Below are 57,671 nucleotides of genomic sequence, written 5' to 3'. Positions count from 1 at the left end.
ACCGCCGACCGAAAACTGGTCATTGACCTTGAACGACAGTGAGCCTGTCAGGCCAACGGTCTCAATTTTGGTGTCGACTGCAAAATCCCGCAGCTTGGAGTCTTCGTTCCAAGTTGTTCTCATGCCCTGGGGGACCACCTGGCTCAAGCCAAACGCAAAGCGGTCGCCGATGGGGATCACCAGGAAACCGGTTGGCAGCCACGCGGTAAAGCCACCTTGCCCCCCGTTATTGTTATTGAGCGTCGGATCGCCCATGCTGCCCTGATCATCCAATACCGGCGTATTGGTCACAGGATTACCGTTGTGGTCAAAAGCCTGACCCGAATATTTGATCTTGACCCGGGCATAATCGACAGTCTGCTGCGCGATAGTTGAATCGATGAACGCCATGGCCGCCGGGTTGTTGTACGCGGCACTGGGGTCGTTCTTGAACAATGAACCGCCGCCAAACGCGCGGCCCCAGCCAGGCGCACCGTAGGTTGGCGTGGAGAAGCCGCCCGCCTGCACATGTCCCGTGGTCATCAAACCTCCCAACAGCGCCAACCCCAGTAACGTGTGAGCGTGTTGTTTCTTATTATTCATGCGCTGCTCCTTATTATTATTTCGCCCGGCCCCTGCCGGTGGGTCGTGTGGCCGCAGGCACACCGTAAGTACCCTGCCCAACCGATGCCTCGCATGAGGCATCGGCCTTTCACGGGTGATCAGCCCTCTGGAGTCACATGCTTACGGGTTAACCGTCAGCGTCGGGGCAACAACATTCAGCGATACGACGGTGCAGTTGCCGGTCAGCGACTGATTGGTGGCCGAAAGTGTTTTGGTACCAGGAGTCCACGCCACGGCAATGGTGGTAGGGCCGCAGTTAGTGGCCGGAATCGAGGAGATTTTGTAGCCTACGTTGGTCACGGTGCCGGTGGTGCCCGTCGCTGCGGTAAGAACCCAAGGCAGGTTAGTCAGCGTGGGCAGTGCGCACAGGCCGCCGCCGGTCAAGGACGCACCGTTGATAGAAGCCACGCCACCGCTAACGTTGCCGGTAAAGGTAATGCCGCAAGTCACTGCCGCACCGAAGGATGAGGGCGACTTCACCACGATGGTACCGGCATTAGTCGAGAACGGACCGTCTGGAGAAACGGACGCCGCGCTCGCCATGGAGGCGGCACCAAAGCACAGAGCAAACGAAGTTGCACAAACGAGGGTTTTCAAGCTTTTCATTGTTTTTCCTCACATGTTATGGCGATTCATTTCGCCAGGGGTAATGGCCATGATCGAGAGGTCACGGTGAAACTGCAGAACTTCCCTTTCCAGCCAAATTTCAATTCATTTACCGCTACAACTGTCGGAACGTGTTATTCGACAACTTTGAAGTTGGCCGGCATCTTGATCGACACCGTCTTGATCTTGCAGTCTTCGCCAATCGCAACATCGGCGGCTTCCAACTTGCCGGTGGCGTTATCCCAAGTACCGTCGGCCGTCGACGGCCCACACTTGCCACCCAGGCCAAAGGCATGCACGTCCACGCTGATCTTCGACATGGAGCCGCTTTTTGTATCTTTGGCGATTAACACCCAAGGCAAGTTGATGGCTTCGACACGGCTGCACTTGAGGCCACCGTCGAACTCGACTTTGTCGACATTCACCGATGAACCATCGGCTGCGACCTTGCCGGCTACCTTGATGGTGCAGTCGGCACTGATGAGCTTGCCTTTGGAAAAGCTGATAGGTCCTTGGGCAGTGAAGGCACTGCCAGCGGGTTCGATACGCGCAGCCTGAGCCTGGTGGTAAGCAATCAAACCCATGGCCGCCAACAGGATGTGGGCGGTGAACTTGGCAGAACTTTGCATGGTGTACGTCCTTCCCTTGAAATTATTGTTGTAGGGTCAAACCAGGTTCTTGCACTCAAAACGCCGGGCGACAAGGACCTGCGCGATACACAGATCCCGAGTACACCCTGAAGGCTTACTTCATCTCAAAACGGCTTGGCACTACCGCTGTACTTCTCCAGATACCTCAAACGCTTTGACGGCTGAAGATTGGTCAGGTTGATATCGCCGGCATAGTGATTCAGTACACGATGGTCCATGCGACGCCGCCACAAATACGGCACATAAGCCCAGACAATCATGCTGGCGTAGCCATAGGGAAGTTGCGGTGATTCATCAAAGTGACGCAGCGACTGATAACTGCGCGTGGGGTTGGCATGGTGATCGGAGTGCCGCTGCAACTGGAACAGAAAGATATTGGTGACAATTCGATTACTGTTCCACGAGTGACGCGGCGAGCAGCGTTCATAACGGCCATTGGGCAACTTCTGACGCTTGAGGCCGTAATGCTCGACATAGTTCACCACTTCCAGCAACGAGAACCCGTAGATGCCCTGGATAATCAGGAACGGAATTACCGCCGCCCCCAGCCAGGCAATCATTGCGCCCCACAACACCACGCTATACATCCAGGCGCTGAGCACCGCGTTCTTCCAGTGCAGGGCCGGCAGGCCGAGTTTGCGCAGGCGTTCGCGCTCCAGGTTCCAGGCCGACACAGCGCTGAACCACACCGAACGCGGCAGGAATGCCCAGAAACTTTCACCCAGGCGCGAGCTGGCCGGGTCTTCCGGAGTGGCGACCCGCACGTGATGGCCACGGTTATGTTCGGTGTAAAAGTGGCCATAGAAGGTCGGCGCCAGGGTGACCTTGGCCAGGAACACTTCCAAGGGCTTGGGTTTGTGCCCCAGCTCATGGGCGGTGTTGATGGCAATGCCGGTGGCGGCCCCGGTGGACATGGCCATGCCCACATACGTCAACCAGCTGACTGCACCGTGAAGTTCAGTGCGTGCGGTGATGAACGCGGCGGTCCTGGCCAGCCAGTTCGAGGGTTCCAGGGTGGCCGTGGCCTGTAACAGGCCGCCGTTGATGATCCAGTCGATACCGCCCGCAGCGAGCCAACCGGTGATCACCACCGAGGCAATCACAAACAGCACGCCGGTGTAGACGATCCAGCGGTAGTAGCGTTGGGATTCAAGGTGGCTGACGGCAGATTCGGGCGGGTTGCTGACGTCTTCGCCGAGCAGGCCGTCAATCAGCGGGATCAAGCCGAAGATCACCAGCACGCCCACCCACCACAGTTGTTGCACGCCTGTGGTGATGGCAAGGGCGCCGGAGAGCAAGGGCGTCGCCAGCGGCATGATGCCCAGCCACCACAGGTGGCGTTTGCCGTCGGCCCACACGGTCGCAGCTGCCAGAGTCTGGTTCATGGCAGCCTCCGCATACATTCGGTAGGCAATGCGGCAGCGGTGCGCTGACTGCTGCGAGAAATCATGCATGCGATAAAAGGCGTTTTTTTCATTATTTTATTCGCTCTTAGGCATTTCAAAAATAATTTCAAATTACACATTGAAATAATTTTTTTAAATAAATAGCGCGGAATCGTTAGGTCGTCAACTAGTTTCTCCAGCCCTTTTTTCCGTGACCGAGCAGTCTCTTTTCAGCCATTTGGTCAGGTGCTCAGGGGCAAGCGTCAACGCCAGGCGCCGCAGTCAGGTGGCACTGTTACTGGCTCGCCAGGGCGACAGGTGGGTTTAACGGCCGGACGCTCTCGCCGGGTCGAGCCCGCTTGGCCACCTGCTCCACCAGCGCCGCCACGCGCTCGGTGGCGGTGATCGGCAACATATGCCCACGGCCTTCGATCACTTGCATTTTCAGCCCTGGCACCTTGCTGGCCAGGGCCTGGCCGTGTTTCTGGAAGTCGAGCACCTTGTCCTGCGCGCCGTAGATCAGGCCGATGGGCAGGGTCAATCGGGAGTAGCGCTTGACCATCTCCGGCAGGTGGTCGTTGACCCGGTTGATCTCGGTGGACGCGGCGTAGAAATTGTCGGAGCGCATGCCCAGCAAACCGCCGCCACGGGTGGCAAAGTCCGGCGGCGCAGGATCGGGGGCAAATACGCCCTTCACCACCGAGTCTTTGGTCAGCAGCCCGATGGGCAAGGTCAAGGTGTGCGCCACCCAGCGCCGCAGCCAGGCCGGGCGCACGGCCAGAGACAGGAACACCAGCGGCAGCATGCGTTGGGGGTGAGTCAAGGGCGCAACCAGCACCAACCCGGACACCGCATGAGGATGGTCGAGGGCCAGCGCCAGGGCAATCGCTCCGCCCAGGGAGTGCCCCAGTATCAGCGGCTTGCCCAGATCCAGCGTCTTGATGAAGGCCGCGATTTGTCGCGCCTGGGCCGGCAAGTCTGCCGGCGTGCCGCTGTGCCGGGTGGAATAGCCTGAGCCCGGCCGGTCGAGGCTGATGACCCGAAAATGCTCACACAACTGGCCGGACAAGGCATAGGTCAGGTTGCGACTGCTGCCCATCAGCCCGTGAATCATCACCAGCGGCGGGCCCTTGCCCTCTTCGACATAATGAAAGCGCTCGCCATCCACATCGACGAAACGCCCGTTGATCGGCACGGTCGCTTCAATGCGCCGCGTCATCCAGGCACTCAAGCCCCATAACGCCGCACTGGCGCCCGCCAGCACACCCGCAGCGACAACCCACTCGACAGCCATAGCTCGGTCCTCTGCTTCCCTGCTGCTGGCGACCCGACCGGAATTGATCTGGCCCCAGCCATCGTCCACACCCTGGACCTAGACTTCATGCATACCACGTTCGTCCGTCGGACAAATCGCTCATGCGCAACAAGGCCCTAGCGTAGGCGAATTTTTCAGGTAGATTATTTAAAATCTTTTTTAAAATAATTAATTCAATTTTCCTTTGCAATGGTGTTCTATCTAAAAGACAAAACAAAAACAGGAGCACATCCGATGCCCAAGCGCTTTATTGATGAGGCAGCCCTATGAATGCCCCCAGTGACTCAATCGACATCGCCATCATTGGCTCCGGGTTCGCGGGCCTGTGCATGGCGATCAAACTCAAGGAAGCCGGGCTCACCGACTTCTTTATCGCCGAACAGGCCCAGACCCTCGGCGGTACATGGCGCGACAACCACTACCCAGGTTGCGCCTGCGACGTGCAGTCCCATGTGTATTCGTTTTCCTTTGCGCCCAACCCGAACTGGACGCGACAGTTCGCGGCGCAACCCGAGATACGCGCCTATCTGGAAGACTGCGCCAGGCGCTTCAAGCTGGCGCCCTACCTGCGCTTTGGCATGGGCCTGCAACGGGCGCTGTTTGATGAACAACAGCAGCGCTGGCAACTGACCTTCACTAACGGCCGCCACGTCAGCGCACGGGTGCTGGTGTCGGGAATGGGGGGCTTGTCGCGCCCGGCAATGCCAGATATCCCAGGGCTGGACAGTTTCAAGGGCAAGCGCTTCCACTCCCAGCAGTGGGATCACGAGTACTCCTTGAAGGGCAAGCGCGTGGCGGTGATCGGCACCGGTGCCAGCGCCATCCAATTCGTGCCGCAGATCGCCCCGCAGGTGGCGCACCTGGACCTGTTCCAGCGCACACCGCCGTGGATCATGCCCAAGCCTGATCGGCCGATTTCCGCTGCCGAGCGCTGGTTGTTCAAGCATGTACCGCTCACCCAGAAGCTGGTGCGTGCTGCGCTTTACTGGGCACTGGAAGGCCGCGTGGTGGGCTTTGCCCTGCATCCACGCCTGATGAAAATGGTGCAGAAAATCGCCCTGCGTCATCTGCGCAAACAGGTGGCCCGCCCTTCCCTGCGCAAAACCCTGACGCCGGACTACACCATCGGCTGCAAGCGCGTGCTGATTTCCAACGATTACTACCCGGCACTCTCGCGCAGCAATGTCGAGGTGGTCACCGACAACGTGCTGCGCATCGAAGCCGACGGCGTGATCACCGCCGACGGTATCAAGCACCCCGCCGATTGCCTGATCTTCGGCACGGGTTTCCAGGCCAGCGACCCGCTGCCCCGTGGCTGCATCATCGGCCGTGACGGCATCGACCTGATGGATGCCTGGCGCGATGGCGCCCATGCCTACAAAGGCACTACCGTGCCGGGCTACCCGAACCTGTTTCTGATCGTGGGCCCCAATACTGGCCTGGGGCATAACTCGATGATCCTGATGATCGAGGCCCAGGTCGCGTACATCCTCGACGCCCTGAAACACATGCAGCGCCAGCGCCTTACCACGGTAGAGGTCAAGCCCGCCGTGGAGCACGCCTACAACCAGCAGTTGCAGGACAAGCTCAAGCGCACCATCTGGAACACCGGCGGCTGCCAGAGCTGGTACCTCGACCCGCGCACCGGCAAGAACACCACGCTGTGGCCCGGCTCGACCTGGCACTTCAAGCAGGTCACCCGGCATTTTGCCCTCAAAGACTACAGCGTCAGCCAGGCGCCGGCGCCCGCCCTGCCGCGAGCGGTTGCAACGCCCCACTCCACCACAGAAGGCAGCCTGTCATGAAGTCATTCAACGGCCGCGTTGCGGCGATCACCGGCGCGGCGTCCGGCATGGGCCGCTCATTGGCCCTGGCCCTGGCGCGGGAAGGGTGTCATCTAGCGCTGGCAGACAAAAACAGCCAGGGCCTGGAACAGACCCTGGCGCTGATCCGCACCTCGACCTTGTCGCCCGTCACTGTCACCACCCAAGTGCTGGACGTGTCCGACCGCCAGGCCATGCACGATTGGGCAGCACGCTGCGTGGCCGAGCACGGCAAGGTCAATCTGGTCTTCAATAATGCCGGGGTGGCGCTGTCGAGCACCGTCGAAGGCGTGGATTACGCCGACCTGGAATGGATCGTCGGCATCAACTTCTGGGGAGTGGTGCATGGCACCAAGGCATTCCTGCCGTACCTCAAGGCCAGCGGCGACGGGCATATCATCAATACGTCCAGCGTGTTCGGCCTGTTCGCCCAGCCCGGCATGAGCGGCTACAACGCTACAAAGTTCGCGGTACGCGGCTTCACCGAAGCCTTGCGCCAGGAACTCGACCTGCAACGCTGCGGCGTGTCGGCCACCTGTGTGCACCCCGGTGGCATTCGTACCGACATCTGCCGCAGCAGCCGCATCGACGCGAACATGACCGGCTTTCTCATCCACAGCGAGCAACAAGCCCGCGCCGATTTCGAAAAACTCTTCATCACCGACGCCGACCAGGCCGCCAAAGTGATCTTGCAAGGCGTACGCAAAAACAAGCGTCGCGTGCTGATTGGCCGCGATGCCTATTCCCTCGACCTGCTCGCCCGTTGCCTGCCGGCGGCCTATCAGGCGCTGGTGGTGTTTGCCAGCAAGCGCATGGCGCCCAAACCGCGCACGCCGGTGTTTGAAACCAACGACGAGCCTCGACTCTGAACAGGAGAACGCACCATGCTGCCGATCCGTCGCGATATCCGTTTTGCCTTACCTGCCGAGCGCATCAAGAACTGGCACGAACAAGGGCCTGTGGTCAGCCATTTCTTCAATGCCCTGTCGTTGCTGTTTCCCCAGGGCGAACTGTTCTTCATGGACAGCGTGCGCCACTACCGTGGGCAGATCGACGATGCCGAACTGAAAAAAGAGATCCAGGGGTTTATCGGCCAGGAGGCCATGCACAGCCGTGAACACGTGGCGTATAACGACTTGCTGCAAGCGGCCGGCCTGCCGGCGCACTCCCTCGACCGACGCCTGAAGTTCTTCCTCGACCTGCAGAAAAAACACCTGCCGCCGTCGTTCAACCTGGCGGTGACCATCGCTCTGGAACACTACACCGCCATGCTCGCGGAAATCCTGCTGAGCGACCCGTCGCGCTTTGGCGACTCACTCAAGGGTTACCAGCAGATGTGGTACTGGCACGCCTTGGAAGAAACCGAACATAAAGCCGTGGCGTTCGATGTGTGGAACACCGTGATCAAGCCAGGGCCTGCGCGTTACCTACTGCGCACCGGCACCATGCTGACCACCAGCGTGCTGTTCTGGGTGGTGGTGCTGGATTTTCACGTGCGCCTGTTGATTGCCGACCGCACTGCGGGTGGCACGCTGAAGGGGCTGTGGCGCATGGTTAAATTCTTGTATGGGCCCAAAGGCGTGTTTCCACGGATGTTCCGGCCGTGGCTGCATTACTTCAAGCCGGGCTTTCATCCCTGGGATCATGACAATCGGGCGCGGTTGGCGGGCATTGACCGGTTGGTCGAAGAGATAGAGCGCACGCGCCGCAGCTATGACGCTTATCAAACTGACGCCTCCTGACCTAAATGTGGGAGCGGGCTTGCTCGCGAAAGCGGTGGGTCAGTCATATTGATGTCGACTGACACGCCGCCTTCGCGAGCAAGCCCGCTCCCACAGGGGGATCGCGTTAAGGCAGTGAGGGTTACGCCAGGCTCTTGCTGACCACCTCAAACACATCGCTGGACAGTTCACCCGCACCCAGGATGCGCTCCAGCTCCGCCTTCATCAGCGCCTGCCGGGCGCTGTCGTATTTACGCCAGCGTGTCAGCGGCGCCAGTTGGCGCGAGGCGATCTGCGGGTTCAAGGTATTGAGCTGGATTACCAGGTCGGCCAGGAAGCGATAGCCCGAGCCATCCGCCGCATGGAAGTTGATCAGGTTCTGCCCGGCAAATGCGCCCACCAGTGCGCGCACCTTGTTGGGGTTCTTGATGGTGAACGCCGGGTGCTCCATCAACGCCTTGACCCGCGCCAGCCCGCCCGGCAAGGTGCTGCCGGCCTGTACGCTGAACCATTGGTCCATGACCAGCGGGTTGTCCTTGAAATTTTCGGCAAACACCGCCAAGGCCTGGGCTTTCTCTGCTTCGAACGGCGAGTTCACCAACACCGCCAACGCCGTCAGGCGTTCGGTCATGTTATCGCTGGTGTCGAACTGATCCAGGGTGGCCGCCAACACTTCTGGCTTGCCGCTGAGCATCAGGTACGACAGCGCGATGTTCTGCAGCGCACGCCGGGCGAAGTGCTCGGCTTCTGCCACGTAAGGCGTTTGCTTGGACAGCTCGCGGTTGGCCTGGTAGCGCAGCCACAAGCCTTCGAACAGGTTGTCGGCCAGTTGCTTGCGGGCAAACTCGCGGGCAGCGTGGATAGCGTCCACATCCGCCACCTCGCTGATTTCCGTGAGGTAGGCTTCGCTCGGCAACGAGAGCATTTCGGCGACCATGGCCTGGTCCAGGCTTTCATCACTCAACACCGTGCGCAGCGCGTCGATCAAGCGTTGATCAAGCTTCAGCGGCTGGCCCGCCTGATGCTGGCCGATCAGCTCCTGCAACACCTGCACGGCCAACTGCTGGCCGGCATCCCAGCGGTTGAAACCGTCGCTGTCGTGCTGCATCAGGAACATCAGTTGATCGCGGCTGTAGGGGAAGCTGAGCTTCACCGGCGCCGAGAAACCACGCAGCAACGAAGGCAAGGGTTTTTCAGCGATGTCGACGAAGGTAAAGGTCTGTTCCGCTTCGGTTACCGAGATTACCCGCGAAGTGTCGCCCGCCGTCGCTTCACCGGCCAGGCGCAAGGCAATGCCGGCGCCCTGCCCGTCCAGCAAGCCCAGCGCCACCGGGATCACGAAGGGCAATTTCTCGACCTTGTCCGGAGTGGGTGGGCAGCTCTGGCGGAAGGTCAGGCTGTAGGTCTTGGCCGCCGCATCGTAGGCTTCGCTCACCGCCAGGCGCGGGGTGCCGGCCTGGCTGTACCAGCGCTTGAACTGGCTGAGGTCGGCGCCATTGGCGTCCTCCATGGCTTTGATGAAGTCGTCGCAGGTCACGGCCTGGCCGTCATGGCGTTCGAAATACAGGTCGCTGCCTTTGCGAAAGCCTTCGGCACCGAGCAAGGTGTGGATCATGCCGACCACTTCCGAGCCCTTTTCATACACGGTCAGGGTGTAGAAGTTGGAGATCTCGATAAAGCTGTCCGGGCGCACGGCGTGGGCCATGGGGCCGGCATCTTCAGCGAACTGGTGGGTACGCAGGTACGCCACGTCCTGGATGCGTTTGACTGTGGCCGAGTTCATGTCGGCAGAGAAGCCCGAGTCACGGAACACGGTGAAGCCTTCCTTGAGCGACAGTTGGAACCAGTCGCGGCAGGTCACGCGGTTGCCCGACCAGTTGTGGAAGTATTCGTGGGCGACGATGGCTTCGACGCGCTGGTGAGCGGCGTCTGTAGCGGTTTCGGCGCGGGCCAGCACGGCGCTGGAGTTGAAGATGTTAAGGCCCTTGTTCTCCATGGCGCCCATGTTGAAATCGTTGACCGCCACGATCATGAAGATGTCGAGGTCGTACTCGCGACCATAGGTTTCTTCGTCCCAGCGCATGGATTTTTTCAGGCTGGTCATGGCGTGCTGGCACTTGTCGATATTTTCCGGCTCGACGTAGATGCGTAGCGCGACTTCGCGGTTGGTCATGGTGGTGAAGCTGTCTTCGACGCACCACAGGTCACCGGCCACCAGCGCAAACAGGTACGCCGGCTTCTTGAACGGATCTTCCCAGGTCGCCCAGTGCCGGCCGTCTTCACCGGGGCCGCTGGCGATCGGGTTGCCGTTGGACAACAGCACCGGGTAGCTGTGCTGCTCGGCGATCACCGTGGTGGTGAACACGCTCATCACGTCCGGGCGGTCGAGGTAATAGGTGATCTTGCGGAAACCTTCGGCCTCGCACTGGGTGCAGAACATACCGCTGGATTTGTACAAGCCTTCCAGGGCGGTGTTGGTTTCTGGGTGGATCTTGACGGTGGTGTCGAGGGTGAAGGTCTCACTCTTGGGCTGCACGGTCAGGTGGCTGTCGGTCAGCTGGTAGTCAGCGTCCGTCAACGGCTGGTCGGCCAGGTTGACACTCAACAGCTCAAGTTGCTGGCCATCGAGCACCAATGGCGGCAAACCGGCGCCGCGCTCGGGGTTGCGGCGCATCACCAGCTGCGCGTGGACCAGGCTGTGGTCCTCGAACAACTCGAAGGTCAGGTGCGTCTCGTCGATCAGGTAGTCCGGCGCCTGATAGTCCTTAAGGTAAATCATCTTCGGTTGTTCGGTGCGCATGCTGGGGATCCTTCTACTGATGCACGGCGAGCTGATAGGCCGTGTATTTACGAATGTTGATGACGCCGGTGTCGAAGATCAGGTATTGGCCCTTGATCCCCAGCAGCGTGCCTTCGGCAATCGGGTTCTTGTCCAGGTTGAAGCTGACGATCTTGGTCGGATACTGCTCGACCGGGTAGCGGATTTCAATCGGCTCGATGTCGGCAATGGTTTGGATGGCTTGCAGGCCAAAGCGTTCCTGCAAACCCAGCAAGCCCTCGGCGCAAGAGGCGAACAGCTCATCACGCACCTGCTTGAGGTCCACCGCTTGCGCGTCGCCCTTGAGCAAGGCGCGCCAGTTGGTCTTGTCGGCCACCTGGCTGCGGAACAGGTCTTCGACGAAGCCCGATTGCTGACGTGTCGCCACGCGCATGATCGGCAGCGCCTGGCTGGCGCCCTGGTCCAGCCAACGGGTGGGCAACTGCGTAGCACGCGTAATGCCGACCTTGATGCCCGACGAGTTGGCCAGGTACACCACGTGGTCGGTCATGCAGAATGTCTCGCCCCAGCCCGGATCGCGGCAGGTACCGGCGTCGTAATGGCAACGCTCGGGGCTCATGATGCACAGGTCACACTGGGCCAGCTTGGTCATGCAGGGGTAGCAGTAGCCCTGGCTGAAGCTGGTCTTGGTCTTGCGCCCGCAATGGCTGCAATGAATCGCGCCCAGGTATTCCAGGCGGATATGGGTACCGATCAGCGGATTGACCGGCACCTCGGTGTCGCCCAGGCGAAAGGCGTATTGAACGGTCGGCTCACCGAGCTGCGCCGACATTTTGCTGACTGCACCGCGACCAATTTCAATCAATGGATCGCATCCGACTTGAACAGGATATTCGGTACTGGCGCGGATTTGGACGCGCACTCCTGCGGGCCCATATAGCCGGTGCGCTGCTCTTCGGGCAGGTTCTGGATCTCCCAGGCGATCATCGCTTGCAACGACAATTCGCGCTGCTCGGCGGTGAGCTTGCGGCCATCGGACCATTTGCCGATCTCTACCGCGAGCTTGAGGCTCTCGTAGATGTCCGGGGTGATGTTTTCGATCATTTCAGCAAAAGAGGACATAAGGCTCTTCCTTATCAAAGAGACGCTTTGCGACGGTTGTACAAACCGCCGAGCAAACCCGTCAAGCAACCGATGACCAACCCGCCCACATGGGCCGCGTTGGCGATTTCGCCGAAACCGATCATCGAGACCAGCCCCGACAGGCAGAGCAACAACCACACCAGCATCATCACCAGCACCCCACGGGGCAGGCGATAGGCCGGGTTGGGCGACAATAATTGAAAGATCCAGCAGTGCCCGAGCAGGCCGTACAAAACGCCAGACAAGCCGCCAAACAAGCCGGGGCCACCGTAGGCGTATTGCGCGTAGTTGGAGACCAGGCTGAACAACAGGGTCAGGCCCAGCAGGTTGATGCTGCCCTGGCGCGCTTCAATGCGCCGACCCAGCTCCCAGTACCACATGCCGTTCATCGCCAGATGCAGGATGCCGAAGTGGATCAGCATCGGCGTGACCAGGCGCCACCACTGCCCCGAGGCCAGGGTGTCGGCCAACGGCGTGAACTGGATGTACTCGCCCAGCACCCGGAATGGCAGGAAGGTCAGCCAGGCCATGGTTTGCAGGTTAGCGCCGAGCAACGTCACGGCCGCGACGATGAGGCTGGCCAGCAAAACCAGCGCGGTGACCGGGCTATGGCGCACTTGCTGGACAAAGCCCGGCCGCGCAACCGGCGCCTGCTCGGGAATATCCAGTTGCTGGTCCGGGTCGCCAGCGGGGAAACGTTGATACAGCACGCGCACGTCGTCGCTGATGGCCTCGGGCACCCACAGCACCTGTTCACCGGCCTCCTCGCTGACGCGGTGCGGCACCTGCATGCGGTGCAGCAACTTGACGAAACCACCCAGGTCGACGCTCAGGGGCAAGCGCAATACAGCTACGGTACTCATGGAATGGCCTCTGGTCGCTCAACGTCGACCCATACGAATTTACGCGGATCCAGCTGGGTTTCCTGGTCCAGTCGATACGCCACCAGCTTGCCGTACAGCACCGCGCTGTAGTCCAGGCAGGCCAGGTTCGGGCGGATCGGCGCGGGTTTGCCGCTGCGCCAGTAGTGGCCGACGAACAACAGCGGTTCATCGACGCCATAGCGCAGCAAAGAATTCTTTTGTGTGGACGACAACGGCGTGCGTGCCACCGGCTCCGGCAAGGCGTCGGGCTGGAACACGATGTCGCCGTAGGTCTTGGGGTCATCTTCCCAGAACTTGGTGCGAAAGAACGAACGCGTCAGGCCATCGCCACCGGTCAGGGTGAGCCCATCGGGCAGGCGCATATCGGTGCCGCGCAACAGGCGGTCGAATGCATTGCAGGCGAAACTGCCCGGTACGGCGGCGGCTTGCAGGAAATGCGGGTCGATGCAGCCATCCGGGAAGGTGGCGCGCAGCGGCTGGATAAAACTGTCGTCCCAGCACGCGTGCACCACGCGGAAACGCCCGGCATCGACAAACAGCGGCATGTCGTAGAACCAGCCGAGGAAGTCGTGCCAGTCGGCCGGGTGGTGTTCGAACTGGGTCAGGGTCTCGTGGATCAAGCGGGCGTGGCGCGGGTTGTGCTCACGCACGAACTGCTTGCCACTGCCCGGCGGTGCCGGCGTGGTCCAGCCCAGCGCATTGAACTCGTGGTTGCCCATGATGCACAGCGCCTGGCCGGCCTCGGTCATATCGTGGACGATATGCAGCGCCTCACGGATGCGTGGGCCACGGTCGATGATATCGCCCAGGAACACCGCCATGCGTGACGGATGGCGCCAAGTGCCGCCCTGCTTGTGGTAACCCAATTGGTCGAGCAAGTGCTCAAGGGTATGAGCGCAACCGTGCACGTCACCAATCAGGTCGTAGCTACGCGCGGGATCGAGCATCAGTCGCCTCCACCTCCCAAGCGGCTGCCCCAGCCCAACTTGGTGCGGCACACTTCGTAGTAGTTGTGATCCAGCGGGTGGATCAAGCGCAACTTCTGTGCCTTCTTGCTCACGGTGATGGTGTCACCGGGGGCGCAGGTGAAATGGTTCTGCCCGTCGCAGGAGACTTGCGGGTAGATTTGCATGTCTTTGGATACCACGATTTTCAGCTCACTGTTGCCATCGACCACAATTGGCCGACTGGACAACATATGGGGGTACATCGGCACGATCACAATGGCATCGAGCTTGGGGTGCATGATCGGGCCGCCGGCCGACAGCGCGTAGGCGGTAGAACCGGTAGGCGTGGCGACGATCAGGCCGTCGGCCTTCTGGCTGCAGACGAACTGGCCGTCGATGTACAGCTCGAACTCGATCATGCGCGTGGATTTGCCGGGGTGCAGCACCACGTCGTTAAGGGCATCGCCCTGGCCGATCGCCTCGCCATGGCGGCGCACTTCGGCCTGCAGCAGGAAGCGGTTCTCCACCAGGTAATGGCCGTCGAGCACCTTGGCCACTTCGACTTCCAGCTCATCGGGGCGGATGTCGGTGAGGAAGCCCAGGCTGCCGCGGTTGATCCCCAGCACCGGCACGTTATGCCGCGCCAGCGCCCGGGCAGCGCCGAGCAGGCTGCCATCGCCACCGACCACGATGACCATGTCGCACACCTCGCCGAGCATCTTGCGCGACGAGGTTTGCAGGCCGTGGCCAGGGAGGATTTCAGCGATGGTGTCTTCGAGGATCACATGCAGGTGGCGCTCGAGCAGAAACTTCTTCAGCCGGCGGACGGTGTCCAACACCTGGGTACTGCCCAGGCGACCGATAATGCCGATATTGCGAAATTGCTCCATGGGGCTCCTGCTGGATCTGGGGTGAGGCAAAAAGAGCGATTATGGGCGAAAGGCCGCCTCAGGCAAAATCCTTTGTCGCCGCCAAGCCTTGATGACAATGGTTCTCAGGCACCTTCTGCGCACTGAAAAGGCTATGCTCGGACCATGACGCCATTCCCCGACTTGCACACCCTGCCCCGCCAACTGCGCCACCCCGAGGTGCGCGACCTGGCGTGGGTGATGCTCGCACCACCGATGCTGGCGCAGACGCCTTGGCCGCAGCGCCATCCGCTGGCGGGCAGTGACTGGGTGCAAGCCCCTCAGCAACTCGAAGCCTGGCTGCGCCAGCTGGACCAGGACAGCAGCGCGTTGCAGCAGTGGTTGAGCCTGGCACGTACCCGGCGCCTGGGCCTGTATTACGAGCGCTTGTGGCAATTTGCGGTGCAGCATGCGCCGGGCGTGGAGTTGCTGGCCGCCAACCTGCCGATCCGCCGTGCCGGGCACACGCTGGGCGAGTTGGACATGCTGCTGCGCGACCGCGAGGGGGTGCACCACCTGGAACTGGCGATCAAACTCTACCTGGGCCCGCAGGACGGCAACGGCCAGGACGCTACGCAATGGCTGGGGCCTGGCTGCCATGATCGGCTGGACCGCAAGCTGGCACACCTGGCCGAGCATCAATTGCCAATCTCTGCGCGGGCAGAAAGCCGCGAGGCCTTGGCGGCGCTGGATATCCAAGCGTTCGATGCGCATTTGTGGCTCGGCGGCTATCTGCTCTACCCCTGGCCCGGCGCGGCGCTCTCCCCCCTCGGCGCTCACCCGCAGCACCTGCGTGGGCGCTGGTTGCATCAGCGCGACTGGACAGACTTTGTCAGCACCCGCCCAGAGGGTCGTTGGCAACCCCTGCCCCGCCATGCCTGGCTGGCGCCCGCGCATTACCCGGCCGATGAAGTGTGGAGTGAAGTGCAGATGAAAGGCTGGCTGGCAGACCTGGACCCGATGGCCCCGGCGCAGTTGCTGGTGCGCATGGTGCCGAACGGTGAGGAGTGGGAAGAAGCAGAGCGGTTGTTTCTGGTGGCCGATCTTTGGCCGAATGTGCCGGGGACAGGTTGATACAGGTGTGGTGTGTTTGAGGGCCTTTTCGCGAGCAAGCCCGCTCCCACAATTGTCCGCATTCCAAAGGGTGTACTGGGTCAAATGTGGGAGCGGGCTTGCTCGCGAATGCGCCCTCCCTGGCACTACACATCATCGATATGTTGATAATCCAACTGCAACCCCACCGCCAATGCCTCAGCCCGTCCCAACCTGATCGGCCCACGCTCGATGTCAATCAACATGCCTGGACACTCCAATCGCGGCAGCGCGCCCGTCGCCTTGAGCCGCCCATCGGTCACCACCAGCAGCTTCTGTTGCTCGGCAGGATAGCGCTTGCGCCGTGCCGCCAACCAATGCCCCGCCTCCGTCAGCGCAGCCAGCAACGGCGTCCCGCCGCCTGCTCCCAACTGCCCCAACCAATCGGCCAAGCCTTTCGCCGCCTTCAAACCTTGCACCTGCCACTTCGGCGATTGCCCGCTGGCCGTCAATAACGCCATGCGCGCCCGTTGGCGATAAGCATCATCAAACAGCTGGGCCAGCAGCCCCTTGGCATCGGTCAGTGCCCGATGGCGCCGCGTGGACGCCGAAGCATCGACAATCACCAGCCACAGTTCAGGAGCCGACCGGCTACGCAGTTGGAACAGCAGGTCCTCATGGCATTGCGGCCGCCCACCCAGCAACGTGCCCGGCCAATTGATCGCCCCGCGCTGTGCGCTGCGGGCCTTGCCCTGCCGGCCAGTGTTCAATCGCCCCGCCTGGGGCCGGGCATCCGCCCCCGTGTCAGCTCGGGGGCGGATGCCTAGGGCTTTTTTGGCCAGGTGGGTACATCGCGGCGGGCGCCCGTGGGCAAGGCGGGTGCGGGCATATCGCCCCACTGGCCTTGGCCGGGCGAGGTGTCGGAGGGTGACGATGACGGCCCGTCATTCGGCGGGGGCGGCGCGCCTGCAGGCGCTTGCTGCTGACGTCGATGGCGCAAGGCGAACTCCGCCACCGCGTCGATATCGTCCTGCTCGATAGCGACGGCGCCACGCCACGCCGCATGGGCACGGGCGCCACGCAACCAGACCAGGTCGGCACGCAGGCCGTCGACCCCAGCGGCAAAGCAGCGCTCGGTGATGTGGGCCAACGCCTGGTCATCCAGGGCGATACTGTCTAGCCGTGCCCGCGCCAGGGTGCAGCGTTCGCGCAAGGCAGCTTGCGCTGGCGCCCACTGCGCGCAGAACGCCGCCGGGTCAGTGTCGAAATCCAGGCGACGCCGAATGATCTGCCCGCGCTCGGCGGGCAAGGTTTGCCCGCTCAAGGCCACGTTGAAGCCGAAGCGGTCGAGCAACTGCGGGCGCAGCTCGCCCTCCTCCGGGTTCATGGTGCCGATCAACACAAAGCGCGCCGCATGGCGATGGGAAATCCCGTCGCGTTCGATCAGGTTGGTGCCGCTGGCGGCTACGTCCAGCAGCAGGTCCACCAAGTGGTCGGCCAGCAGGTTGACCTCATCCACGTACAACACCCCGCCGTCGGCCTTGGCCAACACGCCGGGGGAGAATTGCGCGCGGCCTTCGCCCAGCGCGGCATCCAGGTCCAGGGTGCCGACCAGGCGCTCTTCGGTTGCGCCCAGGGGCAAAGTGACAAACTGCCCGCTGGCCAGCAGGTCTGCCAGCCCGCGGGCCAGAGTCGACTTGGCCATGCCCCGTGGCCCTTCGATCAGCACGCCGCCGATCTTCGGGTCGATGGCCGCCAGGCACAGCGCGAGCTTCAAGTCATCGGCGCCGACCACGGCGGACAGCGGGAAATGGGGAGTATCAGTCATAGTCAACTCTTAATAGCTCGTTCCAACGCTCCCGCGTGGGAACGCTTCGCTGGACGCTCGGCGTCCGTTCTTGTGACGCAGAGCGTCACGGGCTGCATTCCCACGCGGAGCGTGGGAACAATCACTCAGCTGTCTTCTTCTATGTCCAGCAACAGGTTTTCCAAGGCTTCGCGGTACGCCCCCGGTGCCTGCCACAAGCCACGTTGCTGGGCTTCGAGCATGCGCTCGGTCATGTCGCGCAGGGCATCTGGGTTGTGCTGTTGCACAAAGGCACGGGTATCAGGGTCCAGCAGGTAGGCATCGGCGAGCAAGGCGTATTGGTGATCGTCAATCAGCGCGGTGGTAGCGTCGAAGGCGAACAGGTTGTCCACGGTCGCGGCCATTTCAAACGCGCCTTTATAGCCATGGCGCTTCACGCCTTCGATCCACTTGGGGTTGGCCGCACGGGAACGGATCACCCGGTTGAGCTCTTCCTTCAAGGTGCGGATTTTCGGCACGTCCGGCTGGCTGTGGTCGCCATGGTAGCTGGCGGCCTTTTCGCCGCTCAGGGTTTCCACGGCGGCCAGCATGCCGCCCTGGAATTGGTAGTAGTCGTTGGAGTCGAGCAAGTCGTGCTCGCGATTGTCCTGGTTCTGCAACACCGCCTGCACCTGGCTCAACCGCTGGGCAAATTGCTCGCGAGCCGCAGTGCCTTCGTCAGCCCCCCCGTAAGCGTAGCCACCCCAGTTCAGGTAGACCTCGGCCAAGTCCTCGCGGCTCTGCCACAAGCGCCCGTCAATCGCGCCCTGCACGCCCGCGCCATAGGCACCCGGTTTGGCGCCGAAAATGCGCCAGCCGGCCTGCTTGGCCGCGGCACCTTCATCCAGGCCCGCCTCAAGCAATGCTTGGCGTTCACTGCGCACTTTGGCGGCCAGCGGGTTCATGTCGTCGGGTTCATCCAGGGCCGCCACCGCTTGCACCGCCGCATCGAACAGGCGGATCAGGTTGGCAAACGCATCGCGGAAGAACCCGGACACGCGCAGGGTCACGTCCACGCGCGGACGGTCCAATAAGCTGATCGGCAGGATCTCGAAATCGTCCACCCGCTGGCTGCCGGTGGCCCATACCGGGCGCACGCCCATCAGCGCCATGGCTTGGGCGATATCGTCCCCGCCAGTGCGCATGGTGGCAGTGCCCCATACCGACAGGCCGAGCTGACGCAGGTGGTCACCGTGGTCTTGCAGGTGCCGCTCAAGAATCAGGTTGGCCGACTGGAATCCGAGACGCCAGGCCGTGGTGGTTGGCAGGTTGCGTACGTCCACGGTAAAGAAGTTACGCCCCGTAGGCAGCACATCCAGCCGACCGCGACTCGGCGCACCGCTGGGCCCCGCCGGGACAAAACGCCCACTCAAGGCATCGAGCAAGCCACGCATCTCTGCGGGGCCGCAGGCATCCAGGCGTGGCGCGACGACGATGCGCAGGCCTTCGATCACCGCCTTCACCTCCTGCCAGCCGGGCTCTTCCAACTGTTCGATGGGGCCTTCCAGTGCCTGCTCGATCAAGCGCGCCGCGTACAACTCCAGACGTTCACGGGTATCCCCGGCCGTACGCCACAGCTGATCGTCAATCTTCTGCAACACCAACGGGCGCCGCCCCGTCCAGGGCTCGGCCAGTGCGCAATCGAGCGGATCAAACCCCAGGTCGAATGCCTTGGCCAACACTCGCAGCAGGCTCGACTGCGGGCCCCGGCCATCGCCACGGGGAATGCGCAACAGCGCCAGCAAGGTGTCGATACGCAAGCGGCCCTCGGGCGACTCGCCAAAGATATGCAGGCCATCGCGGATCTGCGATTCCTTCAAGTCGCACAGGTAGGTATCCAGGCGCGGCAGCCACACCGCCGCGTCCGCCTCACTGCCCAGTTCAAGCTCCTGGTCGATACGGGTTTCGCGCACCAGTTTGAAGATGTCTTTTTGCAATTCCAGCGCACGGCGCGGGTCGAGCAATTGCGCCTCGTAATATTCGTCGGCCAATAACTCAAGGTCACGCAACGGGCCGTAGGTTTCGGCGCGGGTCAGCGGTGGCATCAGGTGGTCGATGATCACCGCCTGGGTGCGCCGCTTGGCCTGGGCGCCCTCACCCGGGTCGTTGACGATAAACGGGTAGATATTCGGCAGCGGCCCCAGCAATGCATCCGGCCAGCAGTGCTCCGACAGGCCCACGCCTTTGCCGGGCAGCCACTCCAGGTTGCCGTGCTTGCCCACATGGATCACGCCGTGGGCGCCGTAGGTATGGCGTAGCCAGAAATAGAACGCCAGGTAGCCATGGGGCGGCACCAGGTCCGGGTCGTGGTACACCGCGCTGGCATCTACCTGGTAACCCCGGGCCGGCTGGATGCCGACAAAGGTCAGGCCCAGGCGCAGGCCGGCGACCATCAAGCGGCCATCGCGGCACATCGGATCGTTTTGCGGCGCGCCCCAACGCTCCAGCACGGCCTGGCGATTGGAGGCCGGCAAACGATCAAACATCGCCTGGTATTCCACAAGGCTCAGGCTTTGATGGCAGGGGCGCAGGTCGAGGCTGTCGAGATCGTTGGTGACGCCGCCGAGCAGTTCATGGATCAGCGCGGTGCCGCTGTCGGGCAGCCGCTCCGCCACCGGGTAGCCCTCGGCTTGCAAGGCGCGCAGGATATTCAGCGCTGCCGCAGGGGTGTCCAGGCCTACGCCGTTGCCGATGCGACCGTCGCGGGTCGGGTAGTTGGCGAGGATCAACGCAATCCGTTTCTCGGCATTGGGCACCCGCGCCAACTCGACCCAACGGCGTGCCAGCTCAGCGACAAAATCCATGCGTTCGGGCGCTGCACGGTAGCACACCACATCCGACTGGCTGCGCTCGCTGCGCCAAGCCAGGTCCTTGAAACTGATCGGCCGGCTGATGATGCGCCCGTCCAACTCCGGCAAGGCAATGTGCATCGCCAGGTCGCGGGGCCCCAGGCCTTGTTCGCTGGCCTGCCAGCCGGGCTGGTTGTCCTGGGCGCAGATCGCCTGGATCACCGGGATATTGCGGCGAAACGGGCGCAAATGCGGCGCTTCCGGGCTCGATTGGGCAAAGCCGGTGGTGTTCAGAATTACCGCGGCTTGCACGTCATCCAGCAGGTTCTCGACCACCGTGAGGCAGCCGGGTTCTTTCAAACTGGCCACCGCGACAGGCAAGGGGTTGAGGCCCGCCGCCTGTAAGCGCTGGCAGAACACATCAATAAAACCGGTATTGGCCGCCTGTAAATGGGAGCGGTAGAACAGCACCGCAGCCACCGGCCAGTCAGCGTGCCAATCGGCCTGCCAGTCATTGAGGCGGGCATTGGCGTTGTGCGGGTGATAGATCGCCGTGCGCGGCAGCGCTTGCGGCTCGGCCCAGGCATAGTCGCGCCCCAGATGGGCACTGGCTAGGCAGTGGTAAAAATCCAGGGCATTGCCCAGGCCACCTTGGCGCAGGAAGTGCCACAGGCGCTCGCGGTGTTCGGCCGCAACGGTGCTCAGGCTGCTGAGTTCCGGGTCCGGGCGGTCGTCACCCGGCACCAGGATCAGGGTGACGCCGCGTTCGGCCAACTCCACCAGGCGCTCGATGCCGTAGCGCCAATACCCGATGCCGCCGTGCAATGACAGCAGGATGACCTTGGCGTGGCGCAATACCTCGTCGACGTACAGGTCGACCGAGGCATGGTTCTGCACCTGCATTGGGTTGGCCAGGCGCAGGCTGGGGTAATCCTCGGGCAATTGCTGGGCGGCTTCGGCGAGCAGCGCCAGGCTGGAATCGCCGCTGCACAGGATCACCAGTTCAGCGGGGGTCTGGCCAAGGTCGGCTATATTGTCGTCCGCGACGAAACCACCGGGTTGGGTCCTGAGCAGGTGCATGGTTAAACGCTGAGGGCAGCGCGCAATTGCGCTTCGAGGCCAGCGGCGTCCAGTTCCTGGCCGATCAGCACCAGGCGCGTGGTGCGTGCTTCGTCAGCGCCCCAGGCACGGTCGAAGTGTTTGTCAAAGCGCGTGCCCACGCCCTGGATCAGCAGGCGCATCGGTTTGTTGGGGATCGCGGCGAACCCTTTCACCCTCAGGATGCCGTGCTGCACCACCAATTGGGTCAGGGCGTCGAGCAGCAGCGCCTCATCGGCTTGGGGCAAGTCGATGGAGACGGAGTCGAAGGCATCGTGATCGTGGTCGTCTTCACCTTCGTGGTGATGGTCGTGATGGCTGTGACGCCCGTCGATATGTTCCTCGGATCCGACGCCCAGGCCGATCAGCACGTCCAGGGGCAGGCGACCGCTGCTGGCTTCGATGATCTTCACCGCGGCCGGCAGTTCTTCGGCGACCTCCAGGCGCACGCGGGCCAGGTCTTCGGCGCTGATCAGGTCGCTTTTGTTGAGGATCACCAGGTCGGCGCTGGCCAGTTGGTCGGCGAACAACTCATGCAACGGCGACTCGTGGTCCAGGTTCGGGTCAAGTTTGCGCTGGGCGTCGACCTGGTCCGGGAAGGCGGCAAAGGTACCGGCGGCCACGGCCGGGCTGTCGACCACGGTGATCACCGCGTCAACGGTGCAGGCGCTGCGGATTTCCGGCCACTGGAAGGCTTGCACCAACGGCTTGGGCAGGGCCAGGCCCGAGGTTTCGATGAGGATATGGTCCAGGTCACCGCGACGGGCGACCAATTCGCGCATCACCGGGAAGAACTCTTCCTGCACGGTGCAGCACAGGCAACCGTTGGCCAGTTCGTAGACGCGGCCATTGGCTTCTTCTTCGGTGCAACCGATAGAACACTGCTTGAGGATTTCACCGTCGATGCCCAACTCGCCGAACTCGTTGACGATCACCGCAATGCGACGGCCCTGGGCGTTGTCGAGCATATGGCGCAACAGCGTGGTTTTGCCCGAGCCAAGGAAGCCGGTAACGATGGTGACGGGAAGTTTGGCCAGTGTTTTCATCGAATGCCCTTTGGGGCGGGCATACGGGACGACAGGCCCTGCGGCGGCGCGCAGCAGCGGATTTCGTCACCGGATCACCCCGCCCGGTTGAATTGGAAAATCAGTGGCGAGGCAGGTCTCCTGGCTAGGGGTGTGCAGGTCTTGCGACCAACGCTGACTGCGCCTTCCCGCCCTATCGGCAGTGGCGTGGCAGTCAACTGAACCCTTCACAGTTGCGGGGGCAGCCGCGGCTTGAACCGCGTTCCCTTCTTAGCTTCGGCCTGGGCCGAAGAACCTCGAAGGTGCAAGGCTACGCAGTGAGTGACAGCGGGTCAATCTCAGCGTTTTGTATTAATGGATATCACCCGTCATCGGCGATGCCTCCCTAAATACCCAAAGACTTTGTAACAAGCGCGCAGCAATGGCTGCGGAACCGCTGAGCGATTAGAACCACATTAATAACGAGACACCTCATACATGCCTTGCAAAAAACTCACTGAATTGGAGAAGATCCTTGACATCAATCCCCAGCCAAATGAACACGCACTGGAATTCACCGACCCTGGACGCCTCACCGGACGGCGCACACGCACTCGACAAACGTGAAGCGCCGCAGGCAGCCTCCCTTCAAACCTCTGCGGACCTCATGCATCCCGAGGAGCTCGCACGGGCGCTGCAGGCACATTACGGGGCGATGGTAGATCCGCGTTCTGGTGAGATCACCCGCAGTTCCCTGCAGAGAGTGGCGGACGGAGTGCCACTTCACGGGACGCTCCTCACGCAGGACCAGATAGACATTGCCCAGGAAGTCCTCAAGCGCAGAGACTTGTTCGCACAATTGGCCAATGCAGACAAAACGGACGGAGCTATCACCCGCGATGAACTCGCAATTTCGTCGCGAGACTATCACCACCTCAGTGATCGGGGGCTGATCGCCCTGGTCGGAAAGCATTTCGACGAGTATGGAGGCGGTGACAGATTCGTGAACTTCAACGAGCTGAAACAAGCTGCCGGTGAGGTCGAAAGCAACAAAATCTATACTCCTCAAGAACGTGGTGTGGCCGCAGAAGTGCTCAAGCGCGAAGAGTTACTCAAGCGATTGGACATTGGCATCGGTTTCTTCGGTATTCCAGGCAAACAAGACCAACGATTTGATCGTGTTAACGTTGGGTACACACAACTAAACAGCTCGGTTGAGTCCCGCTATCCTGGTTGATCAGCTCTCCTGATGCACTACCCGCACGGCAGTGTTTGAAAGTGCGAACCTTGAGCGCCATCAAACCTCCATTTGACGGCCTCCTTAACCCATGCTCTCCTACACATCTTGTTTCGGGTGCCCTTCACAGGGTGAAACGGGAAACCGGTGCGTCATAGACCTATGACCAGTCCGGTGCTGCCCCCGCAACGGTAAGCGAGCGAAGCGTCATGGCCACTGTGCTTGTGCATGGGAAGGCGATGCTTTCAGGAGGACTCTTTCCAGAGCCGCCCCTCGCAAGCCCGGAGACCGGCCCGAAAACTTCAGATAACAAACCCGCGGTGGGCGGGCGCTGTTCGAACCCTGCGTGCCTGGCGCGTGGGGTTTTCATGCGCTCGTTTCACCCTGACACCTGAAAGGGACGCGCCATGTCGATCATCAGCAGCACTTCGCACACCGCCACTAGCACCGCCACCCTCAGCCAACGCCTGACCGCCGCCATCGGTGCGTCGATCCTTGGCGCGTGCCTGGTGTATTTCGCCGGGTTCTCGCATATCGAGGCAGTGCACAACGCCGCCCACGATACCCGCCACAGCGCCGCGTTCCCGTGCCATTGAGAGCTGCCGACATGATCAAGCGTATTGCGCAAACCGCAGGGTTCACTGGGCTTTTGGCTGCCTTGCTGCTGACCCTGCTGCAAAGTTTCTGGGTGGCACCGCTGATCCTGCAGGCGGAAAGCTTTGAAAAAGCCCCGCCAGCCGCCGAAATGGTGCACGAGCACGCCGCTGGCGCTGCTGCCCACAGCCACGATGCCCAAGCCTGGGAGCCGGAAGATGGCTGGCAGCGTGTGTTGTCCACCACTGGAGGCAACCTGGTGGTGGCCGTAGGCTTTGCACTGATGCTCGCCGGCCTCTACACGCTGCGTGCGCCGACCCGCACCGCCCAAGGCCTGCTCTGGGGCCTGGCCGGCTACGCGACCTTTGTACTGGCCCCCACCCTGGGCCTGCCACCGGAACTGCCGGGCACTGCGGCGGCGGACCTGACACTGCGCCAGACCTGGTGGATCGGCACCGCAGCCTCCACCGCCGCCGGCCTGGCGCTGATCGTGTTCGGCCACCACTGGCTGTTGAAAGGCCTTGGGCTGGCGATTCTTGCCGTGCCCCACGTCATCGGCGCGCCGCAACCTGAGGTACATTCGATGCTGGCCCCGGAGGCGCTCGAAGCGCAGTTCAAGATCGCCTCGCAATTGACCAACGTCGCTTTCTGGCTGGCCCTGGGCCTGATCAGCGCCTGGTTGTTCCGCCGCAACCGCGACGACCAATACTCGGCATGATCCTGGTTGTCGGCTTGGGCTGCCAGCGGGGCTGTGAGGTTCACAGCCTGCTGGCGTTGCTCGACAGCGCCCTGGCCGAGGCCGGCATCGAGCGCTCACACATTACGGCGCTGGCAAGCATTGAGCCCAAACGCAATGAGCCCGGGATGCTGGCCCTGGCCCAGTGCCTGAACTTGCCTTTGCAATTTTTCTACGCGGAACAACTGGCGGGCTATGAACATCGGCTGAGCTATCGCTCAGCGCTGGCTTTTGCTCACACCGGCTGTTACGGCGTGGCCGAAAGCGCCGCCCTGGCCCTGGCCGAACAGCTGTCCGACAGCCCTGCCCGCCTGCTGATCCCGCGAAAGAAAAATACCCAAGCGACCCTGGCATTAGCCTGCGCCGGTTAAAATCTCGATAATTGCCACTCTCGATCATGAGCGTTGTTCATGCTCGCTCGTTTCTCAACAGGATTTTTCATGACCGTCTACTTTATTGGCGCCGGCCCCGGCGACCCGGAATTGATCACCGTCAAGGGCCAGCGGCTGATCCGCAGTTGCCCGGTGATCATCTACGCCGGCTCGCTGGTGCCCGCCGCCGTACTGGAAGGTCATCAGGCGCTCCAGGTGGTCAACAGCGCCGAGCTGCACCTGGAACAAATCATCGAGCTGATCAAGACGGCCCATGCCCAAGGCCAGGATGTGGCGCGGGTGCACTCCGGTGATCCCAGCCTGTATGGGGCGATTGGTGAACAAATACGCCATTTGCGTGAGCTGGGCATCCCTTTCCAGATCATTCCAGGGGTCACGGCGGTCGCCGCGTGCGCGGCCCTGCTGGAGACCGAACTGACCCTGCCGGACATCGCCCAAAGCGTGATCCTGACCCGTTACGCCGATAAAACCCGCATGCCCCCCGGTGAAGACTTCGACAGCCTGGCGCGGCATGGCACCACGATGGCGATTCATCTGGGGGTCAATCATCTGGAGAAAATCGTTGCCGAGCTGCTGCCGCACTATGGCGCAGACTGCCCGATTGCCGTGGTACACCGTGCCACCTGGCCGGATCAGGACTGGGTGGTGGGCACGCTGAGTGACATTGCCGAGAAAGTCGCGGCCAAGGGGTTTCGGCGAACAGCGTTGATTGTGGTGGGCCGGGTGTTGTCCAGTGACAGTTTCAGCGAGTCGTCGCTGTACCGCGCAGGGCATGCGCACCTCTATCGCCCCTGAAGCCAGCTCCCACACTTGATCTGCTTTATCAGATATATTTTGCAACTCTATGAATTTAAATAATAAAAAACGGCGCTCACGGGGCGCCGTTTTTTATGTTCGCAGTGAACACCTTACTCAGTAGTAGGCGTTTTCTTTCTGCGTGTGGTCAGTCACGTCACGTACACCCTTGAGTTCAGGAATACGTTCCAGCAGCGTGCGCTCGATGCCCTCACGCAAGGTCACGTCCGCCTGGCCGCAGCCCTGGCAGCCGCCGCCGAACTTCAGTACGGCGATACCGTCATCCACCACGTCGATCAGGCTCACCTGGCCGCCATGGCTGGCCAGCCCCGGGTTGATCTCGGTTTGCAGGTAGTAGTTGATACGCTCATTGACCGGGCTGTCGGCGTTGACGTTCGGCACCTTGGCGTTGGGGGCCTTGATGGTCAACTGGCCACCCATACGGTCGGTGGCGTAGTCGACCACGGCGTCGTCCAGGAAGGCTTCGCTGAAGGCGTCGATGTACGCGGTGAAGCTTTTGAGCCCCAGGGCGGTGTCTTCAGGCTTCTCTTCGCCGGGCTTGCAGTACGCAATGCAGGTCTCGGCGTACTGGGTGCCAGGCTGGGTGATAAAGACGCGGATGCCGATACCCGGGGTGTTCTGCTTGGACAGCAGGTCAGCCAGGTAATCGTGGGCGGCGTCGGTAATGGTTATGGCAGTCATGGAAACTCCTCACAGGCTTGCCCGCAGTTTACGCCAAATTATTACGCAGGTACAAAGTCCGAGTATTTTTGTCGGGAAAGACCTGTTCCTGTTGGCCTGACGCATCGTGACACCTGGCCATTTCTGCGAAAACCTGTGCCTACCTATATAGCCCCCCCCGCAAACCCCGGCTCAATAGAGTGAATCCTCTTCGACTACGGATTGTGAGGATTGAATGAATAACGCATTGCAGAGCTTCTATTTCAAGGGCTTGCCGGAACAGCAAGCGCATTTGGACCATCTGATTGATTTCGTGACGACACAAGGCTCGCTGACGGCATCCGCCGCCGAGGTGTACTACTGCCCCCCGCACAACAGCGAACTGCATCGCGAGTGCAAGGAAGCCTTTCGAGTCTTGGCAAAGCTGGAAGCCGATGAAGACTTTCAGCGCTTCCTGCGGGAAAAGCCCGAACCGGATGATTCCATTATCGGCCGGGACTTCCTTTACGACCTGCTCTCCACCCTGTTCAGCAGCACGCGCTCACCGATACCCGACCCTGCCGAAACGTTCAGCATTGCCGACCATTCGGTCATCCTGCGCCATATGCCCACCTATTGGTACATCGACGCCGACGTGTTGCTGGATATCAACCGGCGTGTGGGTAACGGCCTCAAAAGCGACGGTTCGGTGCGGTTTGATCTGGTGCTCAAGTATTACTCGATCATCCCGGCACAGCCCAAAACCCGCGAGCAGTGGAAAGCGGTTCTCGCTGTCTTGCAGGAACATCACACCCTGAAAAAACTCGGACACGAAGGCAACCTCAGCGATTTGCAGCACTTGCTGGATGCGCCTGCCGACCAGAAAATCAAGGAGATTATCCGCCAGATCGAAACACAAACCCGTCAATCGCTGTTCCGTCATGTATTGCCCGAAACATTTACCGCCTCACAACAGGACATGCTCACCACCACCCCCACCGTGCTGCTCGAGCAATTGCTCAATAGCCCCGATAACCTGACACTGGGCGAACGGATTGCCAAGGCCTTGGACTGGTATGGCAGCCAGAAGGACGAAATCTGCCCAGACCCGGTAAGGGTGAAATTACTGTGGCGCGCGTTGTGGCTGACGATCATTCCCAGCACCGACTCGCTGATCGACAACGAATTGAAACTATTCATCGCGCCTGGCGCGTCTTATTCGTCGGTCCGCCAATCCTTGATCAGCCGCTATGAACATAGCTTGTCGATCAACGCTGACGCGGCACAATTGGCGGTGTGCGTCCTCAAGGCCAATGTTGCCAGCGAAGTCTGGGTGGCCGATATTCCCGATGACCTGCCCTACGCTGCCACCAGTACCTGGGTCAATTTCAGAAGCGGCTTTCTGCTGGCCGAAACGATTGCACCGGGTTCATCGCGCCACATGAGTTTCGAACAATTGCTCAACCTGGCGGCGGAACACTTTCGCGCCAGCGGCGATGACATCAAACAACAGGCACTGGTCGCAGCGGCCAAGTTGGGCCCCACCGTGCAATGGGCACAGGCTAACGGCCTGATCGCCAGCCGATCGTCGGGCCACTCACGCGATGAGCTCACCCAGGCCGTCACCGCCCTGGAGCAGCATGAATATGAGATGTTCAACGCAATTCAGAACCTCAAACTCAAACTGCCCAGCCGTTGGCGCTTTGTCTCGGACATGGAGTACGAGAAAGCCTTTCGCGAAGCCCTTGAGGTGCCGAGAAACGCCTACAAGACCTTAATCCAGTCACTGCTTGCGCACCTGGGCAATGCGACCCTGGATGTGGATCAGGACGAGATCACCGTGTATTCATTAAGAGAAGCCCTGGACAAGGTGCCCATTGAATATGAAACCAAAGCCAAGACCGATGCCGTTCGTTACCGGACAGGTTTTATCCTACGCATCGCCAAGCCCCGCTCGCCCCTCCATGCCATCTACATCGAGGTATTCCCCTTCGCCGGCCTGCTGCGTCGACGCAAAGACCTGCAAAGCCTACCGCTAAACGGCAAAGTGGTAGAGCTACGCGACGCCATGAGCTGGGACAAGTACAGGCTGGCCACCGAAGTACCGTTTGATCGAGAGGCTTACCGCGAGAACAAAGCGCCCAGGCCAGGCAAAAAAGCTGAGTTGATCGTTGAACAAGTCGGCGAGACACTGCCTGGCATCGACGCAGGGCCGCGCATCCCATCGTTCGCGCCCAACACGCTGTATGCGCCGCGCAGTGAAACCCTGGCAAGCATGATTGCCCGCGAGCTGTTTTTCTGCGATGAGCAAGCCCTCCTGGAAAAAACCCGCAAAGACACGCGGGAGGTAGACATTCCCGCTGAGGTACTCGAAGACTTGGCGTTCTGGGGCAAGATTTTTATCCCGTTTTGGGGCGGTATCGACGACATCGCCTCCGGTGATCCCCAGCGCATCAAGTCAGGCGTCGCCGGCCTGTTCATTGACATCGTAGCTTTCGCGTTGCCGGTAGGGCGGTATGTGGCCGGCTCCACCCGCCTGCTCATCCACGCAGGCAAGACCGGGCTGCGCCTGGCGCTGCCTAAGCTCGCGAAACTGACCGGGAAGCTGGTAATTGCCACGCTCCAAGAACTCAACCCCCTGGCCGCCCTGCCCAGCCTGCTCAGGCTCGCGCGCTTTGGTTTGCTCAAGCTGGGACATAAATTGATGCGCCAGGCAAAACGGGGTATTGCCCAGCTGCGCGATGGGACGATCGCCGCAAGGCACATACGCTCGGTTGACCCTGACAGCTGGAAGCCGCTGCAGGCGGGCGATCAACTGTTTACCGTGGACGGCTTCGCCAATGTCCCGATGCGCAACGTCGGCAGCCTCGAGGCGCCGGATTATCGCTTGATCGATACCGCCTCCAATAAAGCCTTCGGGCCGCGCTTTAGAGAGCCGATCACGGTCATCAGCAACAGCAGCCCGTTGATTCGTCAGTACGCGGTTGACCCGGAGTTGATCAGAGGCCTCAAGCCCGACGCACGCGGTATCTTCTCCCGAGCGGACTACAACCAGAAGTTCATCTGTAATGTTGATGACAAGGGCAAAATCGCGGTGTACCAGGTCCGCGACAATTCCTATGGGTTCATTCAGGAGGCCGCCGCGGGCGCCGACACCAGCTTTTCTATCGTACTGGTCAATCCGAGGAGCAATCGCGATTTGTCGATCACGCTGTCGTCGGTGGAGCCTGGTCATTGGTATTCGGGCCCGATCAAGCTCGCGGGCGGCGCGCCGGATGCGCCAAGCGTGGTAACGCCCTCAGTGCTGTTGAAATGGACCGAGGCCAGTGAAGACGCCCTGAAAAAAACCATGGACAACTTCGTCAGCACTTACAACCTGGACCCCAGCGCCTTTCGGCAGTTCGTCAACAGCCGCAACACCCTGACACCCCGAGGGCGAAAGATGCTGGACCGTGCAGGGACCGCCCGCACCTGCGTCACTTACGAGCATATGGAGCACTGGAGCAAGGCGTCCCAGCGCGAGCGCAACAGCCTCACCCTTGAAGGCTTCGCCGCCGACCATAACCTGGACCCGGTGGCCTTTGCCGAGCATGTAAACATTGATGGCACCTATCGAGCGGCAGGCAAAGTACTCGCCAAATACGCCAGAGGTGAACAATTCGACGACCTGAAACCCGAACACCTGCAAGCGTGGAACAAGCACTACAACGCCACCAACTCAAGGGTGTCCATGCACGCATTTGTCGAGCAGAACAACCTCAACCCGGTTATCTGGAGTGACTACGTCAATGACAATGGCAGCATGACCCGCGCCGGTAGAGAAAGGTGGCTGTTCGGACAACGAAGCCCGGCGGACGAGCCCGTGGCCAGGAAGCGGCCTGCGCCCCCCACGGCAGGTAGCTCAAAACGTCCGCGGCTGGACGATGGCGCCACACCCACGCGGCGCCGATCCACTTCAATCACGGCGTCTTTTGATCATAAAATCAACAATAATGCGCCAATTCTGCAAGACCCCAACGACGTCAGGCGCAGCTTGACCCTTGAACTTGAAGGTCCGTTGCAAAAAATAGAGATCACCGACGCCAACCAGTTTTTTGACGAGTTCACCGGCCTGCAATACGTCGAAGTCAAAGAGGCTGCAACCAAGAGTATCCGTGAATGGATCGCCAAGGAAGGCAATCATCATCGCCGGCTTGATCGCCTTTTGGAGGTCAAGAAACTGCAGGAGGGCCCAGAGCGTGGCCTGTCGGTCGTAGCCAGAACCGATATAAAACGCTTCGATGTCCTTGGGCCGTATACCGGCAAGCTGCACCTTGATCAAGCCTCGATCAATACCGAGATACTGGAAAAAGGTGAAGCGGCCGTCGGCACGTATTTATTCCAGACCCACACTCATGGCGCGACTATCAGCGGCCACGGTAACAGCAACACGCTAAGCCTGATCAATGCGGTCAAGGTGCCCAATCTGCCCGACGTTGGCATCGAAAATGTCGGCGCCGTGTATGTAGGCAAATACATGGTGTTCATAGTCGCTTGGCGGGATATCCCTGCCGGGACCGAGTTGCTGATGGACTATGGTAAAGCCTACTGGAAGTACGTGAGGCCCTGAGCCGCCAAACGGCAGTCCTAATGCTTTTGCCTGATGGGTAACGCATCATCAATGCCAAACCAATGTTTGAGCCTGCGATGCGTAGCCTTCTCCAACACCTGGTAACTGGCCCATGCGCCCAGCGCAATGACAGCGATGCACACCGCTATCATTGCGTAGGGGTCTATTGCCCTGTGCTCGATGGCCCAGCGCAACGCGAGCAGTTATAGGTTCTCATAGCGGTTCATGTCCAATACGCCCTCTTCCACCGGCGTGGTTTCGTGGATGTACCGCGACAAGTCATGGAAGTACTGCCAGAACAGCGGGTGACTGCGGCGCACACCCCAGCGGTCGACGATTTTCTCGAAGCTCTTGGCGTCCTTGGCCTGCTCCATCTGCGCGACAAACTCAGGCACTTGCCGGGCCGGGATATTGAACATGAAGTTCGGGTAGCTGCTGAGCACGCCTGGGTAGATCGTCACCGTGTCCAGCCCCGGCTGATAGCGATACGCCTCTCCCAGCAGGAACGCCACATTACTGTGGGCACGGTTGCGCAGCAGGCTGTAGACCTCGCGCTTGCCGCTGGCGGTTTCGATGCGCAGCATCGTGGCTTCGGGCAATTGCTCGATCACCTTGAGCCCTGCTGCCGGCCGTGAGGTCAGACGGCTCAGCGCTTGTTCGGCATCCTGCAAGGCCGGGTCGATGCCGTCGCGGGAGCAGAACGCGCCGCTGCAGCGGTTGATCGGATCGGGGCTGGCGTTCAAATGGCCGTAGCGGGTCAGCAACTGGTTGGCGAAGTCACGCTTGGGGTCCTTCTCGCTCAGGTGCAAACCACTGGCCTTGTCATCGTCAATCGCCTCGTAGTCCAGCCACAGCTTGAGCTTGCCGCTGTTCTGGTACCAGTCGTCCAGGAAGTCTTCGCGGGTATCCGCTGGCATCAAGCGCAGGAAGTTCTGCTCGGCGCCGTTGCGGATCAGGTCGAAATACAGGCGGGTCTGGGCCTGGTGCGAGACGTTGCCAAACACATCGAAATTCACCGCCAGCTGGTAATAGGTGCGTTCCAGCAGTGGGTAGTCGAACAGCCACATCGTCTGCGGAACCTCGCCAATCAGGCCCTTGGTCACCGAGGCGCTGTCGAAATGGCGGAAAATGCTCAACAAGGCGTTGTCATTGCCCGCCCACAATGTCGACCAGCTCGGCGCCGGCAGGTCTGCATAGTTGTCACGGCGCAAGGCTTCGTACTGATTGCGCTTGTCACGATAGGCCAGCCACAGGCTCAGCACACTGCCCACGTCGTCATTCTGCCCGGGCATGGCCAGCAACGGCGTGGCCTGGCCGCGATAACGGGCATCGGTGATGTACAGATCGTGGTCGGGGTCCTGGAACAGCGTCCAGAAGTTATCGCGGATCACGTCCGTGGCGATCTGCCCACGGCACACCGGCCCGCGAATGAAGGTACGCACGAAGTACTCAGCGTTATCGAGCATGAATTGGTAGCGCGCTTTAGCCGGGATGGCTTCGAATGTCGCGAACGGGTTGGCGCGGCTGCCGGGGCCGTAGCCTGGCAAGGCCGTGACCTGCCAGTCGCCGGCGTAGAACAACGCCTTGATCCGCGCCATCTTCGCCGCGCTGAAGGGGTAAATGATGTGAGTTTTATGCACGATCACACCCTGCACCGGCCACAGGCGGTAGTACACCTGGGTGCCTGGGTCGTCGTTGGGGCGACGTGTGGCGATCAGGTCAATCGGCTGGCCACTGGGCGTACGCGAACGCACCCACTGGAAGTAATGCCCCGGCTCGCCGTTCTCGAAATAGATATGCGCCAGGAACAAATGCTCGAACAGCCAGCGCGCCACCAGGCTTTCCCGGGCGCCCGGCTGGTTGAACAGGTTTTCCCACTGTTGCACTTGCAACGCTTCCCTGGCACTCGGCGCCAGGCCCTGCTCGTCAATCGGCGCGCCGGAGGCCAGCCAGCGTTGCAAAGTCTGGTATTGCTGATCGGTCAGGCCGGTGACCGCCAGCGGCATACCTTCCTTGGGGTGAGCGCCGGCATAGGCACTGAACTCGCCGGGCGTTGCGCACATATTTTCGCGGTTGAGCCCCAGCACAATGTTGTCGGGCAGCTTGGCATTGGGCGCCAGCGGCGCGTTGTGCCCCAGCTCCAGCATGCGCGCCATCAGCGCAGCCTGGCTGCCCTGGGCGTCCAGCACCGAATAGAAGCCCTTTTGCTGCCACGCCTGCTTCCCGAATGCGTCATAAAACAAACGCGTCGTTGGCGTGGCCTGGCTGCGCTCGCCGTCATACACCGGCATTTTGCTTGCCCCGCGTGCGGCGCCCTCGGCGCTCCCCAAGTTGAGCTGGCAGGCGGAGTCGTAGCAGGCGTGGCAGGCCACGCATTTCTCGGTGAAGATCGGTTGGATATCGCGGGTATAGGAAATCGCCGAAGCGGGACCCTCTGCCTGCGCAGTACTGGCTATCAAGGCCAGGACGGCGCTGACGATCAAACGAAGTGACATGTATCGGGTCCCGATTCAAGGCGTGCGGTCTGTGAAATGGCGGTGATTCTACCGGGCCATGACCGCCAGCAACATGAGCGATATTCATGCACAACCCGGACATGCTCCAAATCGGCACAGGTTTGCTATGATTCACGCCCTCCGTAATGCCTGACCAGAGTAGTCCCATGCCCGATCGTAGCGCTCGCCTGCAAGCCCTTCACCAAGCCCTCAAGGAACGCATCCTGATCCTTGATGGTGGCATGGGCACGATGATCCAGAGCTATAAGCTCGAGGAGCAGGACTACCGTGGCAAACGCTTCGCCGATTGGCCAAGCGACGTCAAGGGCAACAACGACCTGCTGGTGCTGACCCGCCCGGACGTGATCGGCGGCATTGAAAAAGCCTACCTGGACGCCGGCGCCGACATCCTTGAAACCAACACCTTCAACGCCACGCGTATCTCCATGGCCGATTACGGCATGGAAGAACTGGCCTACGAACTGAACGTGGAAGGCGCACGCCTGGCGCGCAAGGTGGCCGACGCCAAAACCCACGAGAACCCGGCCAAGCCGCGTTTTGTCGCCGGTGTACTGGGCCCGACCAGCCGTACCTGCTCGCTGTCGCCAGACGTGAACAACCCCGGCTACCGCAACGTGACTTTCGATGAGCTGGTGGAAAACTACACCGAAGCCACCAAGGGCCTGATCGAAGGTGGCGCCGACCTGATCCTGATCGAAACCATCTTCGACACCCTCAACGCCAAGGCCGCGATCTTCGCGGTGCAAGGTGTGTTCGAGGCGTTGGGCGTGGAACTGCCGATCATGATCTCCGGCACCATCACCGACGCCTCAGGTCGTACCCTGTCGGGCCAGACCACCGAAGCGTTCTGGAACTCCGTGGCCCACGCCAAGCCGATCTCGGTCGGTTTGAACTGCGCCCTCGGCGCCAGCGAGCTGCGCCCCTACCTGGAGGAGTTGTCGAACAAGGCCAACACCCACGTTTCGGCGCACCCTAATGCTGGCCTACCCAACGAATTCGGCGAGTACGACGAGCTGCCATCGCAAACGGCCAAGGTCATCGAAGAGTTCGCCCAGAGCGGCTTTCTCAACATCGTCGGCGGCTGCTGCGGTACCACACCGGGCCATATTGAAGCCATCGCCAAGGCCGTGGCCGGTTACGCGCCGCGCCCGATCCCGGACATTCCCAAGGCCTGCCGCCTATCAGGCCTGGAGCCGTTCACCATTGATCGCCGTTCGCTGTTCGTCAACGTCGGCGAACGTACCAACATCACAGGCTCAGCCAAGTTCGCCCGCCTGATCCGCGAAGACAACTACACCGAAGCCCTGGAAGTCGCCCTGCAGCAGGTGGAAGCCGGCGCCCAGGTGATCGACATCAACATGGACGAGGGCATGCTGGATTCGAAGAAGGCCATGGTGACCTTCCTCAATCTGATCGCCGGTGAGCCAGACATCTCCCGCGTACCGATCATGATCGACTCTTCCAAGTGGGAAGTGATCGAAGCCGGGCTCAAGTGCATCCAGGGCAAGGGCATCGTCAACTCCATCAGCATGAAGGAAGGCGTAGAGCAGTTCATTCACCACGCCAAGCTGTGCAAGCGCTACGGCGCGGCGGTGGTGGTGATGGCGTTCGACGAAGCCGGTCAGGCTGACACCGAAGCGCGCAAGAAAGAAATCTGCAAACGCTCCTACGACATCCTGGTCAATGAAGTGGGCTTCCCGCCGGAAGACATCATCTTCGACCCGAACATCTTCGCGGTCGCCACCGGCATCGAAGAACACAACAACTACGCCGTCGACTTCATTAATGCCTGTGCCTATATCCGGGATGAACTGCCCTACGCGCTGACCTCCGGTGGCGTGTCCAACGTGTCGTTCTCGTTCCGTGGCAACAACCCGGTGCGTGAGGCGATCCACTCGGTGTTCCTGCTGTATGCGATCCGCGCGGGCCTGACCATGGGGATCGTCAACGCCGGCCAACTGGAGATCTACGACCAGATCCCGGCCGAGTTGCGTGACGCCGTCGAAGACGTGGTGCTCAACCGTACGCCGGAAGGCACCGACGCCCTGCTCGCCATTGCCGACAAGTACAAGGGCGACGGTAGCGTCAAGGAAGCCGAGACCGAAGAGTGGCGCGGCTGGGACGTCAACAAGCGTCTTGAACACGCGCTGGTCAAGGGCATCACCACGCACATCGTCGAAGACACCGAAGAGTCGCGCCTGTCGTTCGCGCGCCCGATCGAGGTGATCGAAGGCCCGCTGATGTCCGGCATGAATATCGTTGGCGACCTGTTCGGCGCCGGCAAGATGTTCCTGCCCCAGGTGGTGAAATCCGCCCGCGTGATGAAGCAGGCGGTGGCGCACTTGATCCCGTTCATCGAGCTGGAAAAAGGCGACAAGCCCGAAGCCAAGGGCAAGATCCTCATGGCCACGGTCAAGGGCGACGTGCATGACATCGGCAAGAACATTGTCGGCGTGGTGCTGGGTTGCAACGGCTATGACATCGTCGACCTGGGCGTGATGGTGCCAGCGGAGAAGATCTTGCAGGTAGCCAAGGAGCAGAAATGCGACATCATTGGCCTGTCCGGTCTGATCACACCGTCCCTGGATGAAATGGTGCATGTGGCTCGCGAGATGCAGCGCCAGGATTTCCACCTGCCGCTGATGATCGGGGGCGCCACCACCTCTAAGGCGCACACGGCGGTGAAGATCGAGCCCAAGTACAGCAATGACGCGGTGATCTACGTCACCGACGCCTCCCGCGCCGTGGGCGTGGCCACCCAGTTGCTGTCCAAGGAGTTGAAGGCCGGCTTCGTCGAAAAGACCCGTCTGGAATACATCGACTTACGTGAGCGCACCTCCAACCGTAGTGCACGCACCGAGCGCCTGAGCTACCCGGCGGCCATCGCCAAGAAGCCGCAGTTCGACTGGAGCAGCTACACCCCGGTGGTGCCAACCTTTACCGGCGCCAGGGTGCTGGACAATATCGACCTCAACGTCCTCGCCGAATACATCGACTGGACGCCGTTCTTCATCTCCTGGGACCTGGCCGGCAAGTTCCCGCGCATCCTCACCGATGAAGTGGTGGGTGAAGCGGCAACCGCGCTGTATGCCGATGCCCGGGAAATGCTCAAGAAACTGATCGACGAAAAACTCATCAGCGCCCGTGCGGTGTTCGGTTTCTGGCCGACCAACCAGGTGCAGGACGATGATCTGGAAGTCTACGGTGACGACGGCCAGCCCATCGCCAAACTGCATCACTTGCGCCAGCAAATCATCAAGACCGACGGCAAGCCGAACTTTTCCCTGGCCGACTTCGTCGCGCCCAAGGACAGCGGCGTGACCGACTATATCGGTGGTTTCATCACCACCGCCGGCATCGGTGCCGAAGAGGTGGCCAAGGCTTACCAGGACGCCGGCGATGACTACAACTCGATCATGGTCAAGGCCCTCGCCGACCGTCTCGCAGAAGCCTGCGCCGAATGGCTGCACCAGCAAGTGCGTAAAGAGCACTGGGGTTATGCCAAGGACGAGCAACTGGACAACGAAGCACTGATCAAGGAGCAGTACAGCGGCATACGCCCTGCCCCCGGCTACCCGGCGTGCCCGGACCACACAGAAAAGGCCCAGCTGTTTCAACTACTGGACCCAGAGGCGCGTGAAATGCACGCCGGGCGCAGCGGCGTATTCCTGACCGAGCACTACGCGATGTTCCCGGCGGCGGCGGTCAGTGGCTGGTACTTTGCCCACCCACAGGCGCAGTATTTTGCGGTGGGCAAAGTCGACAAGGATCAGGTGACCAGCTACACCGCACGCAAAGGCCAGGACCTGAGCGTGACAGAGCGCTGGCTGGCGCCGAACCTGGGTTACGACAACTGAAGGCCTGCCCGGCTCGATACCGCCGTGTCGACGGCCCCGGTTGCGGCGATGCCGGACCGGGCCGTGGCGCTACGGTGACAGTTGCCTGTAATGCCTGCACCTCCTTAACAATTGTCGGGACAGCCCCAGCAAACGCTGGCCCTTGATCAGCCGCCGCATCCCCGTACGCCTCGGTATCGTGCAGTCGTTCGAGCAAATGGAAAAACCGCTCATGCCCCGGCTCATCGGCCAGTTGTTGCCATAACTGCCGCCTGGGGACGGCCAAGTCCTGCGGTGGTCGCTGTACTTGTCGCCAATGGCAAAATACACACAGCCTGTCAGCCTGATTTTCATCAGGCTCATTCCCGCACATAACCTGAAGTCGCCGCAGGTTGCTTGTCAACGACACGCTGGGTGGGTAGATCAGACATTCGGTCACTCCGGTGATTGGGAATGACAGAACATCACCGTCCAGACGCTGCTCGGTGGTGAATATATACGGTGCAGAGTTGTTGGCACCCCAACTGATAGGCTCGCGGTAATCACCTACCGCACCCGCAATGACCAAATGCGATTTCCTGTGCCGGACCGATTCCCGGTCCGCTGGGCCGGCAGCTCAGAACAACCGGTTTTACACAGGAAACGGATTTCGTCATGCCCGAACCCATTACACCCGCGTCAACCCTGGCCTTTCGCCAATTACCCGCCCAGGCCGTACATGCGCGTTTCGCCACCCGCCCAGCCTTGTATTCAGTGCTGTTGAACGCCCTGCGCGAGCGTATTCTGGAACGCTACCCGTCGCTGAAGCTGGACTGGCAGACGGTCAAACTGGCAAGCCCTCAGCCATCCGGCGATTACGCCTATCCCGCATTGATGGAAGTGGCTATCGCCCATGTGCTGAACCCGCAGACGCTTGACCTGCACTCCGTGCGCGAGCGTCCCTACTTCCTCACCCAGACGCCACCCGAAGTTATCAAGCCCGAGGGCCTGCCGGGTCTCGACATGCAAGTCATCGCACAGATCATCGACGAGCTGCCAGCCTCGCTCTATCTGTACATGCAGCATGAGCTGGCCGACTACTGGAGCCAGGTTGACGAGCATGGCAACAGTCGCTGGCAGTGGCTCAGCGAGTTCCTCAACGGTCGGATGACCGCGGCGGCGGCGGGTTCTTCAACCTTGACCGACACGCAGCGTGACATGTTGACGGTGGTCGCCGCCTGGCCGGCACAACGTGAGCGCCTGCCCCGCTCCTCACCGGCCACCTATGTGTATTTCATAGAAACCACGCTCGCCGACGCCGGCAAAACCGTGCGCGTACTCACCCCGGACCTGCTGCTGGTACGTGAAAAACAGCTGCTGCTGTACAGCGTGGCCGGCAAGATCGACACGTTCGACTCACTGGCGGCGTTCAGCCAGGCCTGGGGCGCGAAGATGCAGGAGCAGTTCCGATTCGACAGCCTGACCTGGCGGCGCAACGAGCCGGTCGCCAATGTGTTTGAGCAACAGGCGGGGCTGATCCTCAATACACACCTGGAAGACCTGGAGACCCTGTCTTTCCAGGGTCAAGACGAAAAAACCCTTGAGCAGCACCTGGAGAAGATCACCGATCCGGCACGCTATTTCACCGACGTCCCGATCGCCGCCGCCGAACGGCTCGATGCCGTGAGCCAGCGACTGCCGGCATGGCTCGCACAAGCCAGCAACGCTGATCGATTTGCCTACCACCGCCATCTGCAGGACATGGCGCAGGTGCTGCAAAAAAACCAGGGCCGCGCGTTCAACGAGGGCATTGAAAACATCCACACGTTCAGCCGGGCCGCGCTACGCAAGCAGATGCAGGCTGATCATGGTGACGTCGACCCCGATGCCGTGCTGTTGGATTTCACCGTGGCCGCCGGTTATCCAGGGGGAGCCGGAATTGTCGAGCATGTGCGCATGTCGCTGACGGAACTGGCTCTGAAGAACCTCGCTGGCAAGCCCTCTGGCACGTTAGCGCTGTCCTCCCGGACGACAACACCGTTGCCAGGCTGGTTGAACGAAGATTATCTGTTGGGCAGCAGCGGTCTGATCCGGCGCGTCGATATCGGCACCACCTACCCCGAAGCCCTCAAAGACCTGTTGTTGTCCGACACGGTCGATGCTCGCCGCAGGGAGTCGCTGTTTACTCGGGAACTCAAGGTCCATCTGCCGATGCAGGCACTGGAGTACAAGATTCGCCAGCAGCACGGCATGACCGTCACCGGTTATCGGTACGTCAAGGCGCTGATGGCGCAAATGCCTGCCGACAGGATCGTTGACGGCCAGGAGATCGTCTTGCGCCCGCTGGCCCTGTGCCGCAAGACCGGGGCTGCGCCGGATCAAGCCAGCAATATTTTCATCATCGAGCCACGCGATATCAGTGCGGGCCCACATTTGCTGTATCGACCGTTGTATGCCGATGCCCTGCATCAATACCCCACTCGCCAGGCGCTGCTGGAGGCCATTGCCCAGCCAGGCGAGTTGCAGGACAGCGTGCTGGACTGGTTATCGGAGAAAGCCCGCCCCATCTACGCCCACGGAGGTATCAAGGAACCGCACATCATTCGTTTCCTGCCCGGCGATGAATACAGCCTGGCCGAGAAACCCGCCCCGGCGACCCTGGCGGTTGATGAGGGTGCCGGTGAATGGCTGCAATCGCAGGTCAACGGCCAACTGCTTAATCATCTGTTCGGCAGTACAGCGCGGGCGCTGGTCGATTTGGCGGACCGTGAATCAGTCTCCAACACCGAAAGCCGCTGGGCCGTCTTGATGGAAGGTGCGTGGTTGCTGTTCAACACCTTGTTGCTGCCGCTGGTACGCGGCCCAGCCATGTTGGCGGGCTGGTTTCTGGTGCTGGTCGCCAGCCTGGAGCAGGATCTGGCGGGGTTGGACAGCACGGACCCGATTACGCGTGAATCGGCATTGATCGATCTGCTGCTCAATACCGCCATGGTGTTGCTGCATGGCGCATCCGCGTCTGGCACGCCGTTACTGGAAGCTGATACAGAGGCCCGTGGTTTGCGACTGGCAGCCTGGCGCCGTGCCCCGGGCACGCCGGAAGCGGAACAACTGCCAGCGATACGCGAGGGCGTGGTGTCGCTGCCCGGTGAGCCGCCGGCGACGGGTGATACGGTGCTGGACTTCAGCCGGTCCCTGGCCAGCCCTCAAGCCAGTGAACGGCTCAGAGCGATGCTCGATATTCAGGTGCCCTGGCCCTCGTCACTGCCGGCCCCGCAAGCGAGCGGCGCACTCAAGGGCCTCTACCGCATTGACGGCGTCTGGCACGCCAGCCTTGGCGGGCTGCTGTTCCAAGTCAGCGTGACACCGGGGTTCGGCGAGGTCTACCTGGTGCACCCCAAACATCCTCAACATCCAGGCTTCAGGCTGATAAGCGACGGCCAAGGACATTGGCGCCTTGACCGCCACGCGAGGCTCAACGGCGGCATGCCCCGTGACCGATTGAGTACCTGGCAAAAGGAACGCGCCGAACGCCTGCGGACTCTGAATTCAGAGCTCACTGCGCTCAACGCCACGATGTTTTCCTTGATGGGTGCCTCTTTTACCTCTGAAAGAGCCCTGACGATCGCCCGTACCAATCTGGTCGAACAGAGTAAGAACCTGCGCAAGGATTGGTTGCTGCTGGCCAGTTCCAAGAGCATTCCGAAACTGCACGCCGAAGTGGTCAAGCGTCATGAGCAACGCCGCATTGCAACCGCACAGGCCAGGATCCAGTGGGATATTGCCCTGGACAACCAGCGCCGACACGGGCTACCCGTTGTCGAACTGATGAAAAAAATCCAGGCCAAGGCCAACGAGCTGATGAGCCTGGATAGGACTGACCCGGCCCACGAGCGCGCGCGGGACAGGGCCATCAAAACCCTTTACAGCTTCTGGGGCGGGCTTTATGAGTCTCTCTCCCAACGAATGTCAGACACCCTTGAGACCGAGCGCGGCGAAAGTTATGACGAGCTGAATGCGCGCACTAAGCAGGAGTTGCCCAATGACATCACCGACGCCTACGACGACTACATCAACCTGCAGAAACGCCAGGTCCAGGCGCTCGAACACATGATCGAGCCCGCAGAAAAAATCGAGACGCTGCTCAAGGAAGCTACCCCGGCAACACGTCAGTTTTTACTGCAAGACAGACCCACCGATCAAAACATCCACTCAGTGATCATCAAGCAACATGCGCTGCTGGTGTTTATCGACTTGGTATTAAACCGTGCGCACGGCTCAAGGGAGCTGGCGGAGTATCCTTTCGTCAGTGAACTGACCGACCCACGCACGGCAACCAGCCTGTCGGCGCATACGGAAATGATGACGACCAGCGGCTACTCGACCCTAGAGCAGATCGATGTACTCAAGAGTGTCCTGGAGCGCTATGAGCAATTGGAAAACGCCGTCAACTCATTGACTGAAATGGGTTCAGGGTTTATTCGCGAAGAATACCGCGAGCCCTTCCTGCAACATCTGGCCCAAGCCCGCAGCAGCCTTGAAACCCAACTGGCCCATTCGATTCTGGTCGAGGAGGGTTTTGCCCCTGTCACGCCCCCCGACAGCGCCACGCGACTCAAAGCCTCGAGTCGCAGAGTCATCACCACCCGCGACAGGAGGACCCTGGTAGGAGACTTGCGTGTCGGCCAGCCGGATGCGCCAGGCAATTTCGTCGATATCAAAGACCCGCTGACCGGCAAGACGCTCGCCACCTACCTTGAACACGCCAGTGAGGGGTTCTGGAATGTCGTAGAGCCAGCCCGCGCCGCACCGCCTGCTGAGGTGGCGCTTAAGCGCCCACTGAGGGCAATAGAGGCACAGGCACAAACGGTCAAAGACGAGCGCGCGGGAATTGATCGCAGTATTCATTTTCAACAACGCAAACTCAACGACCCCAGCCGACTGGAAAGCCTGGCCCCCCATGAATGGGATGTCATGCTGACGCAACATGCGCAAAAATTCACAACCCTGGCTGAAGAACTCAAACGCGACCATGCCACAGACGCCCGTGCCACCGAGCTGATCGACCGTTACCAGGAAGAGGCCGCCGCCGCCACCCGGCAAGCACGCGAGGCATGCAGCCTCGGTTACAAGTTGCAGCGCCCCAGGGCAGCCCATGTGGCCTATTTATGGCGACACGGTTTTGTCGACATCAACCTGGTCCGCAGCCGTGTCCCGTTAAAAGCGGGGGACTACCTGACCGAGTATGCGATACGCGATAAAAGCAAAATCAGGGAAGGCAAACAAGGTGAGGACGCCGTGCTGTGGTACGCCCACTTCCACTACGCGACGGCCGACAAGCCGCCTGCCAGCCCTGACTTCGGGCATCTGAAAACCAAAGCTGAACGGCTGTATACCCGCAAGGACCTGATCGAGCGGGCACGTGCCGACAACCGGGCCGTGGTCAACCTGGAGAAAGCCGAGATCAAGCCGCCGCTGGACCAACAGCTATTCCTGGGTCTGGAGGTGCTCAGCCCAAGATAAGCCGTAACCGATTGTCTATGCTCTGTACGATGACCCCGTTGACGAGGGCTGTATGGACGACCCAATCGATAACAAGCCGCCGACCTTCTGGCAGATGCTGCACAGCGTGATGGCGGCGGCTTTTGGTGTGCAAAGCGGCAAGAACCGCGCCCGCGATTTTACCCACGGCAAGCCTAGCCACTTTGTAATGCTGGGCATCCTGTTTACGGTGGTGTTTGCCTTGACCTTATTTGGCATCGTCAAATTGGTGCTGCACCTGGCCGGGGTTTAACGCAGCAGTAGTTGCAAGCTGAACGGGTAACGGTAGGACGGGGGCTTGCCCACCGCCGACAGTGCGCGAAATTCCACCGACCGCATGGGCCCCATCAGGCGCCGTGCCTGGGCAACATCGATCAATTGGAACAAGGCCTGTTGGCGGTTGCGACCGCCAAGCGCGCCGATATCGACACCCTTGGCATCATCATGGATCAACACCATTGCCCAGCCGCCCAGGGTGAAGTGCCCCGCCACCAGCGTACTCAGGCGCCCGTCCAGGCGTGCTGCAAGGATCTGCGGCGAACTGTTGACCGCACTGAACAACACATCCTTGCCCGGTACCCGACCGCTGTCTTGCAGGGCCTGCATGGCGCCCAATGCCATCTCATCATTGGCCGACCACACCAGGGCCGATTGTGGATAGCGCTTGAGCATCTGCGTGGCTTGTTCGTAGGCGCGCTGGCGGTTCCATTCACCGTAGACCAACTGGCGCAGGCGCACTTGCGGATGTTCGGCCAGGGCGCGGCGCAGGCCCTGTTCACGCAACTGCGCCGCCGGTGTGGTCTTGGCACCGGAAAATGCCAGCAGGTCCAGCGTTGCGCCAGAAGCGATCGGCCCGTGTTGGCGCAACAAGTCGGTCAACATCAGGTAGCCGGCCTGCTCGTCGTCCGCGACCATGCTGCCGATCAACCGGGTGTCGTGGTAGGCGTCCAAGAGCTGCGTCTGGTCGGGCGTCAGGGCGTTGTTGACGATCAGTAATTTCACCCCGCTGCCCTGGGCCATGCGCATGATTTGCGGGGCAACGTATTGCTCATTCACCAGCACCAGGTAATCAGGTCGTTCAGTGCCCAGCAATGCCTCTCGCGCATGGGCCAGGGTGACTTGGTTGTCACGCTCGGAATAGCGCACACGCAAATCCAGGCCGAGGTCCTTGGCGCCGGCCTGCATGAATTGCGCATAACTGACCCAGAAGGTTTCCGAAGACCGGCCAGGGTTGAGAAACACCACCGACGCAGCCTGGGCGATTGCCCCGTACGCCGACCCCAGCAACCACACACACGCCATCAGAACCTTCAACATGGTTGTCTGAACCTTGAACATAGAGCGCCATGATAGTGGCAATTAGATATTCAATCGAGGTTCAATCAACCCGCTGCTTTACTGGTGGCTAACCCAGAACACGGCGGTTCCCACCACCAGGATGGTCAAAAATAAAATGGCCCAGGCATCCACGGTACTGTCGGGTTTACGGGCTTTGGTGGAATTGCTCATCGCATCGCCTCTTGTCGGTTTTATAGGTGACTGCACTAAGACTCGAACACAGTAAAGACCAGAGTTGTCCCTGTGACAAATGTGGGTATGGCGATAACGGTTCTCATTAGTCAGTTTGGTTATTTACATATACCCAAACATCACTTTTGCGCATATACGCAAACTGTTATCGTGCGCCGGCTCCGTTGGGAGTGCGCGGCCGTGCGCGCAGATTTGCCGAGAACAGGACCTATATGTACGTATACGACGAATACGATCAGCGCATCATCGAGGACCGCGTCAAGCAGTTCCGTGATCAGACCCGACGCTACTTAGCAGGTGAACTGAGCGAAGAAGAGTTCCGCCCTCTGCGCCTGCAAAATGGCCTTTATGTGCAGCGCTTTGCGCCGATGCTGAGGGTGGCCGTGCCCTATGGCCAACTGACGTCGCGCCAGACGCGAATGATGGCCAAGATCGCCCGCGACTTCGACAAAGGCTATGCCCACATCAGCACGCGCCAGAACGTGCAGTTCAACTGGCCAGCCCTGGAAGATGTGCCGGACATCCTGGCTGAACTGGCTACCGTGCAGATGCACGCCATTCAGACCAGCGGTAACTGCCTGCGCAACGTGACCACCGACCAATTTGCCGGCGTCGCTGCCGATGAGCTGATCGACCCACGGCCATGGTGTGAAATCGTGCGCCAGTGGACCACCTTCCACCCCGAATTCGCCTACCTGCCACGCAAGTTCAAGATCGCCATCAACGGCTCGACCTCGGACCGTGCGGCCATCGAAGTACACGACATCGGCCTGGAGCCGGTGTACAACGCCGCCGGCGAGCTGGGCTTTCGCGTATTGGTCGGCGGTGGCCTGGGCCGTACCCCGGTGGTCGGTGCGTTCATCAACGAGTTCCTGCCGTGGCAGGACCTGTTGAGCTACCTCGACGCCATCCTGCGGGTCTACAACCGCTATGGCCGTCGCGACAACAAGTACAAGGCCCGGATCAAGATCCTGGTCAAGGCGCTGACCCCTGAGGTGTTTGCCCAGAAAGTCGATGCCGAAATGGAACACCTGCGCGGCGGCCAGACCACCCTGACCGAAGCCGAAGTGCACCGCGTCGCCAAGCACTTCGTCGACCCTGAGTACAAGGCCCTGAGCAATCAGGACGCCGAGCTGGCCGCACTCGACCAGCAACACCCAGGTTTCGCCCGCTGGCGCACGCGCAACACCCTGGCGCACAAGAAGCCCGGCTACGTGGCAGTGACCCTGTCGCTCAAGCCCACCGGTGTTGCCCCTGGCGATATCACCGACAAGCAACTGGATGCCGTCGCCGACCTGGCCGAGCGCTACAGCTTTGGCCAACTGCGCACCTCCCACGAGCAGAACATCATTCTTGCGGACGTTGAACAAAGCCAATTGTTCACCCTGTGGGGCGAACTGCGCGAAGGCGGTTTTGCCACGCCGAACATCGGCCTGCTGACCGATATCATCTGCTGCCCGGGCGGCGACTTCTGCTCCCTGGCCAACGCCAAGTCGATCCCGATTGCCGAGTCGATCCAACGCCGTTTCGACGACCTGGATTACCTGTTCGACATCGGCGAGCTGGACCTGAACATTTCCGGTTGCATGAACGCCTGTGGTCACCACCACGTCGGCCACATCGGCATCCTGGGCGTGGACAAGAAAGGCGAAGAATTCTACCAAGTGTCCCTGGGTGGCAGCGCCAGCCGCGATGCGAGCCTGGGCAAGATCCTCGGCCCATCCTTCGCCCAGGAAGCCATGCCAGAGGTGATCGGCAAGCTGATCGACGTGTATATCGAACAGCGTACCGAAGATGAGCGCTTCATCGACACCTACCAGCGCATCGGCATCGACCTGTTCAAGGAGCGTGTCTATGCAGCGAATCATTAAGAACAACGCAGTCGTCGACGAAACCTGGCACCTGCTGCCCAAGGACGCGAGCTTCGACGGCATCTCCAACTGCGACGACCTGATCGTGCCGCTGGCACTGTGGCGCGAGCACGGCCATGCCCTCAAGGCCCGCGATGGCGGCCTGGGTGTGTGGCTGGACGCCGATGAAGAAGCCGAAGAAATCGGTGATGACGTGCAGCATTTTCAGGTCATCGCCCTTAACTTCCCGGCCTTCACCGACGGGCGCAACTACTCCAATGCCCGCCTGCTGCGTGACCGTTATGGCTACAAGGGTGAACTGCGGGCCATTGGCGACGTGCTGCGTGACCAACTGTTCTACCTGCACCGCTGCGGGTTCGATGCCTTCGCCTTGCGCGCGGACAAAGACCCGTACGAAGCGCTGGAAAGCCTCAAGGATTTCTCGGTGACCTATCAAGCGGCCACCGATGAACCTTTGCCGCTGTTCCGCCGCCGCTAACCTCCTGTAGGAGCGAGCTTGCTCGCGAAGAACGCAAGGGCGCCAAATACATCCAGGTGACCTGCGTTATCGTTCAAGTTCTTCGCGAGCAAGCTCGCTCCTACAGTTGCATCGCCCGTGATCGACTCCCGCTTGACATTAAAGTTAACTTTAAGCTTAGCCTGAGACCTCCCCTGCTCAGGAGTTAACCCATGTCACCGTTCGAATCGCTGCAACTGCCTAACGGCCAAGTCATCGCCAACCGCATCGCCAAGGCCGCGATGGAAGAGAATATGGCGGACCTGCATCAGGCACCGTCCAAAGCCTTGAAGCAGCTGTACAAGACCTGGGCCGACGGCGAACCCGGCCTGCTGCTGACCGGTAACGTGATGATCGACCGCCGCGCCATGACCGGCCCTGGCGGTGTCGCGCTAGAAAACGAGCAACACCTGGCCAGTTTTCGTGAATGGGCCGACGTAGCCCGGGCCAAAGGTGTGCACTTCTGGGTACAGCTCAGCCATCCGGGCCGCCAGACCATGGCCAACCTCGGTCAACAAGCGTTGGCCCCCTCGGCTATTGCGCTGGATGTGGGCAGTTTTTCCAAGATGTTCGCCAAACCCAAGGCCATGACCGAAGACGACATCCAGGACGTCATCAAGCGCTTCGCCACCAGCGCCCGCCTGGCCGAGCAAGCCGGGTTCACCGGCGTACAGATCCACGGTGCCCATGGTTATTTGTTGAGCCAATTTCTCTCGCCCTTGAGCAACCATCGCACCGACCGCTGGGGCGGCCCCTTGGAAAACCGCGCACGCCTGTTGCTGGAGGTCGTCCGTGCCGTACGTGCCAGCGTCAGCCCTTCATTTTGTGTGTCGGTAAAGCTCAATTCCGCAGACTTCCAGCGCGGCGGCTTCGATGAGACCGATGCGCGCGCAGTAGTGGAGATGCTCAATACACTGCCGATCGATTTGCTTGAGTTGTCCGGCGGCAGCTATGAAGCGCCGGCCATGCAAGGTGAGGCGCGGGACGGCCGCACCTTGGCCCGTGAAGCCTACTTTTTGGATTTCGCCACACAAATGGCGAGCATCGCCACCATGCCACTGATGGTGACCGGAGGTATTCGCCGCTTGCCGGTGGTCCAGCAAGTATTGGACAGCGGCATCGCCATGGCCGGCATCGCCACCGCCCTGACCCTGGAGCCGCAACTGATCAAACAGTGGCGTGAAGGTCGCGACCTCAACCCACAACTGCGGCCCATGGAATGGAAGCGCAAACCCCTGGCCGCCCTCGCCACCCTCGCCGTGGTGCGCGACCAGATGCGCCGTCTGAGCCGCGGCCGCCTGCCCAACCCCAACGTTGCGCCCTGGCTGGCATTGGCCTGTGACCAGTGGTTTATCGCGCGGCGTACGCGGCAATACCGCGCAAGCATGACGCAATCTTCACATTAAAGGCGGAGCATTCGCCGTGATTGAACTGTCCCCTACTGATCAGCAGTTTTTCAACCTCACTGACGATTGGAGTTCCTCATGGCGAAAATCAACCTGGCCCAGCAGTTGGCGACCACCCTGGAACAAGCGGGTATCAAACGTATCTGGGGGCTCACCGGCGACAGCCTCAATGGCCTGACCGACGCCCTGCGCAGCATGGACAGCATCGAGTGGATGCATGTTCGCCACGAGGAGGTCGCCGCCTTCGCTGCCGGTGCCGAAGCGGCGGCCACCGGCGAGTTGACGGTGTGCGCCGGCAGTTGCGGGCCGGGCAACCTGCATTTGATCAATGGTTTGTTCGATTGCCATCGCAACCATGTGCCGGTGCTGGCGATTGCCGCGCAGATTCCGTCATCGGAGGTTGGCCTGAATTACTTTCAGGAAACCCATCCCCAGGAACTGTTCAAGGAGTGCAGCCATTTTATCGAGCTGGTGAGCAACCCTGAGCAGATGCCCCATGTCCTGCACCGTGCCATGCGTTCGGCGATTCTTAACCGAGGCGTGGCGGTGGTGGTGATTCCGGGGGATGTGTCGCTGCTGGAGGTGGAAGATAAGCTCAAGCCGTGGCCGGCCTTGCACGCACCGCGCACCCTGCCGGTTGAGCAGGACTTGCAGCGCCTCACCGACATGCTCCAGAGCAGCGAGAAAGTCACTCTGCTGTGTGGCAGCGGCTGTGCCGGTGCCCACGATCAAGTGGTGGCGCTGGCCGACGCCCTCGGCGCGCCGGTGGTGCACGCACTGAGGGGCAAGGAGCATGTGGAGTGGGATAACCCGTTCGACGTCGGCATGACCGGCCTGATCGGTTTCAGCTCCGGCTACCACGCCATGCTCGATTGCGACACCTTGGTCATGCTCGGCACCGACTTCCCTTATCGCCAGTTCTACCCGACCGACGCCAGGATCATCCAGGTGGACCGCAACCCCCAAGCCCTGGGGCGTCGTGCGACCCTGGATCTGGGCATCGCCGCCGACGTCAGTGAAACCATCGCCGCGCTGTTGCCGCGCCTGACCCGCAAGACCGATCGCAGCTTCCTCGAGACCTCCCTGAAGCACTACGAAAAAGCCCGCCAAGGCCTCGATGACCTGGCGCAACCGTCCAAGGCCGGCCGGCCGATCCATCCCCAGTATGTGGCGCGCTTGCTCAGCGAGCTGGCCGATGATGATGCGATCTTTACCGCCGATGTCGGCTCACCCACCGTGTGGGCGGCGCGTTATCTGAAGATGAACGGCAAGCGCCGGCTGATCGGCTCGTTCAACCATGGCTCGATGGCCAACGCCATGCCTCAGGCTATCGGCGCCCAGGCAGCATTCCCTGGACGGCAGGTGATCTCGATGTCTGGGGACGGTGGTTTCACCATGTTGATGGGGGATTTCATTTCCCTGGCGCAACTGCAATTGCCGGTCAAACTTGTGGTGTTCAACAATTCGTCCCTAGGCTTTGTCGCCATGGAGATGAAGGCTGCAGGTTACCTGGACACCGGGACCGAGCTGAAAAACCCGGACTTTGCGGCCATGTCCAATGCCATGGGCATTTTGGGCATACGTGTGGAGCAATCCGAAGACTTGGAGCCGGCACTGCGCCGTGCCCTGGCCCACGATGGCCCGGTGTTGGTGGATGTGGTGACCGCGACTCAGGAACTGGTGATGCCGCCGAGCATCAAGCTGGAACAGGCCAAGGGGTTCAGCCTGTACATGCTCAAGGCGGTGATGAGCGGGCGTGGCGATGAGGTTATCGAACTGGCACGCACCAACTGGTTGCGATAACCCCATTGTGGGAGCGGGCTTGCTCGCGAAGGCGGTGTATCAGCCGATGATGTCTCTGCTGAACCACCGCCTTCGCGAGCAAGCCCGCTCCCACATTTGAGCGCATTGCCAAATCAATCCTTCTGTTTTTCTACCCACTTACCGTAGGCATCGATGAATGCCTGCAGGAACGGCTTGGTCTTTTCCGACACCTTCCCCGCCTCATCGAACACACTGCCTGCCCCGCCCAGATAGGCTTCCGGCTGTTGCATGCACCACACATCCAGGAACACCAGGGACTGGCGCAAATGGTGGTTGGCGCCAAAACCGCCAATGGCACCCGGCGACACGCTGATGATCGCCCCGGGCTTGCCACTCCAGGCGCTTTGCCCGTATGGGCGCGAGCCCACGTCAATGGCATTTTTCAAGGCCGCCGGCACGGAGCGGTTGTATTCGGGGGTGACGAACAGCACCGCGTCGGATGAACTCACTTGTTTGCGGAAAGTACTGTAGGCTGCGGGCGGTGTTGCACCGTCGATGTCCTCGTTGTAGAGCGGCAAGTCGCCGATTTCAACAATGTTCAACTTGAGATTGGCGGGGGCCAGTTCGGCCAGGGCCAGGGCGACCTTGCGGTTGATCGACTCTTTTCTCAAGCTGCCCACCAGGACGGCAATCGTGTAGACCTTGCTCATTGAGGTTTCCCGACTTCTGAATAAAGGAGCTTGTAGTTATAGAGGCTTCGCGACGCGTTCACCAGAGGGTTGTGCGGATTCCCTCGACGTTTTCCTTGCAAGCACTTGCGTAGGAAGCGTCTGAAAATATCAGCGAATAGTATTTTTTTCTTATAGGTAAACTACCCCGCTCCCTGACGGTCTACAGAACCGCAAATCGAGTGTTTATCTCCAGAGGTTCTAAACAGATGGCTGCAGTACTTGTTGGACAGTTTCATGCCAGAGACGCGGAAGGCCGCGTGTATTCGGTGCATGAGTTTCAGGAATCCAACCCGGCGCAAGGCGACCTGGCCGGATCGACGCCCACCACGACCTACAAGCTGGCCATTGGCGACCGTGTAGAAAAGCTGGAAGGTGATGAATTCAAACTGATCCAGTCGGGCACCATTCTCGTGCGCGAGTCCGAAACCACTCTGGCATCGTAAGCGCTTGCCTTGTTCACCTGCTCAGTCCTGGGGGCTGGGCTGGGGAAGCTCATGGGCGGCGGATCTGCGTCATCTCTATGCCCTGTTCGTCTTGCTTGAGCGTCACCAGCACCTGGCCGTGCTCCCCTTGCACGGTAAACATCGAGCGCTTGTAACCTGCTGCGTTGTACGCGGGGTAAGCCTCCACCTCCCTGATCAGGCTGATCCCCACGACTGCGCCCACCTGCTCGCCCACCTGTTGCTGGGAGCGAATAAAGGCTTCCAGTGCGAGATTGTCCGGCGTCGGTTCATCCTGATGATTGAAGAAGTAAGCCGCCAGGCCTCCCACGGTCACCAGGACCACGAGTTGCTTGGCGGTTACCCCGAAGAAAGTCGAGGGTAGAGGCATATGAGACCAGACCTGTTTTTTATTTTAAGTACCGGCAAACCGGCAGGGGTCGTTGCTGATCAGACCCGCCATTCTAATGGGGTCCTGGCTGAGCGCCATAGGCCGGGACGACCCCGGCAGTCTTTTTTGCGCACGAAGGCCTGCGCCATTGAATCCCCTGCGCACTGCACATAGACTCCGGCCATGCGTTTACGTCATATCGAAGTGATTCAGGCCATCTTGCAGACCGGCCACCTCGGCACCGCCGCCGAGTGGTTGCAACTCCCCGTGGGCGATGTAGACGCCACCCTCAAGGATGCCGAGCAGCAACTGGGCTTCATGCTGTTCGCCAGCGTGCGCGGGCGCTTGCAGGCCACGCGGGAAACCCTGGAGTTGCAGGCACAAATCACAACTCTGTATGAAGCCCTGGAGCCGTTGCAACGCCTTGCCAGCCGCTTGAAACACCATCATGCTCCGCCCCTGCGCGCCCTCTGCACACCGCCGTTGGCCAACCAACTGTTGCCGCAGAGCATTGCCGCGCTGCGTCGACGCTTCCAGGACATGCCGTGTAACCTGTCGAGCCGGCCAGTTGGCCAGATCATCAACAGCCTGCTGTTGCATGAAGCCGATGTGGGCCTGAGCCTGCATGACCCAGAACACCCCCATATCCAGAGCACGGTGCTGGCCCAAGGCAAATTGCAGTTGCTGGCCCCCCATGGCTGGCTCAAGCCCAAGCAAAAGTACATTGCGCTGCAGGAGTTGGCCGGCCAATCGTTGATCGGCCTTGAAGGCCATGATCCGCTCAGCCGTTTGCTGGACGCCAAGCTGCATGCCCTGCGGCCGGTGCCCGTGGTGCAGACGCGCGTACAAACCTACCCGATGATGCGCGGCCTGGTGGAAGCCGGAGAGGGCCTGGCGATTGTCGACCCGTTCACCGCCTTGGGTGCACGCGAGTCCGGGCTTGATGCGTGCCCGGTGTCACCACCGATAGTGGTCAGCCTGTATGCGCTGACCTTGAAAGACGCTGCGGCCTCCCCTGCATTGAATGCGCTGCTGGAGATCGTCATCCAGAAAGCCGAAAGCCTGCTTGGTAACGACACCAAGCCCCTGTAGGAGGTCAGACCGCCTCCACTTGCGCCTTGAACAACCGATACCAGAAAATCGCGACCTCGCGGGTTTGCGGGTCAATCCCGCGATAACGCAGTTGATCGATGCCGCCCATTACATAGCCACAACGCTCATACAGGCGACAGGCGCCGAGGTTGTTGTTCTGGGTCTCAAGCATCATGCCCGGCAGGTTCTTCTTGCGAGCCCAGAACTGCGCCACGTCCAACAACGACTTGGCCACGCCATGTCGACGCGCCGGTAACGCCACAGCCAACTCGTCAACATGGGCGAAACCGTTCCAGTTGGTGCTGACCACGATATGCCCCACTGCGCGGTCATCCAGGTACGCCATGAAGATCGAGCTGTCGGCGGCATCACGAAAACTGGCGAATTCTTCCGGGTCGATGCCATAGCACTTGCGGTACGGCAGCACTTTTTCCACCGGCCATTGGTCGACGCGCTGGCCCATTTGCGGCACCCCATAGGCGCTGACTTCAAAGCTGAAATCGTTGCCCCACACATAGGCGTCAAAACCTTCGTCGGCGACTCGCACACTGAGCCCTGGATACTTCGGGTTCATCACAGCTTGCATAAACTTCCTTAACCCTTGATGCAATCGACGGTGTAACGACGGCCAGTGCCGTCATCTTCGTGTTGCAGCCCATGCACATCCGCGACAAAACCGGGGAAACTGCTATCGAACGTGCGGGCAAATGCCAGGTAATCGATGATTGAACGGGTTGACTCGGTGAAGCGTTCGCCGGGCATGATCAGCGGTATGCCCGGCGGGTAAGGCACCAGCATCACGGCGGCGATGCGTCCGGCCAAGGCATCGATGCAGACCGCCTCCACCTCGCCCCTGACCAGTTGGTCGTAGGCATCGGCGGGTTTCATCGCGATTTGCGGTAATACCGTATACATACGTTTGAGGTGTCTGGCCGTGGCATTGCTACGGTAACAGCTGTGCAACTGGTCGCAAAGGTCGCGCAGCCCCAGGCCTTGATAACGCGCCGGGCCTTGGGCATACACCGACGGCAAGCAACTGGCCAGGCTGACATTGGCATCGTAGCTACGCTTGAACTCCAGCAACTCAGTGAGCAAGGTGCTCCATTTGCCTTTGGTAATGCCCATGGAAAACAGCACGAGGAACGAATACAGCCCAGTCTTCTCCACTACCAGACCGCGCTCCCAGAGGAACTTGCTGACCACTGCGGCGGGAATCCCGCAATCGCTCAAGGCCCCTCCGGCGTTGAGGCCAGGCATCACCAGCGTGACTTTGATCGGGTCCAGCAATACGTAGTCTTCGACCACGTCGCCAAAGCCATGCCATTCATCCCCAGGGTGCAACAGCCAATCCGCCGTGGCGACCCGGTCGATGCCCGCGACCGAGGGTGGCTGCCAGATGGAGAACCACCAGTCTTGGGCCGCTATATGCTGGCGCAAGTTGGCCAGGGCACGGCGAAAACTCAAGGCCTCGTCGAACATTTCCTGAAGCAGCGAGCGTCCGGCCGGGCCCTCCATCATTGCCGAGGCCACATCCAGCGACGCGATGATGCTGTATTGCGGCGAGGTGGAGATATGCATCATGAAGGCTTCATTGAAGCGGTCACGGTCCAGTTGCCGTGCGCCGCCGTCCTGCACGTGGATCATCGACGCCTGGCTGAATGCGGCCAGCAATTTATGCGTACTGTGGGTGGTGAACACCAAGGGGCTGTCCGGCGTGCGCGAGGTGCCCATGCCATAGCGCCCGGCGAAGAACTCGTGAAAGGCAGCATAGGCATACCAGGCCTCATCAAAGTGCAGCACCTCGACACTGTTGCCCAGTTGCTGCTTGATCAGTTCGGCGTTGTAACACAGGCCGTCATAGGTGGAGTTGGTCACCACCGCCAATTTCACTTTCGGTGGTCGCCCACGGGTCAAGGGGCTGGCGTCGATCTTGGCGCGGATCGACTCAGGGCTGAATTCGCTCAGGGGGATCGGGCCGATGATCCCCAGCTCGTTGCGCTCCGGGCACAGGTACAGCGGGATCGCGCCGGTCATGATGATCGAATGCAACACCGACTTGTGGCAATTGCGGTCCACCAGCACCAGGTCATCGCGCCCCACCATGGAATGCCAGACGATCTTGTTGGCGGTGGACGTGCCGTTGATCACAAAGAACGTATGGTCGGCGCCAAAGTTGCGCGCGGCGCGGGCCTCGGCTTCGGCCAAAGGCCCGGTGTGATCGAGCAGCGAGCCCAGTTCGGGCACCGACACCGACAAGTCAGAGCGCAGGGTGTTTTCCCCAAAGAACTGATGAAAGGCCTGCCCCACCGGGCTTTTGCGATAGGCCACGCCACCGCCATGACCGGGGGTGTGCCAGGAATAATTGGAGTCGGCGGTGTGTTGCACCAGCGCCTTGAAGAACGGCGGCAACAGGCCATCCAGGTACGTGCGTGCGGCGCGGGCGACCTGGCGCGCCAGAAACGGCACGGTGTCTTCGAACAGATATAGGATGCCGCGCAGCTGGTTGAGCTCGCTCATGGCATCGGCGGGTGCGTTTTCTAGCGTGACTTGCTCGCCCAGCGCAAAGATCGGCAGGTTGGGTGCGCGCAGGCGCGCCAAGCGAATCAACTCCACCATGTTCTGCAACAGATGGGTGTTTTCCCCAGCGCCTTCGGCGGCGATCAGCATGCAGGCCAGGCCGTGATGGGTAGCGGCCACTAGCCGCCCCTCGGCGTAGTCCACCGCAGAAAAAATACTGAAGCCCTCCTGTTCCAACTCCCTGGCGATGCCTCGAACCCGGTCACCGGCAACGGTGTCGGCCTTGATGTCACGGTGCACGATCAGAACGGGGAACTTCAGGTCCTTGTACATGAGCACTCTTACTCCGGAGGCTTTGCACAAAGGGTAGAAGCTGGAAGCAGATGTGGCGAATGAAGATTTCACAGGTGGTCGAGAGGTATCTACATAAGTCGCGAGGGAGCTTGCTCCCGTGACGGCCCGCCTGCCGGGCCATACCTGCCTCACACCCGCGATCAAACTGTGGGAGCTGGCTTGCCTGCGAATGCGGCCTGCCAGCCGACACTTATCTACCTGAGGCTCCGCAATCCAAATGTGGGTGGGCTGAGCCGGCATTCCGGCTTTTCCAAAGTGACCCGCTGTCAGAGCGGAACGCTAAGTGGCCATTACCGCAGGAATGGAGATGTACCCAATCCAACCGTGTTGACTGTCAGGCCGCATTCGCGAGCAAGCCCGCTCCCACAGTTTGATCGCGGGGCGTCAGGTCGATAGGCGTTGGCTGGCAGGCCGCTATCGCAGGCAAGCCAGCTCCCCCAGTTTGATCGCGCAGCGTCAGGTAGATAGGCGTTGGCTGGCAGGCCGTCACGGGAGCAAGCTCCCTCGCCACAGATGCAACTGTGTAAGTACCCATGGCTGAAAGCCTGCTCCTACATGAGCGGTTATTGCTGAGTGAGTTGAGTCCACAACGCCGGCGCACCGGCTGCCTTGGCAATCGCCTCCAGCCTTGCCGCATGCTCGGCCAGGTCCTGCTCGCTGGCACGGATGATCGGCGTCGGCTTGCGATCAGCTGGCAAGCGGCGGATTTCCGAAGGGCGGTTGCCCGAGCCTTCCGCCGAACCGCTGCCATCGGACGCATTACCGGCCAGGGACAGGCTGGTCTGCCCGCCGGTCATGGTCAGGTAAACGTCGGCCAGGATCTCGGAGTCGAGCAAGGCGCCGTGGAGTTCACGGCCGGAGTTGTCGACGCCATAGCGCTTGCACAAGGCATCGAGGCTGTTGCGTTGTCCCGGGTGGCGCTCGCGGGCCATCATCAAGGTATCGAGGATCGTGCAGTGTTGGGAGATGTCCGCACGGTCGGTCTGCCCCATCAGGGCAAATTCGTTATTGATGAAGCCGATGTCGAACGCCGCGTTATGGATGATCAACTGGGCGCCATTGATGAATTCGAAGAACTCATCGGCCACTTCGGCGAAGCGCGGCTTGCCCTTGAGGAATTCGTCGGTGATGCCGTGGACGCCAATCGCGCCCTCATCACTGTCGCGGTCCGGTTGCAGGTAGACGTGGAAGTGGCGGCCGGTCAGGCGGCGCCCCATCAGTTCGACACAGCCGATTTCGATGATCCGGTGACCATCGGTCACCGGCATGCCGGTGGTTTCGGTATCGAGTACAACAGATCGGATGGCCATCAGGGTTCAGCTCTCAACGGTTCGGTACAGTTCAAGGGGCGGGATATTAGCACGCTCTGTAAACGAAGCGCCCATGGCACCCAACCACCGGTGGACACCCAACAGTTATTTACAAGATTTCGCAAACTTGCTGCGGATTGCTACGCCCCTCATCGCTAACCTGCGCGCCTCCTCCAGATACGGAATTCCCTGACTCATGTTCAACCTGAAATGGCTGTTCATCCCCTGCCTGCTCAGCGCTGCCGGTGCGCAAGCCACCAGTTTCGTGATGACCACTGACGCCTTGGTGAGCCTGTCGATGAGTGCCACGGGCGGCACCAGCAGCAGCTTCAAGGACGACAAGA

43 protein-coding genes and 2 riboswitches (2 of these 45 only partly in view) are annotated in these 57,671 nt (G+C 60.8%); of the genes, 20 read left to right on the top strand and 23 right to left on the bottom strand.

The annotated features are described in order from the left end of the window. The 5 genes from BT199_RS11465 to BT199_RS11445 all read right to left on the bottom strand — a co-directional run. Nucleotides 1-582 carry the 5' end (the start) of an outer membrane protein transport protein gene (locus BT199_RS11465; protein ID WP_014718294.1) on the bottom strand. Its footprint begins 864 nt before the window's first position, so the window shows 582 of its 1,446 coding nt (coding positions 1-582); the start codon lies at nucleotides 580-582; its stop codon lies off the left edge, out of view. Nucleotides 583-723: 141 nt separating this feature from the next. Then, on the bottom strand, nucleotides 724-1,209 hold the full coding sequence (praB, locus tag BT199_RS11460) for an alkane oxidation protein activator PraB (protein ID WP_014718293.1): 486 nt from the start codon (nucleotides 1,207-1,209) through the stop codon (nucleotides 724-726). A gap of 134 nt (nucleotides 1,210-1,343) precedes the next feature. After that, the gene (praA, locus tag BT199_RS11455) at nucleotides 1,344-1,838 is read right to left on the bottom strand and encodes an alkane oxidation protein activator PraA (protein WP_020301539.1); all 495 of its coding nucleotides are present in this window, start codon (nucleotides 1,836-1,838) and stop codon (nucleotides 1,344-1,346) included. A gap of 125 nt (nucleotides 1,839-1,963) precedes the next feature. After that, complete coding sequence (locus BT199_RS11450; protein WP_072434672.1) at nucleotides 1,964-3,244, bottom strand: alkane 1-monooxygenase; 1,281 nt, start codon at nucleotides 3,242-3,244, stop codon at nucleotides 1,964-1,966. 295 nt (nucleotides 3,245-3,539) lie between these two features. Beyond that, on the bottom strand, nucleotides 3,540-4,538 hold the full coding sequence (locus BT199_RS11445) for an alpha/beta fold hydrolase (protein ID WP_072434505.1): 999 nt from the start codon (nucleotides 4,536-4,538) through the stop codon (nucleotides 3,540-3,542). 287 nt (nucleotides 4,539-4,825) lie between these two features. Between BT199_RS11445 and BT199_RS11440 the strand changes: the two genes are divergently transcribed. The 3 genes from BT199_RS11440 to BT199_RS11430 are packed head-to-tail and all read left to right on the top strand — an operon-like array spanning nucleotide 4,826 to nucleotide 8,124. After that, nucleotides 4,826-6,364 (top strand): flavin-containing monooxygenase, encoded by a 1,539-nt coding sequence (locus tag BT199_RS11440; protein WP_072434504.1) that lies wholly within the window; start codon nucleotides 4,826-4,828, stop codon nucleotides 6,362-6,364. Continuing rightward, nucleotides 6,361-7,251: an SDR family NAD(P)-dependent oxidoreductase gene (locus BT199_RS11435; protein ID WP_072434503.1), complete on the top strand. Its 891-nt coding sequence runs from the start codon at nucleotides 6,361-6,363 to the stop codon at nucleotides 7,249-7,251. The genes BT199_RS11440 and BT199_RS11435 overlap by 4 nt, the downstream gene beginning before the upstream one ends. A gap of 15 nt (nucleotides 7,252-7,266) precedes the next feature. Further along, nucleotides 7,267-8,124, top strand: a complete 858-nt coding sequence (locus tag BT199_RS11430) for a metal-dependent hydrolase (RefSeq protein WP_072434502.1) — start codon at nucleotides 7,267-7,269, stop codon at nucleotides 8,122-8,124. A 121-nt stretch (nucleotides 8,125-8,245) separates the two neighbouring features. Here BT199_RS11430 and pepN read toward each other — a convergent pair whose 3' ends face one another. Genes pepN through BT199_RS11400 form a run of 6 tightly spaced genes read right to left on the bottom strand, consistent with a single transcriptional unit; the run spans nucleotide 8,246 to nucleotide 14,746 of the window. After that, the gene (gene pepN / locus BT199_RS11425; protein ID WP_058410561.1) at nucleotides 8,246-10,903 is read right to left on the bottom strand and encodes an aminopeptidase N; all 2,658 of its coding nucleotides are present in this window, start codon (nucleotides 10,901-10,903) and stop codon (nucleotides 8,246-8,248) included. 13 nt (nucleotides 10,904-10,916) lie between these two features. Continuing rightward, nucleotides 10,917-11,747: a DUF2797 domain-containing protein gene (locus tag BT199_RS11420; protein WP_072434501.1), complete on the bottom strand. Its 831-nt coding sequence runs from the start codon at nucleotides 11,745-11,747 to the stop codon at nucleotides 10,917-10,919. Then, nucleotides 11,744-12,004 carry a YeaC family protein gene (locus BT199_RS11415; protein WP_003190750.1) on the bottom strand — a complete coding sequence of 87 codons (261 nt, stop codon included), beginning with the start codon at nucleotides 12,002-12,004 and terminating at the stop codon, nucleotides 11,744-11,746. Before BT199_RS11415 ends, BT199_RS11420 begins: the two co-directional genes overlap by 4 nt. Before the next feature lie 14 nt (nucleotides 12,005-12,018). After that, entirely contained in the window at nucleotides 12,019-12,888 is an 870-nt protein-coding gene (locus BT199_RS11410) for a rhomboid family intramembrane serine protease (RefSeq protein ID WP_072434500.1), read from the bottom strand. Then, nucleotides 12,885-13,859, bottom strand: coding sequence for a metallophosphoesterase (locus BT199_RS11405; RefSeq protein ID WP_162236638.1), 975 nt, complete (start codon nucleotides 13,857-13,859; stop codon nucleotides 12,885-12,887). Before BT199_RS11405 ends, BT199_RS11410 begins: the two co-directional genes overlap by 4 nt. Then, nucleotides 13,856-14,746, bottom strand: a complete 891-nt coding sequence (locus BT199_RS11400) for an NAD(+) kinase (RefSeq protein ID WP_003217892.1) — start codon at nucleotides 14,744-14,746, stop codon at nucleotides 13,856-13,858. The genes BT199_RS11405 and BT199_RS11400 overlap by 4 nt, the downstream gene beginning before the upstream one ends. Nucleotides 14,747-14,890: 144 nt before the next feature. Between BT199_RS11400 and BT199_RS11395 the strand changes: the two genes are divergently transcribed. After that, a complete protein-coding gene (locus BT199_RS11395; RefSeq protein WP_072434499.1) occupies nucleotides 14,891-15,838 on the top strand; it encodes a DUF1853 family protein in 948 nt (315 codons plus the stop codon). A 125-nt stretch (nucleotides 15,839-15,963) separates the two neighbouring features. Here BT199_RS11395 and BT199_RS11390 read toward each other — a convergent pair whose 3' ends face one another. The 4 genes from BT199_RS11390 to cobW form a co-directional block, all read right to left on the bottom strand. After that, nucleotides 15,964-16,566, bottom strand: a complete 603-nt coding sequence (locus BT199_RS11390) for a vWA domain-containing protein (RefSeq protein ID WP_072434498.1) — start codon at nucleotides 16,564-16,566, stop codon at nucleotides 15,964-15,966. Nucleotides 16,567-16,619: 53 nt separating this feature from the next. Next, nucleotides 16,620-17,624, bottom strand: a complete 1,005-nt coding sequence (locus BT199_RS11385) for a magnesium chelatase ATPase subunit I (protein WP_058410566.1) — start codon at nucleotides 17,622-17,624, stop codon at nucleotides 16,620-16,622. Between the two features lie 125 nt (nucleotides 17,625-17,749). Beyond that, on the bottom strand, nucleotides 17,750-21,511 hold the full coding sequence (gene cobN, locus BT199_RS11380; RefSeq protein ID WP_072434497.1) for a cobaltochelatase subunit CobN: 3,762 nt from the start codon (nucleotides 21,509-21,511) through the stop codon (nucleotides 17,750-17,752). Nucleotides 21,512-21,513: 2 nt separating this feature from the next. Further along, nucleotides 21,514-22,575 carry a cobalamin biosynthesis protein CobW gene (gene cobW, locus BT199_RS11375; protein WP_072434496.1) on the bottom strand — a complete coding sequence of 354 codons (1,062 nt, stop codon included), beginning with the start codon at nucleotides 22,573-22,575 and terminating at the stop codon, nucleotides 21,514-21,516. A 92-nt stretch (nucleotides 22,576-22,667) separates the two neighbouring features. Beyond that, a riboswitch (cobalamin riboswitch) is annotated at nucleotides 22,668-22,868 on the bottom strand. Between the two features lie 200 nt (nucleotides 22,869-23,068). Here cobW and BT199_RS27240 point away from each other — a divergent pair. The 5 genes from BT199_RS27240 (at nucleotide 23,069) to cobM (ending at nucleotide 26,287) form a co-directional block, all read left to right on the top strand. Further along, nucleotides 23,069-23,770, top strand: a complete 702-nt coding sequence (locus BT199_RS27240; protein WP_175556208.1) for a hypothetical protein — start codon at nucleotides 23,069-23,071, stop codon at nucleotides 23,768-23,770. 98 nt (nucleotides 23,771-23,868) lie between these two features. After that, nucleotides 23,869-24,082, top strand: a riboswitch (cobalamin riboswitch). 95 nt (nucleotides 24,083-24,177) lie between these two features. Further along, nucleotides 24,178-24,366, top strand: a complete 189-nt coding sequence (locus BT199_RS11365) for a CbtB domain-containing protein (RefSeq protein ID WP_003190735.1) — start codon at nucleotides 24,178-24,180, stop codon at nucleotides 24,364-24,366. 11 nt (nucleotides 24,367-24,377) lie between these two features. Further along, a complete protein-coding gene (locus tag BT199_RS11360) occupies nucleotides 24,378-25,082 on the top strand; it encodes a CbtA family protein (RefSeq protein WP_072434495.1) in 705 nt (234 codons plus the stop codon). Next, nucleotides 25,079-25,471 (top strand): cobalamin biosynthesis protein, encoded by a 393-nt coding sequence (locus BT199_RS11355; protein WP_072434494.1) that lies wholly within the window; start codon nucleotides 25,079-25,081, stop codon nucleotides 25,469-25,471. The genes BT199_RS11360 and BT199_RS11355 overlap by 4 nt, the downstream gene beginning before the upstream one ends. Nucleotides 25,472-25,540: 69 nt before the next feature. Continuing rightward, a complete protein-coding gene (gene cobM / locus BT199_RS11350; protein ID WP_072434493.1) occupies nucleotides 25,541-26,287 on the top strand; it encodes a precorrin-4 C(11)-methyltransferase in 747 nt (248 codons plus the stop codon). 117 nt (nucleotides 26,288-26,404) lie between these two features. Here the strand turns inward: cobM and nfuA are convergent, their stop codons facing one another. Continuing rightward, nucleotides 26,405-26,989 (bottom strand): Fe-S biogenesis protein NfuA, encoded by a 585-nt coding sequence (gene nfuA, locus BT199_RS11345; RefSeq protein ID WP_003190728.1) that lies wholly within the window; start codon nucleotides 26,987-26,989, stop codon nucleotides 26,405-26,407. A 214-nt stretch (nucleotides 26,990-27,203) separates the two neighbouring features. Here nfuA and BT199_RS27445 point away from each other — a divergent pair, with 214 nt between their 5' ends. Further along, a complete protein-coding gene (locus BT199_RS27445; RefSeq protein WP_072434492.1) occupies nucleotides 27,204-31,556 on the top strand; it encodes an SET domain-containing protein in 4,353 nt (1,450 codons plus the stop codon). 203 nt (nucleotides 31,557-31,759) lie between these two features. Here the strand turns inward: BT199_RS27445 and BT199_RS11335 are convergent, their stop codons facing one another. Then, nucleotides 31,760-34,051 (bottom strand): fatty acid cis/trans isomerase, encoded by a 2,292-nt coding sequence (locus BT199_RS11335; RefSeq protein WP_072434491.1) that lies wholly within the window; start codon nucleotides 34,049-34,051, stop codon nucleotides 31,760-31,762. A 167-nt stretch (nucleotides 34,052-34,218) separates the two neighbouring features. Here BT199_RS11335 and metH point away from each other — a divergent pair, with 167 nt between their 5' ends. The 3 genes from metH to BT199_RS11320 all read left to right on the top strand — a co-directional run bounded on the left by metH (nucleotide 34,219) and on the right by BT199_RS11320 (nucleotide 43,678). After that, complete coding sequence (gene metH / locus BT199_RS11330) at nucleotides 34,219-37,929, top strand: methionine synthase (RefSeq protein ID WP_072434490.1); 3,711 nt, start codon at nucleotides 34,219-34,221, stop codon at nucleotides 37,927-37,929. A gap of 633 nt (nucleotides 37,930-38,562) precedes the next feature. Beyond that, on the top strand, nucleotides 38,563-43,407 hold the full coding sequence (locus BT199_RS11325; protein WP_072434489.1) for a dermonecrotic toxin domain-containing protein: 4,845 nt from the start codon (nucleotides 38,563-38,565) through the stop codon (nucleotides 43,405-43,407). Nucleotides 43,408-43,459: 52 nt separating this feature from the next. Then, on the top strand, nucleotides 43,460-43,678 hold the full coding sequence (locus BT199_RS11320) for a DUF2970 domain-containing protein (RefSeq protein WP_019820265.1): 219 nt from the start codon (nucleotides 43,460-43,462) through the stop codon (nucleotides 43,676-43,678). On the opposite strand, the gene BT199_RS11315 is transcribed toward BT199_RS11320, so the two are convergent. Further along, nucleotides 43,675-44,742 (bottom strand): ABC transporter substrate-binding protein, encoded by a 1,068-nt coding sequence (locus BT199_RS11315; protein ID WP_060767570.1) that lies wholly within the window; start codon nucleotides 44,740-44,742, stop codon nucleotides 43,675-43,677. The genes BT199_RS11320 and BT199_RS11315 overlap by 4 nt on opposite strands. A 425-nt stretch (nucleotides 44,743-45,167) precedes the next feature. On the opposite strand from BT199_RS11315, the gene BT199_RS11310 reads away from it, so the two are divergent. From BT199_RS11310 to poxB, 4 genes are all read left to right on the top strand, one after another. Next, nucleotides 45,168-46,826 carry a nitrite/sulfite reductase gene (locus BT199_RS11310; RefSeq protein WP_003190712.1) on the top strand — a complete coding sequence of 553 codons (1,659 nt, stop codon included), beginning with the start codon at nucleotides 45,168-45,170 and terminating at the stop codon, nucleotides 46,824-46,826. Beyond that, complete coding sequence (locus BT199_RS11305) at nucleotides 46,810-47,304, top strand: DUF934 domain-containing protein (RefSeq protein WP_003190711.1); 495 nt, start codon at nucleotides 46,810-46,812, stop codon at nucleotides 47,302-47,304. Before BT199_RS11310 ends, BT199_RS11305 begins: the two co-directional genes overlap by 17 nt. A gap of 191 nt (nucleotides 47,305-47,495) precedes the next feature. Continuing rightward, nucleotides 47,496-48,728: an NADH:flavin oxidoreductase/NADH oxidase family protein gene (locus BT199_RS11300; RefSeq protein ID WP_058410574.1), complete on the top strand. Its 1,233-nt coding sequence runs from the start codon at nucleotides 47,496-47,498 to the stop codon at nucleotides 48,726-48,728. A gap of 78 nt (nucleotides 48,729-48,806) precedes the next feature. After that, entirely contained in the window at nucleotides 48,807-50,531 is a 1,725-nt protein-coding gene (gene poxB / locus BT199_RS11295; protein WP_072434488.1) for a ubiquinone-dependent pyruvate dehydrogenase, read from the top strand. Nucleotides 50,532-50,644: 113 nt separating this feature from the next. On the opposite strand, the gene BT199_RS11290 is transcribed toward poxB, so the two are convergent. Next, the gene (locus BT199_RS11290; RefSeq protein ID WP_020301562.1) at nucleotides 50,645-51,202 is read right to left on the bottom strand and encodes an NADPH-dependent FMN reductase; all 558 of its coding nucleotides are present in this window, start codon (nucleotides 51,200-51,202) and stop codon (nucleotides 50,645-50,647) included. 227 nt (nucleotides 51,203-51,429) lie between these two features. On the opposite strand from BT199_RS11290, the gene BT199_RS11285 reads away from it, so the two are divergent. Then, nucleotides 51,430-51,666 carry a hypothetical protein gene (locus BT199_RS11285; RefSeq protein WP_032874044.1) on the top strand — a complete coding sequence of 79 codons (237 nt, stop codon included), beginning with the start codon at nucleotides 51,430-51,432 and terminating at the stop codon, nucleotides 51,664-51,666. A 49-nt stretch (nucleotides 51,667-51,715) separates the two neighbouring features. On the opposite strand, the gene BT199_RS11280 is transcribed toward BT199_RS11285, so the two are convergent. Then, complete coding sequence (locus BT199_RS11280) at nucleotides 51,716-52,054, bottom strand: hypothetical protein (protein WP_020301563.1); 339 nt, start codon at nucleotides 52,052-52,054, stop codon at nucleotides 51,716-51,718. A 183-nt stretch (nucleotides 52,055-52,237) separates the two neighbouring features. Here BT199_RS11280 and BT199_RS11275 point away from each other — a divergent pair, with 183 nt between their 5' ends. Continuing rightward, nucleotides 52,238-53,146: a LysR substrate-binding domain-containing protein gene (locus BT199_RS11275; protein WP_014718261.1), complete on the top strand. Its 909-nt coding sequence runs from the start codon at nucleotides 52,238-52,240 to the stop codon at nucleotides 53,144-53,146. A gap of 4 nt (nucleotides 53,147-53,150) precedes the next feature. Here the strand turns inward: BT199_RS11275 and BT199_RS11270 are convergent, their stop codons facing one another. The 3 genes from BT199_RS11270 to dnaQ form a co-directional block, all read right to left on the bottom strand. Beyond that, nucleotides 53,151-53,720 (bottom strand): GNAT family N-acetyltransferase, encoded by a 570-nt coding sequence (locus BT199_RS11270; protein WP_032903567.1) that lies wholly within the window; start codon nucleotides 53,718-53,720, stop codon nucleotides 53,151-53,153. Between the two features lie 20 nt (nucleotides 53,721-53,740). Beyond that, nucleotides 53,741-55,996, bottom strand: coding sequence for an Orn/Lys/Arg family decarboxylase (locus tag BT199_RS11265; protein WP_072434487.1), 2,256 nt, complete (start codon nucleotides 55,994-55,996; stop codon nucleotides 53,741-53,743). Nucleotides 55,997-56,580: 584 nt separating this feature from the next. Beyond that, nucleotides 56,581-57,321, bottom strand: a complete 741-nt coding sequence (gene dnaQ, locus BT199_RS11255; RefSeq protein WP_164692278.1) for a DNA polymerase III subunit epsilon — start codon at nucleotides 57,319-57,321, stop codon at nucleotides 56,581-56,583. 202 nt (nucleotides 57,322-57,523) lie between these two features. Between dnaQ and BT199_RS11250 the strand changes: the two genes are divergently transcribed. Beyond that, a protein-coding gene (locus BT199_RS11250; RefSeq protein ID WP_003190695.1) for a DUF2388 domain-containing protein crosses the window boundary here: on the top strand, nucleotides 57,524-57,671 show its 5' end (the start). 158 nt of this gene lie beyond the right edge of the window; the window shows 148 of its 306 coding nt (coding positions 1-148); it begins with the start codon at nucleotides 57,524-57,526; its stop codon lies off the right edge, out of view.

The sequence above is a fragment of the Pseudomonas sp. NFR02 genome (assembly GCF_900119375.1).
Taxonomy (GTDB): domain Bacteria; phylum Pseudomonadota; class Gammaproteobacteria; order Pseudomonadales; family Pseudomonadaceae; genus Aquipseudomonas; species Aquipseudomonas paracarnis.
The sequence above is the reverse complement of the archived record's forward strand: the minus strand, read 5'-3'. Positions and strand labels throughout refer to the sequence as shown.

Coding starts and splice junctions, on each gene's coding strand:
- praB (WP_014718293.1), bottom strand. CDS start 1,209: ATGAAAAGCTTGAAAACCCTCGTTTGTGCAACTTCGTTTGCTCTGTGC.
- praA (WP_020301539.1), bottom strand. CDS start 1,838: ATGCAAAGTTCTGCCAAGTTCACCGCCCACATCCTGTTGGCGGCCATG.
- BT199_RS11450 (WP_072434672.1), bottom strand. CDS start 3,244: ATGAACCAGACTCTGGCAGCTGCGACCGTGTGGGCCGACGGCAAACGC.
- BT199_RS11445 (WP_072434505.1), bottom strand. CDS start 4,538: ATGGCTGTCGAGTGGGTTGTCGCTGCGGGTGTGCTGGCGGGCGCCAGT.
- BT199_RS11440 (WP_072434504.1), top strand. CDS start 4,826: ATGAATGCCCCCAGTGACTCAATCGACATCGCCATCATTGGCTCCGGG.
- BT199_RS11435 (WP_072434503.1), top strand. CDS start 6,361: ATGAAGTCATTCAACGGCCGCGTTGCGGCGATCACCGGCGCGGCGTCC.
- BT199_RS11430 (WP_072434502.1), top strand. CDS start 7,267: ATGCTGCCGATCCGTCGCGATATCCGTTTTGCCTTACCTGCCGAGCGC.
- pepN (WP_058410561.1), bottom strand. CDS start 10,903: ATGCGCACCGAACAACCGAAGATGATTTACCTTAAGGACTATCAGGCG.
- BT199_RS11415 (WP_003190750.1), bottom strand. CDS start 12,004: ATGTCCTCTTTTGCTGAAATGATCGAAAACATCACCCCGGACATCTAC.
- BT199_RS11410 (WP_072434500.1), bottom strand. CDS start 12,888: ATGAGTACCGTAGCTGTATTGCGCTTGCCCCTGAGCGTCGACCTGGGT.
- BT199_RS11400 (WP_003217892.1), bottom strand. CDS start 14,746: ATGGAGCAATTTCGCAATATCGGCATTATCGGTCGCCTGGGCAGTACC.
- BT199_RS11395 (WP_072434499.1), top strand. CDS start 14,891: ATGACGCCATTCCCCGACTTGCACACCCTGCCCCGCCAACTGCGCCAC.
- BT199_RS11385 (WP_058410566.1), bottom strand. CDS start 17,624: ATGACTGATACTCCCCATTTCCCGCTGTCCGCCGTGGTCGGCGCCGAT.
- cobN (WP_072434497.1), bottom strand. CDS start 21,511: ATGCACCTGCTCAGGACCCAACCCGGTGGTTTCGTCGCGGACGACAAT.
- cobW (WP_072434496.1), bottom strand. CDS start 22,575: ATGAAAACACTGGCCAAACTTCCCGTCACCATCGTTACCGGCTTCCTT.
- BT199_RS11365 (WP_003190735.1), top strand. CDS start 24,178: ATGTCGATCATCAGCAGCACTTCGCACACCGCCACTAGCACCGCCACC.
- BT199_RS11360 (WP_072434495.1), top strand. CDS start 24,378: ATGATCAAGCGTATTGCGCAAACCGCAGGGTTCACTGGGCTTTTGGCT.
- BT199_RS11355 (WP_072434494.1), top strand. CDS start 25,079: ATGATCCTGGTTGTCGGCTTGGGCTGCCAGCGGGGCTGTGAGGTTCAC.
- cobM (WP_072434493.1), top strand. CDS start 25,541: ATGACCGTCTACTTTATTGGCGCCGGCCCCGGCGACCCGGAATTGATC.
- nfuA (WP_003190728.1), bottom strand. CDS start 26,989: ATGACTGCCATAACCATTACCGACGCCGCCCACGATTACCTGGCTGAC.
- BT199_RS27445 (WP_072434492.1), top strand. CDS start 27,204: ATGAATAACGCATTGCAGAGCTTCTATTTCAAGGGCTTGCCGGAACAG.
- BT199_RS11335 (WP_072434491.1), bottom strand. CDS start 34,051: ATGTCACTTCGTTTGATCGTCAGCGCCGTCCTGGCCTTGATAGCCAGT.
- metH (WP_072434490.1), top strand. CDS start 34,219: ATGCCCGATCGTAGCGCTCGCCTGCAAGCCCTTCACCAAGCCCTCAAG.
- BT199_RS11325 (WP_072434489.1), top strand. CDS start 38,563: ATGCCCGAACCCATTACACCCGCGTCAACCCTGGCCTTTCGCCAATTA.
- BT199_RS11320 (WP_019820265.1), top strand. CDS start 43,460: ATGGACGACCCAATCGATAACAAGCCGCCGACCTTCTGGCAGATGCTG.
- BT199_RS11315 (WP_060767570.1), bottom strand. CDS start 44,742: ATGTTGAAGGTTCTGATGGCGTGTGTGTGGTTGCTGGGGTCGGCGTAC.
- BT199_RS11310 (WP_003190712.1), top strand. CDS start 45,168: ATGTACGTATACGACGAATACGATCAGCGCATCATCGAGGACCGCGTC.
- BT199_RS11305 (WP_003190711.1), top strand. CDS start 46,810: ATGCAGCGAATCATTAAGAACAACGCAGTCGTCGACGAAACCTGGCAC.
- BT199_RS11300 (WP_058410574.1), top strand. CDS start 47,496: ATGTCACCGTTCGAATCGCTGCAACTGCCTAACGGCCAAGTCATCGCC.
- poxB (WP_072434488.1), top strand. CDS start 48,807: ATGGCGAAAATCAACCTGGCCCAGCAGTTGGCGACCACCCTGGAACAA.
- BT199_RS11290 (WP_020301562.1), bottom strand. CDS start 51,202: ATGAGCAAGGTCTACACGATTGCCGTCCTGGTGGGCAGCTTGAGAAAA.
- BT199_RS11285 (WP_032874044.1), top strand. CDS start 51,430: ATGGCTGCAGTACTTGTTGGACAGTTTCATGCCAGAGACGCGGAAGGC.
- BT199_RS11280 (WP_020301563.1), bottom strand. CDS start 52,054: ATGCCTCTACCCTCGACTTTCTTCGGGGTAACCGCCAAGCAACTCGTG.
- BT199_RS11275 (WP_014718261.1), top strand. CDS start 52,238: ATGCGTTTACGTCATATCGAAGTGATTCAGGCCATCTTGCAGACCGGC.
- BT199_RS11270 (WP_032903567.1), bottom strand. CDS start 53,720: ATGAACCCGAAGTATCCAGGGCTCAGTGTGCGAGTCGCCGACGAAGGT.
- BT199_RS11265 (WP_072434487.1), bottom strand. CDS start 55,996: ATGTACAAGGACCTGAAGTTCCCCGTTCTGATCGTGCACCGTGACATC.